This is a genomic window from Enterococcus sp. DIV2419 (assembly GCF_051711865.1).
GTDB classification, from domain to species: domain Bacteria; phylum Bacillota; class Bacilli; order Lactobacillales; family Enterococcaceae; genus Enterococcus; species Enterococcus faecalis.
In genome coordinates this window covers 1,978,545-2,036,215 of record NZ_JBIONS010000001.1, presented here as the reverse complement: position 1 = coordinate 2,036,215, position 57,671 = coordinate 1,978,545, and the positions used below count along the sequence as shown (strand labels likewise).

Genomic DNA, 57,671 nt, shown 5'->3' with positions numbered 1-57,671 from the left:
ATATCAAGGACTGGCAGATGTGACGTTTAGTATTTATAACGTGACGAGCGAATTTTACGAGCAACGAGCGGCAGGCGCAAGCGTTGATGCAGCTAAACAAGCTGTCCAAAGTTTAACTCCTGGGAAACCTGTTGCTCAAGGAACCACCGATGCAAATGGGAATGTGACTGTTCAGTTACCTAAAAAACAAAATGGTAAAGATGCAGTGTATACCATTAAAGAGGAACCAAAAGAGGGCGTAGTTGCTGCTACGAATATGGTGGTGGCGTTCCCAGTTTACGAAATGATCAAGCAAGCAGATGGTTCCTATAAATATGGAACAGAAGAATTAGCGGTTGTTCATATTTATCCTAAAAATGTGGTAGCCAATGATGGTAGTTTACATGTGAAAAAAGTAGGAACTGCTGAAAATGAAGGATTAAATGGCGCAGAATTTGTTATTTCCAAAAGCGAAGGCTCACCAGGCACAGTAAAATATATCCAAGGAGTCAAAGATGGATTATATACATGGACAACGGATAAAAAACAAGCAAAACGCTTTATTACTGGGAAAAGTTATGAAATTGGCGAAAATGATTTCACAGAAGCAGAGAATGGAACGGGAGAATTAACAGTTAAAAATCTTGAGGTTGGTTCGTATATTTTAGAAGAAGTAAAAGCGCCAAATAATGCAGAATTAATTGAAAATCAAACAAAAACACCATTTACAATTGAAGCAAACAATCAAACACCTGTTGAGAAAACAGTCAAAAATGATACCTCTAAAGTTGATAAAACAACACCAAACTTAGATGGTAAAGATGTGGCAATTGGCGAAAAAATTAAATATCAAATTTCTGTAAATATTCCATTGGGGATTGCAGACAAAGAAGGCGACGCTAATAAATACGTCAAATTCAATTTAGTTGATAAACATGATGCAGCCTTAACTTTTGATAACGTGACTTCTGGAGAGTATGCCTATGCGTTATATGATGGGGATACAGTGATTGCTCCTGAAAATTATCAAGTGACTGAACAAGCAAATGGCTTCACTGTCGCCGTTAATCCAGCATATATTCCTACGTTAACGCCAGGCGGCACACTAAAATTCGTTTACTTTATGCATTTAAATGAAAAAGCAGATCCTACGAAAGGCTTTAAAAATGAGGCGAATGTTGATAACGGTCATACCGACGACCAAACACCACCAACTGTTGAAGTTGTGACAGGTGGGAAACGTTTCATTAAAGTCGATGGCGATGTGACAGCGACACAAGCCTTGGCGGGAGCTTCCTTTGTCGTTCGTGATCAAAACAGTGACACAGCAAATTATTTGAAAATCGATGAAACAACGAAAGCAGCAACTTGGGTGAAAACAAAAGCCGAAGCAACTACTTTTACAACAACGGCTGATGGATTAGTTGATATCACAGGGCTTAAATACGGTACCTATTATTTAGAAGAAACTGTAGCTCCTGATGATTATGTCTTGTTAACAAATCGGATTGAATTTGTGGTCAATGAACAATCATATGGCACAACAGAAAACCTAGTTTCACCAGAAAAAGTACCAAACAAACACAAAGGTACCTTACCTTCAACAGGTGGCAAAGGAATCTACGTTTACTTAGGAAGTGGCGCAGTCTTGCTACTTATTGCAGGAGTCTACTTTGCTAGACGTAGAAAAGAAAATGCTTAATTTCTAGCATCACCGAAGAAATTTTTAGAAAAACAAAGAGCCTGGGCCAATCACTGTCCCAGGCTCTCATGCTTTATTTTTAAGGAGGAAGCAATGAAGTCAAAAAAGAAACGTCGTATCATTGATGGTTTTATGATTCTTTTACTGATTATTGGAATAGGTGCATTTGCGTATCCTTTTGTTAGCGATGCATTAAATAACTATCTGGATCAACAAATTATCGCTCATTATCAAGCAAAAGCAAGCCAAGAAAACACCAAAGAAATGGCTGAACTTCAAGAAAAAATGGAAAAGAAAAACCAAGAATTAGCGAAAAAAGGCAGCAATCCTGGATTAGATCCTTTTTCTGAAACGAAAAAAACAACGAAAAAACCAGACAAATCCTATTTTGAAAGTCATACGATAGGTGTTTTAACCATTCCAAAAATAAATGTCCGTTTACCAATTTTTGATAAAACGAATGCATTACTATTGGAAAAAGGAAGCTCCTTGTTAGAAGGAACCTCCTATCCTACAGGTGGTGCGAATACACATGCGGTCATTTCAGGACATCGTGGTCTCCCTCAAGCCAAATTATTTACAGATTTGCCAGAATTAAAAAAAGGCGATGAATTTTATATCGAAGTCAATGGGAAGACGCTCGCTTATCAAGTGGATCAAATAAAAACCGTTGAACCAACTGATACAAAAGATTTACACATTGAGTCTGGCCAAGATCTCGTCACTTTATTAACTTGCACACCGTATATGATAAACAGTCATCGGTTATTAGTTCGAGGACATCGTATCCCATATCAACCAGAAAAAGCAGCAGCGGGGATGAAAAAAGTGGCACAACAACAAAATTTACTATTATGGACATTACTTTTAATTGCCTGTGCGTTAATTATTAGCGGCTTCATTATCTGGTACAAGCGACGGAAAAAGACGACCAGAAAACCAAAGTAGTATGACGAAAAGGCTAAACATACTAAAAAAAAGAGTAAAAAAATAGCTTTTCAATTTTTAATCCTCCTTATCGTGCATAATTGAACCAGAGAAACAGAAGTATTAACGAAATAACTAAAAGAGCAAGCCCTGAATAAAAAGCGACAAAGGGCCAATCAATCGACTGTTTAAATTCCTGCCAAGTTTGGATTTTTCTGTTTTTTTTCGCGCTATCCTCAAGCGTGAGTAAATAATTCAATAGTAAGAGGAGCAGCAACACCGTGAAATCATTTGTGGTAAAAAGCACATGTAAAAATAGAATGACAAAGACAACACGGGATAACACTCGATTCCGCAAAATTAAAAATAACTTAGCACGCATAATAAACCACCATTTCTTATCAGAGATAATGAATCTGTTTTTGTCTACTCTTTAGTTATATCATAAAATTCTTAATAATGAAAAAATGATTCGAGAAAATAATTGAAAAAAAGTTTTTTTCCTGAATCATTATTTTCGTAAATAAAGAATAAACGTGTTACTCTTGGCTTATCAAATTTGGAAGGAGTGTTAAAAATGAAATATCTGGATATTATTGCTTTAATTTTATTGATTGTCGGAGGTTTAAACTGGTTATTAGTTGGTGCATTTAATTTTGATTTAGTTGCAACAATTAGTGGCGGTGCAACCACACCATTAGCAAAAATTATCTATATTATTGTCGGAATTTGTGCGATTTATTCTATTAAGTTTTTAGCTCCTTTGTTCCGCGAACCATAGGATTGATTTAAAAGATTTAGATAACGTGAAGTTATTTTGACTTAGCAATTGAGAGTTTCCTTGAGAAAGGGGACTCTTTTTTTATAAAAATAAAACAAGATAGTTTGAAGTTTAAACTATAAGTCTAAGCAAGTGAGTAGTTCTCTGATTATCTGTCTTTGCTTTTAAGTATATAAAAAGGTATACTCTCAGTTAAATAGTTTTTTTGTTAGAACATTTTCGTAACAAAAGTAATTAGAGGAGTGAACAATCTGGTACCAAAAGAATTAGCAAGTTTATTTTTAACAAAAAAACAAATACAGAAATTAAAAATTTTGTCAAAACTAGAATTTATGAAAGTAGATGCAACCGTTATGGAACAAGAGTTGGGCACTTCTAGAAGACAAATTAAAGAACTTATCAGTGAATTGAATGAAGATATAGAAGAAAATATCTATTTAGTACTAAATGATGGTCTTATTAAATTCAACTTTAAAGTTGAAGCGGATAAATATATTGAATTGATAACGAATTGTCGCATTAAATATGTCACTGAATCTAGTTTTTTTCAATTAATGTTATTTGTTTTGGAAAAGAGACGTTTTAGTATTTTACAAGCTGCTGAAAGTCTCTCTTACAGTGAGTCCTATGTTTATAAATTAATTAACAAATTAAAACAGTTTTTTAAGCAAGTTGATGCTGGTTTTCAATTAGAAAAAAAGAGTGAAGCAATTATGCAATTAGAGGGATGTGAATCAACTATTAGGCTTTTTCATTATCTCTCTGTAGTTGCTGCTACAAAAGGAAATTATTGGCTTGTAAATACGATTACAGAAAAAGAAATAATTAACACGCGCCAATATGCACCTACAAATAGATGTGAAAAATTATCACCAGTAGGCAAAAATAAAGTGAATTTTCTTTTGGCTATTTATCGATCGGCACTGAAAAGTGATCATCGTTTGGCTCCGTTGACTCAAGATATATTGGATTTGGGAGAAATCATTACGGATCACCATGAAATCAATTTACTTCAAACTTACTTGGGAGAGAAAGATATTGGAAATAAAAGCTCTCACAATGAACCAATTCATCTTTTATTTTTAGCAAACTATTTTATAGAAGAACTAAGAACAAAGGATGAAAAAATTCAAGCGGGGAAACAAATGTCGGGCTTCGAAGGAAATGGTATTATCAATAGTTGTATTGAAGTAATCCACCAATTGCAACAGAAAATTAATTTCCCAGAAGAGCTACAGTACCTATTATTATATAACTTGTGTAGTCGAGTAATTGTTATTCATTACTTACAGTTATACAAGTTCATGCCCTTGTTCAAGTTTCCAAAACTAAATGGAGAAATGGACTATTTTGTTGAGTCGTGTGTAGCTAAAGGCTTAGCCAACTATCAACAAGAACCATCATTTTCAAAATTAGTTGGTAGTTTAACGCAAATCATTTTAGGCTATCTTAGTTTAATATTTCCTTATCCACAAAAAGTATTTGTTGAATTTTTTCATCGTCCAGAGTACAAATCAATTATTGAAAATGCGATTGAAACGATGTACAATGCCAACTCTTTGCAAGTAACAGATAATTATACTGAAGCAAATATTGTCGTCTCGGATACTGGCGGTTATGATAAAAAGTATTATTTTCACTTTAAAGATGTTTTTGATCAAGCTGCTTGGACAGAATTAGGCGCATACTTGAATCAATTGGTTAGTAATAGAATTATTGAAAATCATCATTTATCTGTGGATGATATTTTTACTTCTTCTTTAGATTCAGATGGATAGAGTTCTTAACAAAAAACTTCTCTTTTTCATGTATAAAAACATGAAAAAGAGAAGTTTTTTTTGTTAGTGATAAAAAGTTAATTATCATAGATATACATAATTTTACGTGTAGAAGATAATAACAGCGTCAATCTCCATGCTACGATATAAACAGTTAAAAGATGACAAAGATAACATCATTTATGAAATGTAACTTAAAAGATTCTTAGCAGAAATAGAATGATTGCATAAATAGATTATTTTTATATCGTATAGGAGGAAAGAAATGAAAAAAATTATAAAAATTATAAAGAGAGAGTGATTTGTATTTTTTTGTTGGTTGTGCTACTAGCATTGCCATTAAGAACAAGATCTGTAGTTGCTCAAACATCAGAGCAAGATAGTGCTACTGAAACAACAACAACCTCTATACAAAATTCAAATAATATAATCAAAAATAGCGATTTAGAACCGACAAACAGTATGGAAAGTAGTACAAAAAAAAGAGCTGGAAGTTCAGAAACTGAACTGTCAATATATCAAGAAAAAGCAATACAATTGAAAGTTAATCAAGAATTAACTTCAGAGATGATTGAAAATGCGGTGACTATAAATAACAAATTAAAAGATTCTACTTTAGAATTTTTACCAGAAGAAACGTTATTTTCAACTATTGGAGATAAAACTGTGAATATAAAGATTATTGAAAAATATGGAGAGGAAGAGAATGAAATAGAGTTGCCTATTACCGTATCTGTAGAAAAAGCACCAGAAATTATTGCTGAGCCAAATCCTCAAGATTTAATATTAGGTAGTGATAGTAGTATGTGGGATATATCAGACTTTGTGAAATGGGTTAGGATTGATGGGAAGGAAGTTAATAAAAATGAATATATTGTAGACTTAGTGAATATTCCTCAAACTCATACAGTGTATAAGCAAATAATCAAGGTGAAAGTATCAGATAAGTCAAGAATGCGAACGATTTTAGTTGATGTTCCTATCAATATAGTTTGGGGAAATAGCATTGTTTATCAAACAATTCCATTCTTTGGAGATGTTAGAACAGCTGGTGCTTATACGCTTCATACCATGAATAAACCAGTAGTTACTTCTGCAAATGGCATTCATACCTTAGATGAAACCCAGGTGTATTCAGGTTATGATCCTCTTCTACAAAAATTGTTTTATACGTTTAATTGGTTTGATTTATCTAACACTCAAAACTTCCTTATGACAGAAGAAGCGAAGGGAACAAAATATGTAGAAGCGTTTGGGAAAGATCAAATTGAAGATAAATTAAATTTATGGGGAATAAATCGTAAGCAAGACGTTCATTATGGAGATGTGGTTCGGGCTTGGCACGTATTTCCTAATTGGAATTACTTGTATCAAAATGATAAAAAAACATTATACAATCAAGGTCAAAATTCTGTTTATTATGAAATTACACCTAAAGGATATAAACCATTAAAAATCAATTTTGCTTCCACGAAAAAACAAAAAATATCAATAGGTTCATCTGATAGAGAAATTATAGACAATATTGGTAAATCAATTGATTTGCCAGATGGGGTAACCGCACGTTTTATCAAACTTCCATCAAGAGCAAAGATTGGTGATGCAGAGGGAGTCATCAGAGTTAGTCAAAAGTTAAGTACAGGTAAAGCTATAGAATACGATTATATAGTGCCATTTGAAATTGTAAAAGATCAAATGACTGTTAAGTTTAAAGACGATGCGAAGTTTATTTTAGGTCAGTATACAAATAATTTTGACTATAAAAGTTTCATCCAAGAAGTCAAAGTTGGTAATAAGACACTGAATAGAGATGAATACAATACACAGCTATTATCTAAAATAGATAACGAAATGTTATATGTTGGTAAAACTGGAGTCCGATTAAGAGTCTCATCAGCTCAAAGTAATAATGTTGTAGAAAATACTATTTTAGTAAATGTTAACTGGGGGCAATCTATTGCTTTTGGAGGAATAGAAATTCCTAATTTACCTGCCTGGCGAACGGCAGGTGTGTACACTTTACAGTTGGAAGAAAAACCGCAAATAGTCGCTACGCCGGGAAACCGTGAAGGTCTAGATAGCCAAATTCATTATTACTTTACAAATGAAGACTATTACAAAGTAGATTATTTTAATATGCGTACAAGTAGAAAGATAAAAGATACTGACAAAGGGGATAAAAGTGTAACCGTCCAAGGACAACAATATCCACGTGAACCAGTAAATCAATGGGGCAGAGTTGATGTCAATTATGGAGATATCATCCGTTCCTTCGCGGCAGAAAAAGATCGCCATTGGGTGTATGAAGGAGACGAACAAAAACAATCTTTCGCTCGCAAAAATAATGATTATGTCTACTATGAAATTACCAAACAAGGTTATTCACTCTTAGAGATTAATCGTTTAAACACAAAGAAAGTCAAAGTTCCTGTGAATTCTTCAAAAGAGTACCTGGATTCAATCAAAGCTAGCTTTTTTACAAATCTTGATTCCAACAAAATAAACGTTATCGGATTTAGTAAATATCCAGATACTAGTAAACCTACCTCTAGTGGGACACTTGAAGTTTCTGAAAAATTAAGTACAGGTAAAGCAATCACGTATTCTTATGAGGTAACAATTGGAACAACCTATACAATTAAGGAACAAGCAGTAGATGAAAAAAACAATCCTTTATCGAAAGAAAAAATAACTGTCTTAGATTCTACAGACTCCTATCAGCCAAAACCTGATAAATTTCTTGATAATAATGGAACAGTCTATAAATATTTTGGCTATAGTTATACAAATGATTCTAATTCACAACAAGAGACAATTGTTGGAATGCCGAATCAAACATTCCGAAGTAATACTAAAATAAAATACTTTTATAGAAATACCGATAAACTTATCAATGTGACACTCCCCACTGACTTAGTTTTTGGAACCTATAATGGCTCGAAAAAGGTTACAGCTAAAAATTATCAAATACGAAATAATTCAGAAGAGCTAAAAACCAATGTCATTTTTGAAAAATTTGAAAAAGTTCATTCCAATGTAAAACTACTAAGTAATACAGAAAAAGAACCAAATAAAGAAGAAAACAGTGCAAAACTGAACCTGTTAATTGATAATCAGCCCGCTATTAAAGGACTAAATGAAGCTACTCAAAGTCAAGGAATCAAAGCAATGGCACCACAATCTGCAACCAATATATCGATTGATGGTCAATATTACGGCAAAATGTCGGAAAAAAATATTGTGGAATATAAGACTAAATTAAAATTTAAAGCACTGGCAGATTAGGAGGAATTACTATTTTAGAAAAAATAAAACAACGAAAAAAAATAATCATTCTTATTTTGTTAGTTCTTCTTTTAGGAGGCGTGGCTGCCTACAAATTTATTGACAATCAGCCACGAGAAATCATTGGTGGTTCATATTTGCCTGATGAAAAAGATGCGAAAAAAATGTCCAAAGAAGAGCGTAAAAAAGCCAATGAAAAAGAGGTTGACGAATCAAAGTTCACGTTGAGTATTTATCCAGAAGCAACCTTTAAAAATGGTGAGGCAATCGGAGATATCTACATCCGTAATGAAGTCGAAAATGCTTATCCAATTGCTGTTGAAATTGTTGAAGATAAAACAGGCGATGTAATTTACAATTCAGGTGCAATTCAACCAGGCTATGAAATTACTGAGGGAAAATTAAGTAAGAATTTGGCAAAAGGCAACTATATCTGTACAGCCAATGTTTCAATTTATGATCAAAAAACAAAAAAATACAAAGGTCAAACAGCGGCAGAAATTCAAATTGAAGTAGAAGAATAAGGAGAGATTCAATGCTAAACCTAAAATATCAAAGATTTTTACTATAAAAATTCTGGTTAATAGTAGTGGAAATCTGAAAAAATATAAGAAAGAGGTAATTAAATTATGTTAAATAAAAAAATGCTTGTTAGTTCAGCAATGTTAGGTGTCTTTAGTTTAGGGTTTGCTGGTCAAGTTTTGGCAGCAGAAGGCGATATGCAAACTGTCAATGGCTCAGAAGGAAAATCAACAACAGCGGATGTGATTACACGAGGTATTTTGGGAGATACTGATTCAACAAATCCAGATACGCCACTACCAGAAGGCGATGATCGTTGGGTTAAAGTAACTTTACCTACTGCAGTAGTTTTTGAATCTGATAAAGATAAAGCGACAATTTCTTCTCCAAAAAATTATAAGATTGAAAATGAATCAGGTCGTCCTGTAAAAGTTGATGTATCAACTTATGAAATAACTGGAGGAAATGGAGTAGCTGCTTTAAGTACATTAAATATCAAGCCATCTATCGGCTATGCGGGCAGTCCAACAATTGCTTTAGTTAAGAATGGGGCAGCGAAACAAAAATATACAATTAATACGGAACTAGTTCGTTTAGCGAATAACAAAGGGGACTACAAAGAAGTAAAAGGAACTGGTTATAAATCAACGAGATTTGAATTTACAGGAACAATGGATAAATCAAAATTAGCAAAAGATCAAAACTTTGTAGAATCTAAATTAACCTTCAAATTTACCCCATTACGTATGGATGGAAAAACAACCGAAGAAGCAAACAAATAAGCAAAAAAGTGATAGGAGGGAGAATCTGTGAGCAAAACAAAACGATTTGTCTTAATTAGTATATTCTCTCTCTGTTTAGCGGTATTTGTATTGCCAGTTTTTGTAACAGCAAGTACAGAAACAACGATTCATGTAACTGGAAATTTGGATCCGATAGATACAGAGGGGACTCAAGATTATCCGAATCAAGAAGAAACATTTGATAGAAAATTAACGGTTTTAAAAAAAGGGGATTTACCTAAAACAGGAGAAACAAAAAATACGATTGGTTTACTAATTGGAGCATGTGTGATTTTTTTAACAACAATCGCCTATGCTAAAAAAAGAAAAAATAAATAAGTGAAACTCATTAATAATAAAAAGTTTATAGAAAGAGACATGAGAAAATCGTGTCTCTTTTTCCTTTAAAGTATGAAAAAAGATAAGGAGACTAAAGTAAAAAAATAGTAATAATCGGTTTATATTTTGAAAAATAAATACTTAAAAAGAAACAACTACGAATTCAATAAATCAAATCATTGTGATAAAAACAACAGAGGAGTGCTTATGAAAAAGAATATTTATTTATCTACATTATTTATTTTGTTAACATTTTTTTGGGGTCAACAACCAGCTCAAGCAGATACGAGTACAAAAGAAATCCAAAGTTTAGAATATCCAGAATTACTCTTTCAATCAGGAACATCTAGAGGAAAGTATCATGATAAACAAGACTTAGGAATTGTAATGTCCCCTGGCTCAACCATTAAAATTCGTAAAAAAAGAACGGATGATGGGTATAAAAATTTAAAATTTTGGCTTTTAGGTAATAAAGAAAAAGAAGAACAGCAAGTGACTTTAACGACAGAATGGAAAACAATCAAAACAGATTATGCAGGTGTTCCATTTGTCAACACACCGTATGGAGGGAGTGGAAGTGAGGTAGAATATGAAATAACAGGCTCCACAGTAACGTTACCTATTTATCAAAGTGCAGATAAAGAGTCAGACTTTTTTGCTAATTGGGATCAATCCAAAGCACCATTTTCTCTAATCAAGGGACATAATTTTCAGTTGCTAATTCCTTTCGATGAAAAAGAGAGAATTAAAAAATTACCGACATTTACAAATTTAAATGAATATATTGATTATCAAGATGGGATTATAGATTACTATGATGAATTGATAGGGTTATCTTCTGATGACTTTGGTGTGAATAAAAAACCCCATAATCGTTTTTTTTTAAAGGCAGATGGAAGTGCGAGATATGGTTTTGCTGCATATTATGGAAGTGATTATGCAGCAAATGGTAGAGCAACCGTTGTAGATATGTGGATGACAAAAAATGCTTGGGGAACCCTTCATGAGATTGGACATGCCTACCAGCCTTATTACAATAGTAAAGGGATTTCAACTGGAGAAGTTTCAAATAATTTAATGGCAATTTTGTATTTATCTAAATATAGTGGTAAGGAATATGTCGAAAATTCTTCTTGGTTATTTAGTTATGGTCAAAAACAATCTGTGGAGGAGAATCTCTATACGAAAATTTGGGAACAAGGTATGAGCTATTCTTCAATGAATGATTTAAGAGCGAATCTCACATTACTAACTGCAGTCATTCAAACAGGTGGGCCAGAAGCTTGGATGAAATTAAATCAGGAGTGGCGAGTTGCCGTCGACCAAAAAAATCAACTTATTACAAACATGCAAACAGCAGAATATTTTAATTATTTTTACAGTAAAGAATTTCAACAAGATTTTACGCCTGTGTTTTTACAATGGGGGATTACTTTCGATAGAAGCCGTGTTGAAGCGATAAATCGCAGTAAAGAATATTCTCCAGTTGCCCCAATCGCAGCTGTTGTGCCCAAAAATAGATTAAACGAAGCAACACAACAATTACCTGGGAGCATTATGGACTCTGTCACAAATGTTGTTAGTAATCATGAACTAAAAAAAGTCAACTTGGCTGGTGGCTCTTTAACTATTCAGCTTAAGATAGATGATTTCAATCAAATAAAAGGGCAAAAATTAAGAATTAAAGATGGTAAAACGATTGTTAAGGAAGTAGGGATTGACTCGCCAACAGTTAAAATTGATCATCTTGAAAATGGCGCCTATACTGTAGATTTTCCTAAGACAAGTAATATCTACGAAATAGATGATTATTATGTGTATATTAAAGATGCTCAAAATCAGAAAGTCATTAACTTTAAACGCTACGAAAAATCGAAACTATTAGATGAAACAATTATGTTTAGAGGATTAGGGGATAGAGAATTTGCTAAATTTCAAACAAATTTTAATCTGGGTATTGGAACGTTTAATGTTACAAGCGATCAACCTCATTCTTATTATCCTAATGAAAAATATGCAGCGATTGATGTTCAGAATGAACAAGGAATCTCAGTTTTTTCAAAAGAAATGGACGGAACTAAGGTTAAAAAGAGTTTTGATACTTTTCCATTAAAAGAAGGCTATAAAGTTGTCATTTTTCATGATGAAACAAAAGGACGATTGGTCTCAAGCACCAGTGATTTAATCAATAAAAATAGTAAGACGAATACCTTTGTAGTTAAAAATAATCAGTTGATGAATGTGATAAAAGGCGACGATGGTCAAAAAAGACTTGAACAAAAAATTGATGAAGCAGTAGCTAACCTTAAAAAAGATCCTGAACTAAGTGAAGTTGATCGTTCAAATGAAAAAAATCAAATTTATCTGGGCATATTAGATTTACCTGATGAAAAACGAGAGCAATATCTTGAAAATTATCAAGACTTTTTAGACATTAAACCAGGTAACATTATCATTAATTATGAGGATGAAGCCGGCAAAAAATTATCTGAATCAACGATTTATAAGAACGGCCGTTTTGGTGAAACGCTTAACCTAGAACCAAAGAAGATTGAAGGTTTTAACTACGTAACAACAGGGAATAAGTTGAGCTTCAAGTATAGGTTAGAAGAACAAGAAGAAACACTTGTTTATAACAAAATCACAGAGGATAATCTCACCCAGACAATTGAGGGGAAAGATGGGAAGACAATAGCTGAAGTGATCGCCCGAGGGAATCTAGGCGAAATTGATTCGACCAATCCTGATACACCACTGCCAGAAGGAGATAATCGTTGGCTTAAAGTAATATTACCAACAGCTGTCGTTTTTGAATCTGATCAAGATAAAAGTAAAATTACTTCGCCTAAAAATTATCAAATTAAAAATAAGTCGGGACGTCCTATCAAAGTGGATATCTTAACATATGAAATTATGGGCGGTAATGGTGTAGCAGCATTGAATACGTTAAACATTCAGCGTTCAGCTGGGTATCAGGGAACAACAGTGATACCTTTAGTAAATAACGGCGGCACCAAGAATAAATATGATATCCAAAAAGAGTTTGTGCGCTTAGCGAATAGTCAAGGGGACTATGATCAAATGAAAGGCACTGGTATTAAAGAAATAAACTTTGAATTTACAGGAACAGCGGATTTGTCAAAATTAGAAGAGGAACAAAATTATATTGAATCTAAGTTGACGTTTAAATTTATACCATTGCAAATGAATGGGAAAACGGTTGAAGAAATAAATAAGTAGCACGAAATATGAAAATAGCAGCGGACTATTTAAAAACTGTTCATTCTTAAACACTATGTAAATAGGGTTCGTTAAAAAAGTTTAAAGGATGGGGAGGTTGGATTAAACGAAGCATGTATATTAATAAATTATTTTCAACAGAAGTAATTAAGTCTTGTTGTTGTATTAATTTGATAGACTCAAATAAATCAACGTTTACTCAAAAAATTGTTGTTTGGAGAAATGGTACCGAAGCCGAGGTGCTTTCCTTTTTTCAACGAAATTTTACGGATATGATTGTTCAATCAGTGGATTTAATAACTACTATTTGTTTACTATCAAAGGAAGAAATTAATCAGAAAGCAGAGATGAATTTTTTAGATAACTATTGGTTAAGTACATCAATGTATACAGTGGAGGCAGTGACATTGATAAACGAACAAAAAGAAATTCAAATATTTCAATGTATTGTTTCTGAAACCACTGATCGACAGGAATTATTAAGAAGACTGAAAATGAAAAGTCATAGTAATCTTTATGTCAAAAAACTTTATGGAAATGGCAAATGTTGGTTAAAAAAATAATTAGTAACGATAAGACTGGTTATTAAGAGAGTAGGTGCTATTATGTTAACAACGATTTATTCAGTAGGCTTACTATTATTAGGAGCGTTACTATCCATTGTGCTAGTAGAAACAGTCAAAAAACAAAATAATTAATTGGTCGGTTACACAGGAATAGCGCTTCCTAAAATTTAAATAAAAAATAGTTACACGTGTTAAATAGACACAAAAAAGGTATTACAAAAGATATTCGTTACAGACAAATTTAATAACCAGGCTACTACACATACTTTTGAGGAATGGTGAAAATCAGAACATTAAAATTTATAGAGGTTTCTTTTCAATAAGAAATTAGAAAAACAGATGTACCAGTAAATACTAAAGAATACATTTAAGTAGCTATTTTTATGGACTATTTTATCAGGTGACTAGAAAGCCAAAAGAGCTTAGAAAAACTCTGGCCGTTTTTCTAATGTTGATAAATGATAAACAAACTAAGCGTGTGAAAAAATTCATTTTGCTATTTTTTTACACGCTTAAACATTGATAAAAATGGCAAATAGAAGAACCTAATCCAGCATCAAAAAGACTAGTTGATTTACTTGTTTTAACCATTAGTTCAAATCATAAATAACTGTTTGACCATAAGATTGAGGGCTGTAGGGTCTTTACTTAACTATTATCTATCTTTGTTAGTATTATGTTGGTTTAAGAATTAGTGAGAAAAATCAGCTCTAGGATATATAGGAAAATATAAGCATCAAATAGGGATTTTGATGATAAATTATCTTTTTCCTTGTTATGATTATAACAAGGAAAAGAAAGTAGGGATTTATTTATGGAATTACAGGTGACAAAAAAGGCTAAATTTTTTTGTTTGGCGATGGCATTACTAATGACATTAGGTATTTTTATCAGCGCTGGTACAAGTGTTTATGCATCTGACCAGCTAGAGGATTCAGAAGTTGAGGCTGTAGCAAAAGGACTGGAAGAAATGTATGCGAATGGAGTGACGGAAGATAACTTTAAAAACTATGTCAAAAATAATTTTGCTCAGCAAGAGATTTCTTCAGTTGAGGAAGAATTAAATGTAAATATTTCTGATGCTTCAACAGTAGTTCAAGCACGTTTTAATTGGAATGCATTAGGAAGTTGCGTTGCTAACAAAATCAAAGATGAGTTTTTTGCAATGATTAGTATCAGCGCAATTGTAAAAGCTGCACAAAAGAAAGCCTGGAAAGAATTAGCAGTGACTGTATTACGCTTCGCTAAAGCCAATGGGTTAAAGACGAATGCTATTATTGTAGCTGGACAACTAGCTTTATGGGCAGTTCAATGTGGGCTAAGCTAATGAATTTAAAAGATCATGTTACGGAAATAGTAATTACTTTTATCATCGCTTTTGTGTATACTTGGATAGATTCAGGAGAAATTGAAATCTTAAAAACTCTTTTGATAACAATAATATTTTTAGCCATGTTCTATGCAATACCCAAAATCACCAATAGAAAAAGAAAATGAAGTGGTTTTAGAAAGATAATGTGATAGGAAGTGTAAGAGGAGGTAACGAGCCTTCTCTTGCTTATAGAAAAAAAGAGCTAAAACCTTTATTTTATAAGGTTTTAGCTCTTTTTTGTTTTTCTCTACTTTTCTAAAAATGGAGACGGCGGGAGTCGAACCCGCGTCCAAACATATTGCCACTTAAATCTCTACGTTCATAGACACTCATTTAAAGGTTCGCTTTACAGCGTGCCGAGTGACAGGCATTCTGTATTGCTAGTCTGGTAAGCTCTTCTAAATTTTACAGACGGAAAAATTTAGCGTATCCCACTTCGATTAGGACCCTGACCCGAGCACATGGGCGATGCCGGGAGGATCTTCGCTAGCTGGTTTTTAGGCAGCTAAAGCGAAAGAATTGTTTTCGTTTTTAGCAGTTATATTTAACTGTAACGTTTTAACGTAGCCGTAACCTACGAAACGCAATTCAAGCTCAACTATGCCTGTCGAATCCGTAACGCCCCCGAAATAACATAAGTATCCCTTGATACTTATCAAAGTATAGCATAAATTCCTTGTTTTTTCAAAGAGTAGGATAACACTCTGTTAGATATTCATAAAAAGAGGAAGGATAGACCGGAACTCAGTTCATCCTTCCTCTTTTTATGAAAGTGTGTGGGTATGTTTTGTAATCCATTGTTGCAAACGGATATTCAACCAAAAACCATAAATTCCTAAAGTAATTATAGTTAATAAAAGCCATTTAATCCAATGACCGAATAATTGCATAGCTGTACCGTCAAAATAAAGGCGTTTACCATCAATAACGGTATGCTTGATTTTCCAGTTGTACATCATACAAATTCCCCAAGGTGCGCAAATGCCTAATGTAAAGACAGTAATCAAGGTTGCTAAAATTGAAGTCCCGATATACGTGGCTAAACCACCGTCAAAATATGAATTTTTCATTCTTTTCCTCCTTATCTCATAAACTTTATTATAACAAGAATAAATGGCCTGGGAAACAAAATGAGGATGAAATAAGTATTTTTATTCATTATTGGTTCGAAATATGTTATTTATGCAACTCAAACTTGGCAGCATTAGATATTTTGTAACAAACGTTATCTAATGTAACTACCATAATAAAACGTTTTCCTTAGGAAGTGAATTAGAAATTTAAAAAAAAGGCTACTTAAATGAGCATTAATATTGTACGAGACATATCTTTTTGCTATTGTCAACTTCTGAAAAAGACCACTAAGTGGAAAAAATAAGAGAAAAGAAGGGTGAATAATTTTTTATGGCAAAAAGTGTAAAATTTTTAGTGTTACTGTTGGTAATGATTCTACCAATTGCGGGGGCGTTATTGATTGGTCCAATTTCGTTTGGCGCCGAATTGAGCAAAAGTTCAATCGTTGACAAAGTAGAATTAGATCACACTACTTTATATCAAGGGGAGATGACCTCCATTAAAGTATCTTTTAGTGACAAAGAGAATCAGAAAATAAAACCTGGCGATACTATTACTTTAACTTTACCAAATGCATTAGTTGGAATGACCGAGAACGATGGCTCACCACGAAAAATCAATTTAAATGGTTTAGGGGAAGTTTTTATCTATAAAGATCATGTTGTAGCAACATTTAATGAAAAAGTTGAATCTTTACATAATGTGAATGGGCATTTTTCTTTCGGGATTAAAACGCTTATCACCAATAGTTCGCAACCGAATGTAATAGAAACGGATTTCGGAACAGCAACGGCGACTCAACGTTTGACGATTGAAGGAGTGACTAACACAGAGACTGGCCAAATTGAGCGAGACTATCCGTTTTTTTATAAAGTAGGCGATTTGGCTGGAGAGTCAAATCAAGTACGTTGGTTTTTAAATGTGAACCTCAATAAATCCGATGTCACTGAAGATATTTCAATTGCGGATCGACAAGGAAGTGGTCAACAATTAAATAAAGAGAGTTTTACATTTGATATTGTGAATGACAAAGAAACTAAATATATTTCACTTGCCGAGTTTGAGCAACAAGGTTATGGCAAAATTGACTTCGTGACAGATAATGACTTTAATTTACGTTTTTATCGGGATAAAGCACGCTTTACTTCCTTTATCGTCCGTTACACTTCGACAATCACGGAAGCGGGGCAACATCAAGCGACATTTGAAAATAGTTATGACATCAATTATCAACTAAACAATCAAGACGCAACGAATGAAAAAAATACATCACAGGTTAAAAATGTTTTTGTAGAAGGCGAGGCAAGCGGCAATCAAAATGTGGAAATGCCAACAGAAGAAAGTCTAGACATTCCTTTAGAGACAATAGATGAATGGGAACCAAAGACACCTACTTCGGAACAGGCAACAGAAACAAGTGAAAAGACAGGCGCAACAGAAACTGCAGAAAGCAGCCAACCAGAAGTTCATGTCTCGCCAACAGAAGAAGAAAATCCAGATGAAGGTGGAACACTAGGCACGATTGAGCCAATCATACCTGAAAAACCAAGTGTGACAACTGAAGAGAATGGCGTAACAGAAACTGCAGAAGGCAGCCAACCAGAAGTTCATGTCTCTCCAACAGAAGAAGAAAATCCAGATGAAAGTGAAACGTTAGGTACAATTACACCAATTATTCCTGAAAAACCAAGCGTAACAACTGAAGAGAACGGCGCAACAGAAACTGCAGAAAGCAGCCAACCAGAAGTTCATGTCTCACCAGCGGAAGAAGAAAATCCAGATGAAAGTGAAACGTTAGGTACAATTTCACCAATTATTCCTGAAAAACCAAGTGTGACAACTGAAGAGAACGGCACAACAGAAACCGCAGAAAGCAGTCAACCAGAAGTTCATGTCTCACCAACAGAAGAAGAAAATCTAGATGAAAGTGAAACACTAGGCACGATTGAGCCAATCATACCTGAAAAACCAAGTGTGACAACTGAAGAGAATGGCACAACGGAAACGGCAGAAAGCAGCCAACCAGAAGTTCATGTCTCGCCAACAAAAGAAATTACTACAACTGAGAAAAAACAGCCATCCACAGAAACAACTGTGGAGAAAAATAAAAATGTTACATTAAAAAATCAACCACAAATACTAAACGCTCCATTAAATACATTGAAAAATGAAGGAAGCCCACAGTTGGCTCCCCAACTGCTTAGTGAACCAATTCAAAAATTAAATGAAGCAAATGGGCAACGAGAACTTCCCGAAACAGGCACAACAAAAACACCGTTTATGCTAATAGCAGGAATACTGGCAAGTACATTTGCCGTTTTAGGTGTAAGTTATCTACAAATCAGAAAGAATTAACAATAGAAAAGCCATCCAGCTTTCGCTGGGGGGCTTTTCTATTATCTGGAGATAAATTGCTGATAGGCGCCAATCAAAAACTATGCTACAGTAAGGTATATAATGCTCGAAAAGGAGGGAGTAAATGACTAAAAAAATATGGTCGCACTTTCAGAAAAGCTTCACTTGGTACATTTTGATTGGTGTGATTGTTTCATTATGTAGTGCTTTAGCAATTTATTTTTTTCAACAGTTGTTAGATCATTATCAAAAAAGTTTCCAACTAGGGTTGTTAGTAGCGTATGGAACGACAATTATTTTAATTCCTCTATTGTCTTACTGTGAACAGAAACCGAAAGCTTACTTAACTAATGGCATCTATTTCTATTTGAAGAAATTAAGTTTAATAAAAATGAGCAAGATTTCCTATGAAGAATATCTAAAACTGGGAGCGGGGGCTTTACTACAAAAAGTAGAAGTTGGTGCAGCAGCTGGGAGAAATATCCACTTGAATTTTTATGGGCGCTTATTTCGAGAGCTAATTCCAGAGACGTTATTTAATTTATTTTTCATAGCATTGATTGATAAAAAATTATTACCAGCAATTCTAATTGGTTATGTGATTGTATTTATTTTAACCAAAATACTTTTGAAAACGCTACAAAAAATGAAAGAAAAAACACTTATTTCTGAAGAAGCAATGAATGCTACTTTGATACGAGGGATGACAGAACTAGTAACTTTTAGAATTAATCGAAAATATAAAAAAGAGATTGAAAATTACGGGTTAATGGCAGAGGAAAATAGTCAAAATATAACAAAAATGACTATGATCCATGAATTTTTCTTTGGCTTTTTTGCCTTGTTAGTCGCACTTATCAAAGTAAGCATTGTCGTACTTAGTTTTACTAACGTTGTGACATTAAGTTTAGGTGGACTTGTAGCGATAGTGATGTATATCGATCGAATTTATACGCCGATAGCCATATTTAATGTTTTATTTGTTCAATATAATTTGGATAAAGTAGCCTATCAGCGCTTGGAAGATTTTTATAAAAAAGAAGATGATCCTGACTTAGCGGTTCCAGGCAAAGCGTTACCTGAAATTCAAACAATTTCATTAAAAGAGGTGTGTTTTAGCGTAGATAGTCAAACGATTATGTCCCAACAAAATCGACAATTTTCAATGAACAAAACCTATGGCTTGATTGGAAAAAGTGGGACAGGCAAATCTACCCTGATTAAATTGATTTTAGGATTATTGAAGCCGACAGAGGGGACAGTTTATGTGAATCAATTTCCTCTAACACAATTCAATTTGGAAGATTATTATGAAAAAGTTTTTTATTTATCTCAAGATGTGCCAATATTTCAAGGAACGTTGAAAGAAAATATTGTATTTAATCAAGAAATTTCTGATGAACAAGTAATTGAAGCTATGTATCGTTTTCAGTTGGGGGAACTTTATGAACGGTTACCGGAAGGTTTAAACACTATTGTGAGTGAAAAAGGAATGAATTTTTCTGGTGGCGAGAAACAACGGATTGCTTTCACGCGCTTAGCATTTACACAAGCAGAGATCCTTATTTTAGATGAGGCGACTTCTGCATTGGACGAAAAGACCGAAGAAAAAGTGTTACAAGAAGTACAAAAATTTACCCACAATAAGTTGACTATTTTGGTTACTCATCGACCTAAAACCCTGCGATTTGTAGATGAAATTATTGATTTAAATGAGTGAACTTGTTAGCTCTTTGGCGCTTCTTTTGCTACACTTTTTATAAGAATTGAGAGAAAGGGGCAACTGTTGATGAATAATAATGAGCAAGAATTAGCGGAATTTTGGGATGAATTTGCAGAAGAATATGAAGAAATTCAACAAGAATCGCCATTTCCAATTGCTCGAGAATTACGTGATTTCTTGGTCCAAGAAGGTCTTTTTCCGTGTCAGACATTTCTGGATATCGCAGGTGGGACGGGACGATATTTACCTTTTTTTCAAGAGCAAGTCACGGAGTATACGCTAGCCGATATTTCTCAGAGAATGTTGGAGATTGCGGAAGCAAAAGCACAAAGCAACGTTGTTTTTCTTCGCCAAAGCCAAGAAAGACTGATTGAGACTGGGAAAAAATTTCAAGTCGTTTTTTCAGCCATGAATCCTGCTTTGGATACGCCAGAAAAAGTTAATGCATTGTGCCAATTAAGTGAGGAATGGTGTCTTATATTTCGGCTAGTGGAAGAGCAAGATTCGTTATTTTCTCCTTTTGAGCAAGAGAGCAACCCGCAGTTAAATTGGATGGCAAAATACAAAGCATTTCTAAAAAAAGAACAGCGACCTTTTTTCACAAAAAAATTTTTCTTTGAAGCATCAGAAGCTATTTCAAAAGACTTTTTCCGCAGCTATTTTGAAGAACAATGGTCAGTTCCAATTTTAGAACAACGCGTACAAGAAATTTTTGGTTCTCATGAAATTAAGCAAAATCAGCGTACCATTATTTATGAATTAATTGTTATTCCATGTAAAAAAACAACCAGCGATTACTAATTATCGCTGGTTGTTTTTCGGTTATTTAATTGTGCGAAAGCTTTTTCTGGAATCTCTTTTTTATCAATTTTGGCAGGAGATTGGATGATTCTTTTTTTACTAATGGTTGCTTCTACGTAAGCATTTGGTTCCAAAGGTTGAGGATTTTTGTCTGTCCGTTCGTAATCCATGACTTGCGTTTTTCCATTACTTTTAACAAAAGTTAGTCGATAGTGTAAAGAATATTGGCCATCTATGCTTTTTTGATTGTCATCTACTGTTTGTTTTCGTTCAGGAATTTCTAGAGGAACTTGTGCATAGGCTTTTTCACCCTTATATGTATCTGCATAATAACGATAGCCTGTATAACCACCAACAATCAATAAGCCAATAAATAAAATAGCGCCGATTTTTTTCATTTTTTCTCCTCCTAACAATTTACAAAAATAGCATAGCAAAAGAAGAAGGAGATGGAACATCGAAAAAACGAACAGTTCTCTTACAAAACTGTTCGTTTTTTTGTCTATTTAGCTTTCATCAGAGAGTAGAAAGGAATCATTTTTCTTACGATAACTAAAGAAAATAACAAAGTACAATAGGCCTGTTAAAAGAGTAACGCCTAACGAATTTGTAAATAAGATGCCAATAAAGATGAGGCCTAAAATGATTAAAGCAAGGAGATTAATACTTTTTTCAAAGAGAGACCCTCGTTTTAAAGACAGAACAAACGCCGCAGCGCTAATTAAAATCCAAATTAGCAAGACAGTGTAAGAGAGAGAACCGGCTAAGTAACCAAATAATTCATCGCCAACAAAATAAGAAAGAATAACGCCCAGATATAAAACACTGGCGCAGAAGAAAACTGAACGTTGAGGTACTTGGTGCTTGTTTAAAACCGCAAGTTTACTCATGGGTCCTTTTTTATCTTTTAAGCGAAAATATAAAAGGCGAGAAGAGGCGTATACCCCAGAATTAATAGAAGAAAACAAGGCTAAAATAATCACAAAATTTACGATGTCAGCAGCAAAAGGAATATTCATTTTTTCAAAAACCATAACAAATGGACTCACCGTTGTGCCTGCTAAGGTATTCCAAGGGAAAATAATCAAAAGTAAGAATAATGGAATGATATAGAAGGAAATAATCCGTCCCATCACACCACGAATCGCTTTAGGAATGGCTTTTTTAGGATCATCTGCTTCACTGACAGTAATCGCGATTAATTCTGAACCGCCATAAGAATAAATAACTACTAATAAAGAATTAACAATACCTTTCATGCCATGTGGGGCGAAGCCACCATGATCGGTGATACTTTGTAAAGTAGGGAAGACACCACTGCCTAGCATTTGTTGTCCCACCAGATAAACACCAAAAATAATTAACAAAATGATGACACTAATTTTAGCAAACGCCAACCAATATTCTGTTTCTGCAAATAAACGAACCGAGTAAAGATTAATGAGCGTCGTTAAAATAGCTAAAATGAAAACAAAAAACCAAGCAGGAATATTAGGAAACCAAAGTTGTAAAAAGGAAGCTGCGGCAACCGCTTCTGCAATAATATTAATTGTCCACATGGAATAATAAACCCAATCAATAAAATCAGCAGAATGTGCACCTAAAAATGGTCGAACCAAGCCAGACAAACCATGATGTGTGTCTCCGCCATCTAAAACAAGTTTTCCTAAACCACTCATGACGATGAAGAGAACAGCACCGCCAATTAGAAAGGCGATTAAAACAGAAGGACCAGCAATACCAATTGCTTCGCCACTTCCTTTAAAAAGACCTGCGCCAATCGCTCCCCCTAAGGCTAACATCGTAATGTGGCGCGAGCTTAATTGTTTTTTTAAGGTTGTTTGTTGTGTTTCACTCATAGGATTCTCCTTTAATTGAAAAAAATAATATGAAAATAACTTTCTTTATTATATACAATTTTCTGACAATTACAACTATTCTGTCAATGAAAATGAAAAAATAAGTGAAAAATATTATGAAAATAAAAAAATCGAGCAATTTAAGTGATTAAAATCGCTCAATTTTTTTATTAATTTTTATTTTTTAATAGAGTCATAATAGTTAATGGAACAGTAATGACTACATAGCCGATGATACTAGCCACTACTAAATAAGCTATAGGACTCGAGAAATTAAATAAGTCCGTTAAAAGTATTGCGACAATCATTGAAATAGCATAACAAATGAATAATTGAATAAACCGCTTTGCAGACAAAAAATCACCTCTTCCTAATTAGTTAAAGTCTCTTTTCAATCATTTAGTATACACCTGAAAAGAAGAATAAACTATCATTAATTAAAAGAAAAAGTGAAACAACTAGCGGATTTTTTGTTCAGCTGATTATCTTAAGAATTAGAAAATGGGGCATAAGTCATCTCGACTTATGTCCCATTTTCATTTATGACGTTGGCTTCGTGTAAATTGAGAAGTCTCGTCCTCTCTAGTGGTTGGTTTCTGTGTTCGTTGTACGGCTTGCTTTTCCGGCTCGCTCTTTTTTGCAACATCAGTCACAACATTTGGCTTCTGAGAAGGGGGAACAGTTGTTTTTTTGTTTAAAGTTGGCGTAGTTCTTTTTGTTTCTTTCTTTTTATTATTTTTATCATTTCCAGTGACTGTCAAATAGATAATCAGAAAAATCATTAGGATCGTTGCAACAATTAATAGAATAAACATGTTAAATGAAATGAACATGCATGGCCCTCGTTTCTCGTTTTTTCTTAGTTTACCAAAATTTCAAAATTTCGTCACTCTTTTCTTCAGAAAAAACGAATTTCGAAGGGGGTAAAAGAAACTTTTATAAAAAAGCCTCCTTTTTTGTGTGAAAATGCACAAAATTTCTGGAATCGTTTGCTGTTAAAACCAGATACTGGTAAAATAATTATTGTATAAGAATCATTTTAAAAAACGATTTTTGTTACAAATAACGTATTTGTTGAAAAGGCACTGTGAAGTAGTTAGAGACGACAGCCAAGTGACTTTTAATGACAGCCGCCCAATTAATTTCATGGAGCCTTTTCGTAGAAAACGAGGAGGTTATTTTGCGTGAAAGTGAGTATATTTTCGACATGCGTGGTGGATTTACTTTTTCCAAATGTAGGGCAAGCAATGGTAGAGGTTTTGGAACGTTATGGCTGTGAAACGGTTTTACCAACAAGCCAAACGTGTTGTGGTCAGCCAACGTATAATAGTGGCTATGTGACAGAGAGCACGACAACGCTTAAGAATCAAATTGATAGTTTTGACGGTGCCGATTATGTGGTGGGACCTGCGGGGTCTTGTGTCGGCATGATGAAAGAATACCACAAATTTTTAGCAGATGATCCTATTTATGGGCCAAAAGCACAACGTTTAGCTGAGCGAACTTATGAGTTTAGTCAGTTTCTTTATCGTGTCTTAGGGGTCAAAGATGTTGGCGCAACGCTATATGGGAAAGCCACTTATCATCGTTCTTGTCATATGACGCGAATTTTAAATGAACGAGAATCGCCTTTTGTTTTGTTGGATCATGTGAAAGGATTAGAAATGATTCCTTTAGGACATCTTGAAAATTGTTGCGGATTTGGCGGAACGTTTTCAGTGAAAATGCCAGCTATTTCTGAACAAATGGTGACGGAAAAAATGAACGATGTGATTGATACGGGCGCAGAAATTTTAATTAGTGCGGATATGGGTTGCCTGATGAATATCGGGGGTAAATTCAATCGTGATGGGAAAAAGATTAAGATTATGCATATTGCAGAAGTCCTTAATCACGAAGTGGATGAAGCACGCATGGACCAACCACAAATCATATCGGTAGGGTAAGGGGGAAGAACTGTGGGATTATCAACGAGCAATAAGCCGTTAAGTGAACGAATTGAAGAAAGTAAAAAAGATGTGTTTATGCAAAAGGCTGTCGCCAAAGCACAAGATGCCCAATGGGAGAAACGAGAAGGTGCGCGGGAAGCTTTAGGCAATTGGCCACAATGGCGTGAACTGGGAGAACAAATTCGCCAACATACAATTCAGTATCTGCCTGACTATTTAGAAGAGTTCAGTGATAACGTCGCCAAACGAGGTGGCAAAGTCTTTTTTGCTCAAACCGCCGAAGAGGCCAATGAATATGTGAAACAAGTGGTTCTAGAAAAAAAGGCGAAAAAAATTGTGAAATCTAAATCAATGGTGACGACCGAAGTCGATATTGATCCAATGTTATTGGGATTAGACGATGTCAGTGTAATGGAAACAGACTTGGCGGAATTCATTTTACAAATGGATGACTGGGATGAGCCGTCACATATTGTTTTCCCAAGTATTCATAAAAATCGCGAACAGATTCGTCAGGTTTTTGCGAAAAAATTAGGGTATCAAGGAGATAATGACCCGGTAAATTTGGCACGCTGTGCACGAGAAGTGATGCGCAAATTCTTTTTGGAAGCGGAGATTGGCATTACAGGTTGTAATTTCGCTATTGCGGATAGCGGCTTAATTAACTTAAATACAAATGAAGGAAATGCTGATTTGACCATCAGTATTCCTAAGACACAAATCGTGTTAATGGGGATGGAAAGAATCGTACCAACAATGCGTGAAGCAGAGGTTTTAGATAACCTTTTAGCCAGAAGTGCTGTTGGTCAAAATTTAACAACGTATGTGACGTTTGCCGGGCAAAAAAATGCGGATGAATCCGATGGTCCAGAAGAATTTCACGTAGTCATTTTGGATAACGGGCGTTCAAAAGCTTTAGGAACAGCCTTTCAGCCAGTCTTACAGTGTATTCGTTGTGGGTCTTGTCTGAACGTTTGTCCGGTCTATCGCCATATTGGAGGGCACGGTTATGGCTCTATTTATCCAGGACCAATTGGTGCTGTACTTTCTCCAATTTTAGGTGGATATAAACAGTTTGGGGAATTGCCTTATGCGTCTAGTCTTTGTGGGGCATGTACGGAAACGTGTCCTGTGAAAATTCCATTGCACGAACTATTAATTGAACATCGTAAAGTGATGACCGATGATCTGAAAATGAAACATGGATTTGAAGATTTCCAAATGCGTATGGTAGGTAAAGCCACTGGTTCACCAGCAATGTTTAAAGCAGCTATGAAAGTCGATCATGCTGCAGCGGGCATTTTAAGTAAACAAAAAGAAATTACTGTTGAAAACATGTACAATCATGGGGGCTTCCTTGATAAAGGACCAGGGTTAGTAAAAGGTTGGACCGATGTTCGTGATTTGCCAAGACCACCAAAATCTTCAGAAAACTTCAGAAGTTGGTTCAAAAAACATCAAGAAGGTGAAAAAAATGACTAACGAAGCGATTCAAAATCGAGAACCTTTTTTACAAAATCTACGAGAAAAATTAGGCGTAGAAAAACAGCCTGTTTCGGCCCATCCATTTGAGCCAATTAATCATTTACCAGAAGAACAGTTGGCAGATAAAACACCAGCAGAGCTGTTAACGATTGTGAAAGAACGTGTGGAAACGATTCACACGAACTTAGTGGAAACCACACAAGAAAATTTACTGACGACGATTCAGCAAATTGTTGCTGAGTTTGGTGGGGGCAATCTTTTATTGCCAACAGATGCACGTTTTGAAGCCTATGGATTAGCTGATTTAGCTAAGTCATTAGAGGCTGTTTCTGTTAAGCAATGGCAACCTGGAAGTGAGCAACGAGAAGCGAATATTCAAACAGCTGCTCAGGCAAATATCGCGATTGCCTTTGCTGAGTTTTTACTAGCTGAATCAGGAACGATTGTGGTGGAGTCCAATGCGGGACAAGGCAGAGCCTTACATTTTTTACCGAAGCATTACATTTCAATTATACCGTTTAGCAAACTCGTTCCACGTTCGACTCAGCCAGCAGCTTTTTATACAGAAAAAATAGAAAAAGGCGAAAAAATCGGCTCAGCGATTCACTTTATTTCAGGGCCTTCTAATTCAGGAGATATTGAAATGCAACTGGTTGTCGGGTTGCATGGTCCTTTAGAAGTTTGTTACGTGGTTGTGATGGATCGCTAAAACGCTAGAAGCATAATCAATTCAGCCCTTTTTAGAATTGATTATGCTTTTTTTATGAGCAGGATCAAAAAAGTAAGAATCAAATTTGAAAGAAATACGTTTTTTTTCTGACCATTTTGTAAAAAAAGCGTACATAAAAATTAATTGGGTGTTAAGCACTATAGGATTGATTTACTTTGTGGTAGAATATGAGACATAAGATAATAAGGTTTTTGGAGGAATGAGTTTGAAATCAAAAGAATTAATTAAAACAGTCGTCTTTTTTGCCTGTTTAGCTTTGGGTCTGTTTTTACTGAGACAATTTGTATTTACGCCTGTCGTAGTGAGAGGTCATTCAATGGATCCAACGTTAGCAGATGGTGAACGAGTAATTACATTAAAAAACACAGAAATTAATCGTTTCGATATTATTACTTTCCCAGCGCCAGATGAACCAGATAAAAATTATATTAAACGTGTGATTGGTTTACCTGGAGATACAATTGCGTACAAGGATGATACGTTGTACATCAATGGAAAAGAAGTTGACGAACCCTATTTAGATGAATTTAAAAAAGCCTTAACAGATGGTCAACCTTTGACAGGCGATTTTTCATTAAAAGAAAAAGTACCAGCAGATAGCTACTTTGTTTTAGGTGATAATCGACGGAATTCAAGAGATGGTCGAATGATTGGTTTTATTCATAAAAAAGATATTTTGGGTGAAGTGAAATTTGTGATGTGGCCATTCTCACGGTTTGGTCCAATACCAGAAGTGTCAAAACAATAAAAGAGACAATGAGTAAAAGAGAAGGACGGAAATGTGTAAAAACAAACACATGTTTCCGTCCTTCTTTTGTGGTAAAATAAAGTCAGTGCAAAGGAAAAGGATGTGAAACCATGAGTGTGCAGTTTATTAGAGGAACCGCCGTGGCAGACTTAGAAGCGCCACTTATACAGGCGACAAAACAATGGCTAGAGGAAGACGCACAGCATGAAGTATTCTATTTAGTCCCGAACCATATTAAGTTTGAGCAAGAAATTCAAGTCTTGCAAAAGTTACGTCAATTACAGACAACTACGTCTGATTCAATAACCAGTACCCGTCTGCAGGTTTTTAGTTTTTATCGTTTGGCTTGGTACTATTTACAACATACACCTTTTTACTCGGCAGATGTTTTATCTGATGCAGGCGCTGCGATGATTTTCCGCAAAATTTTAGTAGAAGCAGAAGAAGAGTTACAAATTTTTAGAGGTGAAATTAACAAGCCCGGCTTTATTCAGCAACTATTTCAGCTTTATCAAGAAATGCGCGAAGGCAATATTGAGATTGCGGAGCTTTATCCATTTTTAGAAAAACAAACGGAGAACCCTAAAGGACAAGATTTACAACTTAAGTTTCAAGATTTAACGTTAATTTTTACGCGATTCCAATTACAAATGAGTCAGTATGGCTATGAATCAGCGGAGATTATTCAACATTTAAGCGAGTATTTACAAACGGTTGATTTGTCGAATGTTCAATTCGTTATTTCAGGCTATCAGCAGTTTACTGCCAGAGAATTAAAGTTGATTGAAGTGCTACTGGCGCAAGCAGGTTCTGTGAAAGTAGCCCTTTTATTGGACAAACAATATCCGCATGACTTACCTGATCCGCGGTCGTTATTTTATGAAGCGGGACAAACCTATCATCAGCTTTATCAACTAGCAAGGCAGAAGCAAATCCCGATTCTTTCAGATTATGTGGAAAAGAAAGAGGTATTAATTACAAATCCAGACTTGCAAGGATTAAACGATTATTGGATTCAATCACAAGAACACCTGCCTCCATTAAGCACATCTGACTGGAGTGGCGATGGCTTATTTCTGTGGCGTGCTGAAAACGTTAAAGAAGAATTAACACATGTTGCAACCGAAATTCGCCGTTTAGTGGTGGAAGAAGGGTATCGGTACAAAGAAATTCAGGTGTTGACTCGTGATTTAGATTGTTATGAAAATTTATTAGAACCGATTTTTGCGGAACACGAGATTCCTGTTTATGTCGACCGAGATATGGCTATGGATCGGCATCCTTTAGTAGAATGGATTGAATCTTTATTTGCTATTCATTCGTACAATTATCGTTATCGCGATGTGCTCCGTTTTTTGAGAACGGAATTATTTATGCCAATGAATCAACACGCTACTTCTGAAGAAAGCTTGACTGATTGGTTAAACCAACGGAACGCTTGGCGCAGAAAAGTTGATATTACCGAAAATGTAGTCCTGGCATACGGCTATGAAGGTTATTATTGGTCGCAAGAAAAAGATTGGGAATTTATTCGGTATGATTTTGAAGCGGAAGAGCAAGAAGATGTCGCTACGATGGAAGAAGAGTCAAATGCGATTCGTCAATCGCTTCAACGGCTGCTACCTAGTTACTTTCAAGCAATGATAAGTGCCAAAACTGGTTTGGAAGCAGCGACCGTCTTCTATCACTTTTTACTGCAAAGTGGTGTGGCAACACAATTAAAAATGTGGCGCTTACAAGCTATCGAAGCAGGTCAACTAGAAACAGCTCGTAACCATGAACAGACTTGGGATGCATTGATGTCATTACTAGATGAATACGTCACTGTTTACGGAGAAAGTTCGTTTGATTTTACAACGTTTCAAGAAATATTTGTTAGTGGCTTGGAAGGTTTGCACTATAGTAAAGTGCCGACAGCGATTGACCAAGTACAAGTTCGCGCAATGGATTTAACTCGACCTGGCGCTGCCAAGGTTACTTTTGCTATTGGGATGACGGAAGAAATTTTTCCACAAAAGATTGAAAATAAAACACTATTGTCTGATGAAGAACGTCAGACAATCAATGATACTTTAACGGAAAACCAATATTTACGTGGGACAACTGGGCGCAAAATTGCGCAAGAACCGTTTGTTGCGTATCTCGTCTTTTCTTCAGCGCGAGAACGGTTATATTTAACCTATCCAAGTGTTAAAGACACCGCTCAAGAAGTCAAACCGTCTCCTTATTTTAAAAATATCCAAAAAGATTTAAACTTGCCCGTTTTTGAAAAAAATGAAACAACCATTTTCGATGATGAAACGACCAGTTTAGCCCATATTAGTACGTATCGGACGTTAATCGGTGAATTAACGCGTTTGAAAAGACAACGGAAAGAAACACAAGAAGGATTGTTGCCTTTCTGGTTAAATATGGAAAAAGCGCTAATGAACCAATCAATTGCGCCGCTAGCCAAGCAAGTTTTCGAAAGTTTAACGCATCAAAATATTCCTGAAAAGATTGATGAGGTCTTAGCAGAACCTTTATATGGTAAAGATATTTATACATCCGTTTCTCGGATGGAGAGTTTTTATCGCTGTCAATATCAATACTTTTCTCGCTATGGCTTACGTTTGAAAGAAAGAGATGTCTTTGGGCTTTCGCCAGCAGCTACAGGGGAATTTTTCCATGAAGCATTGGATCAGTTCTTTAAATTATTGATTATGAATCAACGGAACTTATCTGAATTAACCGATCAGGAAGTCAATTTATTGGCGGAGGAAGTACTAAATAGTATTTTAGGGGATGCACGTTTTTCTGTATTAACGACCTCTAGTCGCATGAACTATATTCGCTATCAATTGAGTCAAACAATTAAAAAAGTCAGTTGGGCGCTGAAACGCCAAAGCCAACGAAGTGGCATGACGACTGTTCAAACGGAAGTGTTATTTGGCCAAATTGCCGCTAAAAAAGGAATTTCTGGTTTGGAATTACCATTAAAAAATCAAGGGAAAATTCATGTTCGGGGGAAAATCGACCGGATTGATCAATTGGTTACACCCGAATCAACCTATTTAGGTGTGATTGATTATAAATCGAGTCACCGTAAATTTAATATGACAGAAGCGTATTACGGCTTAGCCATGCAAATGCTGACGTACTTGGATGTGGCTTTAATGGATGCTGTGCAATTAGTTGGTCAAGAAGCTAAACCTGCTGGCTCACTTTATCTGCATGTACACAATCCTACATTATCTTATGAAGGCAAAGACGACATTGAACAACAAATGCTTAAAAAATATCAGTTTGATGGTCTTTTGATGAAAGACCCAGATTTATTGGATCATTTAGATACGAGTCTGCAAGCTAAACAAAGTTCGTTGCTGTTTCCGATTGAAGAATCCGCCAAAGAACAAATTAAACCTGGTCGTCGCCAAGAAGATAAATTTGTGACAGAACCAGAACTAGGCGCGTTGCTTTCCCATAACCGAAATAAATTTATTGAAGCGGGGAATCAAATTATTGGCGGCGAAGTTCAACTTAATCCCGCTTATCAAGGCAAGGAACGGATTGCTTGTCGCTATTGTCCGTTTCGAAGTGTCTGTGATTTTGATGTGATGTTAAAAGAAAATAATTATCATCGTATTGAGAATTTATCCAAAGAGGAAATTATGGCGCGCTTGTTAAACAAAGATGAGGAAGGAGCAACCGAAGATGAGTAAAACAATTCCACTACGTCCAGCCAATGAGCAATTCACCGACAGTCAATGGCAAGCGGTGTTTGATGGCGATGAAAATATCTTAGTTTCTGCTTCGGCTGGCTCAGGAAAAACCACTGTTTTAGTCCGCCGTGTCATTGAAAAAGTCAAAAGCGGCGTCGATATCGATCGTCTCTTGATTGTGACGTACACTGAAGCCGCCGCCCGTGAGATGAAAGAACGTATCCAAGTGGCTTTACAAAAGGCAATGAATGAAGAACAAGATCCAGAAAGAAGACGGCATTTTTCTCGTCAAATTGCTCTTTTGCCAACAGCCAATATCAGCACGTTACATGCCTTTTGTTTAACTGTTATTCGTCGTTTTTATTATTTAATTGACATAGATCCAGTTTTTCGGATGTTAACAGATGAAACAGAAACATTGTTATTAAAAGAAGATGTTTGGGATGCATTACGTGAACAATTTTATGCGGAAAATCAAGAAGAATTTTACCAATTAACAGCGAATTTTTCCAATGACCGTAGTGATGACGGACTCACTAACTTAATTTTTTCTTTTTATGAATTTGCCAAAGCCAATCCTGATCCAGAGGCGTGGATTAATGGCTTAACACAAGCCTACGAAGTAGGTGATCAGCTAGGCGAATCAACGTTATTTCAGACGTATTTAAAACCGCTAGCTGTTGAGACGTTACAACGAACTCTTCAGCGTTACGAAGAAATGGTGACCTTAACAGAGGGCGAAGAGAAACTTCAAAAGATTTGGTATTTAGCTCAAAATGAAAAGGAACAAACAAAACAATTTTTACAATTTTTAGAGAGAAATGATTTAGAGAGCGCCTATAATTTGACTGAATTGTTGAGCTTTGACCGCTACCCAACGGTTCGTGCCGAAGAGTTGAAACCAACCGCGGAACAAGCCAAACAGTTACGAGAACAAAATAAAAAAGCGTTAAATGATTTGAAAAAGCAACTGTTTACACTTTCTCCAGATGCCATGAAACAAGTCTTGAAAGAGGCCACGCCCATTGTTCAAGAAATGGCTCACGTGGGGAAACAATTTATGGAGGCCTATGGCGCAGAAAAACGGCTTAAAAATTTAGTGGATTTTAACGATTTAGAACATTATACGTTAGCTATTTTAGCGAAAAATCAGGCAGATGGCTGGCATGCATCAGAAGCCTCGGTTTACTATCGCGAAAAATTTGATGAAGTGTTAGTCGATGAATACCAAGATATCAATCAATTACAAGAATCTATTTTGTATTGGTTGCGCCGTCCGCTTAGCACAGAAGGAAACCTTTTTATGGTAGGAGATGTGAAACAGTCTATTTATTCTTTCCGCTTGGCAGATCCTACATTGTTTATTGAAAAATACAATCAGTATGGGCAAGGCAAAGAGGGCAAACGAATTATTCTAGCTGAAAATTTTCGTTCTCGCAAAGACGTTTTAGACTTTACGAATTTAGTATTTAGTCAATTAATGGATGAGCGAGTGGGCCAAATTGCTTACGATGAGTCAGCCGCTTTGGTTCATGGTTTTGATCAATTTTCGGAGGCGGCTGATTATTCAACTGAATTGCTAATTTATGAAAAAAAAGCAACAGAATCAGTTGAATTTCCAGAATTACAATCCCCTGAGTTGTTGATTGAAGATAAGACAGAAGGGGAACTTTACGTTACTGCTTTGAAAATTCGTGAATTAATTGACCAAAATTTCTTGATTTATGATAAAAAGCTGAAAACGGATCGACCGATTACTTATCAAGATATTGTCTTATTAACGCCTACGAAGAAAAATAATTTAACTATTTTAGATGTTTTTAAATCATTAGAAATTCCAGTTCAAGTCAATGATGCTCAAAATTATTTCCAAGCAACGGAAATTCGTACAATGATTGCCTTGCTTCAATTGATTGATAATCCCTATCAAGACATTCCTTTGGCAGCTGTGTTACGTTCACCAATTGTTGAATTAAAAGAAAACGAATTAGTGCTTATTCGTTTGGCTAATAAGGAAGCCAGTTACTACGAAGCATTTTTAACGTTTAATCAAAAGATGGAACCAACCATGGAGGAAGCAGTTGTTCAGGAAAAAACTATACGTTTTGCTGAATCATTAGAAAAATGGCGGGAACAGGCTCGACGCAACCAGATTAGCAACTTGCTGTGGACGATTTATCGGGAAACGGCCTACCTTGATTATGTTGGCGGGTTGCCTGTTGGCAAACAACGCCAAGCCAATTTATATGCGTTGGTTGATCGGGCCGCGGCGTATGAAAAAACAACCTTCCGCGGATTATTTCAATTTGTTCGCTTCATCGAAAAAATGCAAGAAAAAGACAAAGATTTAGCGGAACCAGTCGTTTTAAGTGAAGAGAATGCCGTACGCGTCATGACGATTCACGCTAGTAAAGGGTTAGAATTTCCGGTGGTATTCGTTTTAGATATGACCAAAGAATTTAATGTCAGTGATTTGAATGAACGCTATATCTTTGAAGAAAATTTAGGCGTAGGCATTCGTTATTTACAACCTGAAGAACGAGTTATGTACGACACTTTACCATTTTTGGCGATTAAACAAGTACGATTGAGAAAATTACTATCCGAAGAAATGCGGAAGTTATATGTGGCGTTGACACGTGCAGAACAGAAACTTTTTCTGGTGGGCTCCTATAAAGACCAAGCGGCGATGTGGAAAGAGTGGCTGAAAGTTGGCGATGTAGAAACACTGGTGCTACCAGCTGAAAATCGCTTGCAAAGTAAAAGTAGTTTAATGAATTGGGTTGGGATGACATTGGTACGCCATCAAAAAGCCGATGAATATCAGCAAGAAGTAGTGGTAAGTAACGTTCCGCAAGTCAAAAAGCACCCAGCTAACTTTCATATTCAGTGGTTCAACGAAGAACAACTACGAGCAGCCATTCAGCAATTACAATTGCCAGAAAGACAAGCAGAGGATTTAGCCGAAAAAGCGCAATTATCTGCTGACAAAATCAATCGTGGTCTTGCACGGTTAAGTTTCAATTATCCGTTTGAAGTGGCTACTCGGACCACCAGTTATCAGTCTGTTTCTGAAATCAAGCGAGTATTTGATGACCCCGATAACAAAGAAATTGGTAAAATTGAGGTTCGGGAAGACAATACTATTCAAGCGCAACCGTTGATTGTCAATCGAATGATTGAAGGAGATTTAAGTAAGCCTAAATTTTTAGATACGGTTCAAGCGCCCTCAGCAGCTGAGATTGGGACAGCAACCCATTATTTATTACAACTAATTGATTTAAGTAAGCAACCTTCTTACGAGGAAGTGCGAGCTGTTCAAGAACGCTTAGTGGAAAATAAATTGATTTTACCAGCAATTGCTGAAAAAATGAATCTGGAACAAATCGTGGCCTTCTTTGACACCGCCTTAGGAAAACAATTGATTCAACACCATCAAACCGTTAGAAGGGAACAACCTTTTTCTATGCTGATTGAAGCAGAAGAGCTCATTCAAAATTATCCAGAAACGACACAAGATGATTTATTAATTCATGGGATTATTGATGGCTATATCGAATTAGACAATCAATGCATTTTGTATGACTATAAAACCGATCATGTAAAAGGCACCTCTCCCCAAGCGATTTCTGAAATTGTCGAACGGTATCGCGGACAGATGAATCTTTATCGTAGAGCGCTACAAGAGGCAACGCATAAAGAGGTGTCGCACGTCTATTTAATTTTATTAAATGGAGGAGTAATTATTGACATGCAGACAGGAAATGTTGTAGATTTTATAAAGTAGAAAAAATTAGAAGCAGAAACACTTACATTTTGTAAGGAATGTGCTATACTCATTGAAGAGGTGAGGAAGATGGAAAAAGTAAAAACAGAATCGTTTGTACTTTGTCCCAAATTTGAAAAATCATTTTCAATACTTGGTAAAAAATGGAATGGTTTAATTATTGATGTTTTATTAGAACGAGGTCCTCAACGTTTTGGCGAATTAAAAGAAAAAATTCCAATGTTAAGTGATCGTGTCTTAGTAGAGCGATTGAAGGAACTAGAAGCTGAAGGAATTATCACCAAAGCTGTTCGTTGCGGTGAAGGAAATCGCTTAGAATATTTCCTGACCGAAAAAGGCGAAGACTTGCAATTAGCAATGGAACAAATTCAACATTGGGCAGAAAAATGGGTAAAAGACGAAGAATGCAGTTGACCGCAAGCAAAACTTCTTGTAAACTAAACGTAATTAAATAACTAAAAAAACAGTGATGGAAACAAGTAGTTTGAATTGACGTGTTTTAGGGAGAGTCAGCCAGAGACTGGAAGCTGATTTACACAGTCACCAAGCGAAATTCACTTCCTGAGTTTGTTTGTTTTCAAGAAGAAAGCAAACCGGTAATTGCCGTTAAATGAAATGAGTGCATGACAACAATTTGTTATGAATTAGGATGGTAACACGATAGCTCGTTCCTTTGAAAGGAATGGGTTATCGTTTTTTTTTAGTTTAAATAAAAGATAGAGGGGAACGCATAATGACATTACAAGCGCAATTAGAAGCTCTTAGAGACAATACGCTCAAAGAAATCGCACAAGTTGCTACTTTAAAAGAATTAAACCAAATTCGCGTAGAAACATTAGGGAAAAAAGGGCCAATCACCGAAGTATTAAGAGGCATGAAAAACCTTTCACCAGAAGAACGACCAGTGGTGGGGGGCTTTGCAAATGAAATTCGTGATTTATTAACCGAAGCAATTGAAGCGCGCAAAGTTGTTTTAGAAAACGAAGCGTTAAATGCGGCACTAAAAGAAGAAAGTTTAGATGTAACTTTACCTGGGAAACAAATGCCTCAAGGCACACGTCATATTTTGACACAAGTTATGGAAGAGATTGAAGATATTTTCTTAGGCATGGGTTATCAAGTAGTGGAAGGATACGAAGTAGAATCCGATCATTATAATTTCGAACGCATGAATCTACCAAAAGATCATCCGGCACGCGACATGCAAGATACGTTTTATATTTCAGATGAGATGTTAATTCGTACGCATACTTCACCAGTTCAAGCTCGAACAATGGAAAAACACGATTTTTCAAAAGGTGCATTACGAATGATTTCTCCTGGGAAAGTATTCCGTCGTGATACAGATGATGCGACACATAGTCACCAATTCCATCAGATTGAAGGCCTTGTTGTCGATAAAAATGTCACAATGGGTGATTTAAAAGGGACGTTAGAAGTCATGATGAAAAAAATGTTTGGTGAAGATCGTAAAATTCGTTTACGTCCTAGCTATTTCCCTTTTACAGAACCTTCAGTCGAAGTAGATGTTAGCTGTTTTAAATGTGGCGGCGCAGGTTGTAACGTCTGCAAACATACAGGTTGGATTGAAATTTTAGGTGCGGGGATGGTTCATCCAGATGTGTTACAAATGTCAGGGATTGATCCAACAGAGTACTCAGGCTTTGCCTTTGGCTTAGGACCAGATCGCGTTGCTATGTTACGTTATGGTGTAAATGATATCCGTAATTTTTATCAAAATGATTTACGTTTCTTAAATCAATTCAAGGTAAAGGAGTAGTTGAAAAATGTTAGTTTCTTATAAATGGTTAAATGAATATGTTAATCTTTCAAACGTTACTCCGCAAGAATTAGCGGACAAAATGTCTGTGACAGGTATCGAAGTTGAGGGCGTTGCTGTACCTGAAGAAGGATTAAAGAAAATTGTTGTCGGTGAAGTAAAAGAATGTGTTCCTCATCCAAACTCTGACCACTTATCAATTTGCCAAGTAGACATCGGTGAAGAAGAGTTGTCACAAATTGTTTGTGGAGCACCAAATGTGAAAGCCGGAATTAAAGTCATCGTGGCGTTACCTGGTTCAAGAATTGCAGGAAATCAAAAAATTAAAAAAGGTAAAATGCGTGGCGAAGTCTCTAACGGAATGATTTGTTCGTTAGAAGAGCTAGGATATTCAGATAATGTCGTACCAAAAGCCTACGCTGAAGGGATTTATTATTTACCTCAAGAAGCAGTGAATGGGACACCTGTTTTCCCTTATTTAGACATGGATGATGCGATTATTGAATTATCAATTACACCAAACCGTGCAGATGCATTAAGTATGAGAGGGGTAGCCTATGAAGTTGGCGCAATTTATCGTCAAACGCCTCAGTTTAATGATCCCAAACTCAAAGAAGATGCTTCAGATAACGTGGAAAATTACGTAACAGTGACTGTTGAAGATTCACAAGATGCACCAGCGTATCAAATTCGTGTCATTAAAGATGTGACGATTGCAGAAAGTCCTCAGTGGTTGCAAAATCGATTGATGAATGAAGGAATCCGTCCGATTAACAATGTGGTGGACGTGACAAATTATATTTTATTATTATTTGGTCAACCATTGCATGCATTTGATTATCAAAAATTAGATAGCAAAGAAATCTTGGTTCGTCGAGCAACAGCAGCAGAAAAACTAATTACATTAGATGGTGAAACACGTCAATTAACAGAAGAAAATATCGTCATTACGAATGGAAAAACGCCTGTCGGCTTAGCCGGTGTAATGGGTGGGGCTAATTCTGAAATCAGTCAAGAAACAACAACTGTGGCTTTAGAAGCGGCATTGTTCAATCCATTGTCTATTCGCAAAACGTCTAAACAATTCAATTTACGGAGTGAATCTTCAAGTAGATTTGAAAAAGGCATCAACCAAGCGACAGTTGGGCTAGCTTGTGATGTGGCAGCCGCGATGATTGCAGAGTTAGCCAACGGAACAGTGGTCTCAGGCACTGCAGTTGGTTCTGAAGTGGCCGTTAAAGAAGCGCAGGTAGCTGTGACTTTAGAGCGAATCAACCAATATTTAGGCACTGCATTAGATGAAGCAACGGTGAATGAAATTTTTGAAGCACTCGGTTTTGCTTATGAAGTAAATCAAGGCGCATATGAAATTACGATTCCACCAAGACGTTGGGATATTGCGATTGAAGCAGATATTATTGAAGAAGTGGCGCGCATTTATGGATATGATCATTTACCTTCAACATTGCCAAGTGGAGAAACAGTTGCTGGAAGTCTAACCAAAGCACAACATGTTACGCGCCAATTAAAGAGCTTACTGGAAGGTCATGGTACGAGTGAAGCCATCAGCTATGCGTTGACAACAGAAGAAAAATCCCGTCAATTTATGATGAAAGAAAGTCAAACAACACGTTTGCAATGGCCAATGAGTGAAGAGCGTTCTGTGTTACGTATGAACTTAATTTCTGGTTTATTAGATGATGTCGCATACAATGTGGCACGTAAAAATAATAATATCGCCTTCTACGAAGTAGGACGCGTTTTCTACCAAACAGAAGATCCAACAAAAAATTTACCTACAGAAGAAAATCACTTAGCACTTGCTTTAACTGGTAATACAATGGTTAAAGATTGGCAAACAAAAGCAACAGCCGTTGATTTTTATACAGTAAAAGGCTTAGTGGAAAGTATTGTAGCTGTTTTAGGATTAACAGAAAAAATCAGTTATCAAGCGACAACGGCGATTCCAGAAATGCATCCAGGCCGGACAGCATGGATTTATTTAGAAGATGAAGTGGTTGGTTTTGTCGGACAAGTTCACCCAACGACAGCAAAAGCGTACGATATTCCTGAAACATATGTTGCTGAATTAAACTTGCAACAATTAGTAGCTACAGAAGCAGGCGGGGTTACTTATGAAGCAGTTTCTAAATTCCCAGCAGTTTCTCGAGATATTGCTTTATTAGTCGATGAAACAGTTACTAATCAAGAACTAGTTAAAACTATTTCAGATAACGCAGGTAAATATTTGAAAGAGATTCATTTATTTGATGTATATCAAGGTCAAAAACTAGGCGCTGACAAAAAATCAATGGCGTATAGTTTAACTTTCGTTAATGCAGAAGCGACATTAGTGGATGAAGAAATTAACCGTTCAATGGAAAAAGTTGAAAAAGCGCTAATTGAAAAACATCAAGTAGAAGTAAGATAAAATAAAAACAGGAAAGTGGGGCATAAGTCGAAATGACTTATGCCCCACTTTCTAAATCTTAAGATAATCAGCTGAACAAAAGCAGCTCCTTCGGAAATAAGCCGAAATTCTCCAAAAATTAAAGAACAATTTTCGGAAATTCCTTCTTATTTCTTGGAGCTAAACACTTTTGTCTCAGCCTCCTGTTTTTAACTACATTAATAACTTTTCGCCCAATTTCGTGAAAGCCAACGTGAAAATTGTGAGATACTAAAGTTAATAATGAAATAAATAAGGGCGACGATTCCGTAAATAGTGAATACTTGTCCTGTTTGTGCGTAGCGCCCCATTAAGATATAAGATTTGCCAAAGAGTTCTTGTAAAGCAATCACGGAATACAAGAAACTTGTATCCTTGATGACAGTAACAAACTGAGAAACGATCGCTGGTAAAACATTGCGAATGGCTTGAGGCAAAACAATATGATAAATAATTTGCCAATTTGAAAACCCTTGAGAACGCGCCGCTTCAATTTGTCCTTTATCAACACCATTTAAACCACCACGAATAATTTCCGCTAAAGCAGCGGTGGTAAACACAGTAAAACTCACAATTCCAGCAGGAGTGGATTTGATTTTGAAAATCAAAAAAATAACATAAATCCACAATAAGTTTGGAATATTGCGCACCACTTCTACATAAATACTGGCAAGTAACTTCAGTGGTCCATGGGTTTGATTTCGCAAAACGGCTAGAATGGTGCCAAAAATCGTACTCAAAATAATTGAGACGAAGGAAATATAGAGCGTCAATTTTAAGCCGTTAAATAGAAATTGAAAATTATTTGCTGTCAGTAATTGACGCATTTCTTCTGAAAAAGGCATCTGTTTTCCTCCTATCTACTATATGCTTTCTTATTTTTTTCTTCCATTTTTCTAGCCAAATTCGCTAATGGGAAGCAAAGAATGAAATATAAGAAACCAGCAAGCGCAAAGGCGGGAATATAGTTCAAGTTGACAGACGACCAACTATTGGCAGCAAACATTACGTCAGCGCCAGAAATAATGGCAACTGTTGACGTATTTTTAATTAGATTCACGACTTGATTGGTTAAAGGCGGTAACATAATCCGCCATGCTTGTGGTAGAATCACATACCGCATCGTTTGACCATACGTTAATCCTTGGGAGTAAGCCGCTTCAAATTGCCCTCTTGGGACAGCTCCGATTCCTGAGCGAACCACTTCAGAAATGTAGGCGCCATGATAGAGGCCTACACACAGAATGGCAATCGTAGTAATAGAAAATGAAAGCAGCGGGCTTAGCAGAGGAAAGCCATAATAGACTACGATAAATTGAATCAACAAAGGTGTGTTTTGAAAAAATTCTACATAGACACGACTAATTGCGTGTAAAAGTTTACTTTTGGTCGCTGATAAACTGCCAAAGAAAATGCCTAAAGCAAAGGCGACTAAGATTGCTCCTAAAGAAAGCAGAATAGTATAGAGAAAAGCCTGACCAAAAATTCGCCAATCTTGAAATAAAGCTTCCCAACGATATAAGGCAAATGGCCCTTCTTCAAGCCAGGAAATATTGGCTAACAAAAACATAAAAATCCCTCCTAAAATTTTTGATTCTTCAAGTCTTAGGAATGATTAATTTTTTAAGCCCCAGTCTTGATAAATTTTTTCTAGTGTGCCGTCTTTTTCCCATTTTTCAATTAAACCATTTAGATAATCATTTAATTCAGTATTTGCTTTCTTTGTGGTAATTCCATATTCTTGTGGCGAAAAACCATCTTTTAAAATTTCTGTCTTGCCATCCACATAGCCAGATAGGATTGATTTATCCACTGAAAATGCATCAATTCGTTTAGAAGTTAACGCTGTTTTTAATTCAGGATAGGAACCTAATTCTTGATAAGTAAATTTGATTCCTTCCTCTTGCGCTTTTTTCTCTAAGTTTTCTTTTGTCGTAGCAGATTGTGCAACGCCGATTGTTTTTCCGTCTAAATCTTTCATGCTTGAGAAGTTATCCTCTTTGCGCACAAGGAAACCAATCTCATCTGTATAATAAGGAGTTGTAAAATTATAAGTCTTTTTACGTTCATCAGTAATTGTAAATGTAGCAATTACCATATCTAGTTCACCATTGTCTAAAAGGGGACCGCGCGTTTTCGCTGTCACGCCCACAAATTCCACATTCTCTTCGCTGCCGGTAATTTCTTTCGCAATCAAGCGTGCAATATCTGGTTCCATTCCTTCATTTTTGTTTGTATCAGGATTCATATAGCCAAAATTAGGAATGTCTTCTTTGACACCTACTTTAATTTTCCCTGCTTTTTTTAATTGTTCTACTGTGACCGTTTTGTTTGATGAAGCACTTTTGGAAGTTGAGTCATTGTTGCCGCTACCACAGCCCACAATGATGCCTGCTAATACAAGTAGGGAGAGTCCAGCCAGCCATTTATTTTGTTTTTTCATTCCTTCATTCCTCCAATTTTTTGTTTTTTATTCATTACCCGTTATGAATAATTTTACTTAGAAATTCTTTTGCACGAGGGTTTTCAGTGCTTGTAAAGAAATGTTCAGGCGTTCCTTGTTCAATAATCTGTCCTTGGTCCATGAAGATTACACGGTCAGCCACTTGACGAGCAAAGCCCATCTCATGTGTGACACAAACCATGGTAATATTTTGTTTGGAAAGATCGACCATTACATCTAAAACTTCTTGAATCATTTCTGGATCAAGTGCCGAAGTCGGTTCATCAAAAAGGATAATCTCAGGATGCATATTTAAGGCACGAGCAATAGCGACCCGTTGTTGCTGCCCGCCAGAAAGCTGCGAAGGATAAGCAGACGCTTTATCAGCTAAGCCGACCCGTTCTAAATACTCCATGCCAGTACGAACCGCTTCGTCTTTAGAAACGCCCATCACTTTAATCGGTGCTAACGTTAAATTATCAATAATCGTTTTGTGAGCATATAAGTTAAAATTTTGAAAGACCATGGCAACTTTCTGGCGAACCTTTTGAATGGGTGCCTTCGGTTTGGTGATGTCAATGTTATCAATTACGACGGAACCATCATTGACTTTTTCCAATTGGTTCATACACCGAATTAATGTACTTTTGCCAGAGCCGGAGGGTCCGATAATGACAATTTTTTCTCCTTGCTCTACATTCAAAGTAATATCTTTTAAAACGTGATGCTCCCCAAAATACTTATTTACATGTTCTAAAGAAATCATAGGCAGTCTCCTTTGCAATCATTTGGTAGAAAAGATAACAGAGGATTCGGTGAGAAACATGTTATTTAAATTAAATTAACCAAATGTATTTCTAATTGTATTCTCAATGTTAGGAATTATAACATACAAAAAAATGAATTACTAGTTTTTTAATCGAAAAAGATTTCCTTCAAAAAAAGAAATAAATGAGAGCAAAACAGGAAAAATTGACAATAGTCCTTAAAAAGTAGAAAATAAAGGCAGTGAATAAAAGGCAAAGGTAGGATGAGAATGAGCAATCAAGAAGCCATTGGACTAATTGATTCTGGCGTTGGTGGATTAACTGTTTTAAAGGAAGCGCTAAAACAATTACCAAATGAACGATTAATTTATTTAGGAGATACAGCCCGTTGCCCATATGGTCCACGACCAGCCGAACAAGTCGTTCAGTTTACTTGGGAAATGGCCGATTTTTTATTGAAAAAACGAATAAAAATGCTAGTAATCGCATGTAATACCGCGACGGCTGTCGCATTAGAAGAAATTAAAGCTGCCTTGCCAATTCCAGTTGTCGGTGTTATTTTACCTGGCGCACGAGCAGCCGTTAAAGTCACAAAAAATAACAAGATTGGTGTCATAGGTACGTTAGGGACAATCAAAAGTGCTTCCTATGAAATCGCCATTAAAAGTAAGGCACCAACAATTGAGGTGACTAGTTTAGCTTGCCCTAAATTTGTCCCAATTGTTGAAAGTAATCAATATCGTTCTTCCGTAGCAAAAAAAATTGTGGCAGAAACACTTCAAGCACTACAATTAAAAGGACTTGATACGTTGATTTTAGGTTGTACCCATTACCCGTTGTTACGTCCGGTGATTCAAAATGTGATGGGGAGTCATGTGACATTAATTGACTCAGGAGCCGAAACAGTTGGCGAAGTCAGCATGCTTCTCGATTATTTTGACATTGCCCACACGCCTGAAGCGCCTACACAGCCCCATGAATTTTATACAACTGGTTCTGCAAAAATGTTTGAAGAGATTGCAAGCAGTTGGCTTGGTATAGAGAACTTAAAAGCACAACAGATTCACTTAGGAGGAAACGAAAATGATTAGACATGATAGTCGTGCACCAAAAGAATTGCGAAAGATCACTATTGAAACCAATGTTTTTAAACATCCAGAAGGTTCGGTGGTTATTTCGTTTGGCGATACAAAAGTAATTTGCTCAGCCACTGTCGAAGAAAAGGTTCCCACATTTTTACGAGGCGGGGGAACAGGTTGGGTAGCAGCTGAATATAGCATGCTCCCTCGCGCGACGAACACAAGAAATATTCGGGAAAGTGCGAAAGGAAAATTAACAGGGCGAACAATGGAGATTCAACGCTTGATTGGGCGGTCATTGCGAGCTGTTGTTGACTTAGAAAAGTTAGGGGAACGGAGCATTGTTGTCGATTGTGATGTGATTCAAGCAGATGGGGGAACCCGTACAGCTAGTATTACAGGCGCTTTTGTTGCTCTACGCTTAGCAGTCAATCATTTATTGATGACTGGTGTGCTAGCGGAAGACCCAATTAAAGAGCATTTAGCAGCTGTCAGCGTGGGTATTTTACCCGATGGTTATTGTGTGCTGGACTTAGATTACGCAGAGGACTCGAATGCTGCAGTGGATATGAACATCGTGATGACCGAGTCTGGTGAATTTGTGGAAATTCAAGGAACGGGTGAAGAAGCTACCTTCTCAGGAGATGAGTTAAATGCCATGCTCTTTTATGGAAAAACAGGGATTGAGGAATTAATTGCGTATCAGAAAGAAGCGCTTTATGCTTTAGCCTCTGAAGAAGTCCCTTCGCAAGATTCAGAAGAGAAAGTGATTGTCATTGCAACTAGAAATCCTGGTAAAGCGAAAGAGTTTAGTTCAATTTTTGGTGAAAAAGGATATACGGTTAAGACGTTATTAGATTATCCGAATTTGCCAGATGTAGAAGAAACTGGTCGAACATTTGAAGAAAATGCTCGTCTAAAAGCTGAAACAATTGCAGAAATTTTACAGAAACCAGTATTAGCAGATGATTCAGGATTAATTGTTGATGCGTTAGGGGGAATGCCGGGAATCTATTCTGCTCGTTTTGCTGGTGAACCAACTAACGATGCTTCAAATAATGCGAAACTATTGCACGAGTTAACGGGCGTGCCAAAAGAAAAAAGACAAGCGCGTTTCCATTGTACATTGGTTTTTGCTGAACCAAAGAAAGAAAGTCTGGTGGTCGAAGCTGAATGGCCAGGAGAAGTCGGTACGATTCCTCGTGGTGAAGGAGGCTTTGGGTACGATTCACTTTTCTATGTTCCAGAGCTTGGTAAGACGGCAGCTGAATTGTCTGGAGAAGAGAAAAATAAAGTTAGTCATCGTGGACAAGCAGTGGCAAAATTAAAAGAACAATGGGAAGAATGGCTAAAAAAATAGGAGTTGAAACGTATGAAAATCTTGGTAGTAAGCGATAATCATGGCGACCGTGACTGTTTAGTTGACTTAGTGAATCATTATGAAGGACAAGTCGATGCACTCTTTCACTGTGGTGATTCTGAATTAGAACCGACAGATGAACTTTGGCAAAAATTCATTGTAGTCCAAGGAAATTGTGATTTTTATGATGAATTTCCCAAAACTGTGACTAAAAAAGTGGGAGATCAAGTTATTTATATGACACATGGTCATTTGGCCAATGTTAGAATGGGGCTCACGACACTTGCTTTACAGGCGGAAGAAGCAGGAGCGACAATTGCCTTATTTGGTCACACTCATGTACTCGGTGCAGAGCGACACAATAACATTCTCTTTGTTAATCCGGGAAGTATTCGTTTACCTCGTGGACCAGTTCAAGAGAAAACATATACCATAATTGAAAGTACACCTGAACAATATCTCGTTCAGTATTATAACAAAGAGCACCAACCGTTGGAACGATTAAAGGCAACATTTACGAAGTAAGTGAATGTTAAGAAATAAGTGCTACTTTTTTATTTATCAGATTTTGAGCGTAGGACAAAAATCCAAAAGAGATTTTTGTCCTACGCTCTTTTTTTAGTCGACTTGGATAACCTTTAAGCCGGTCTTACGAAGTTCTGTAATTAAAGTTGATGAGCAATGTTTGTCTGTAATCAAACAATCAAAAGCGGTAATATCAGCAATTTTAAATTTAGATGTCAAGCCGATTTTTCGATGGTCCGCGACCAGAATTTTTACTTTTGTTGTTTGTTTTATCATAAGCTCATTAATTTTTGCTTCATTGAAAATTTTTGTAGTGACGCCATGTTCTAAACTGACCCCGCTACAGCCAATTACGCAAACATCGGCATGCGTTGCGGTGATTGTGTTAATGGCAATATCTCCTACCAGAACTTCTTTAGGAAAACGTAATTCGCCTCCGGTCAAAATATAATTGTATTGAGAAACATGAGGCTTGGTGGCAATTTTTAAATTATTCGTTACGATGGTCAGATGATCGGCCTTTAAATAATGGAGAATATTCAAAGCAGTGGAACTTGAATTAATGAAAACGGTATCATAATCGCTTAGATAGCTACAAGCAACACGAGCAATGGCTTGTTTTAATAACTCCGGTCCTGATTGATCAAAGTCTTTCTGATTTTGGTCGTTGTAAATACAATACCCATATTTTCGAATGATGTCATTCTTAGTTTCTAAGACATTTAAATCACGACGAATTGTGCTTAAGGAAACATTTAAAGCATCTGCTAATTTATAGGTAGTCATTTGTTTGTTTTTTTGCAGCAGTGCGAGAATGTTTTGTTGCCTTTTTTCAATGGTTTCTAATGAACTTTTCAAGTAATACAACCTCCTTTAGTTATTTTTTTGGACATGGTCCCCCATGAAATAGTATAACTCATAGGAAAACAAAACACGTAAAAGAATCATTAAAAGTGCAAACAATCATATAAAAGGGTTTTCATTGTGATTTTTTGCGGCTATGATTTTCTTATAAAGCATAACACAATCATTTGAGAAGAGGAGTGGTAGCATGAGCAAATCGATTCATGAAATTACAAAAGAAAGTTGGTTGAAGGCGACATTTCCAGAATGGGGCACTTATTTAAACGAAGAAATTAATCAGACAAATGTGCTTCAAGGAACGGTTGCACTTTGGTGGCTTGGTTGTACAGGCATTTGGCTGAAAACGCATGAGAACACGAATATTTTATGTGATTTATGGTGTGGAACAGGAAAACAAACGCACGGGAACGGCTTAATGAAAAATGGCCATCAAATGATGCGCATGAGTGGTTGCCAAAAAATGCAACCTAATTTAAGAACACAACCTTTTGTGATTGATCCTTTTGAAATAAAAGAGGTAGATGCTTTAGTTGTCACACATATTCATTCAGACCATTTGGATATTCACACAGCTGCTGCTGTTCATCAAAATTGTCCTAAGGCTCTATTTATTGGTCCAAAAGAAGTAGTGAAAACATGGCAGCGTTGGGGTGTTCCGGCAGAAAAAACACGGGTTATAGAGCCTGGTCAAGAAATAAAAGTGAATGATGTGAATGTAGTGGCCTTGGAAGCTTTTGATCGAACCGCGCTAATTACTTCTGATGATCCTGAAAATACATTTAAAGGTAAAATGCCTCAGGACATGAATGAACTAGCTGTCAATTATCTATTTGAAACCTCAGGTGGTACGGTATATCACGCCGGAGACTCTCATTATTCTAACTTGTTTGCGAAACATGGTAATCAATATGCAATTGATGTTTGCTTAGGAGCATATGGCGAAAATCCTCGCGGTATCACAGATAAAATAACTTCTGTTGATATGTTGAGAATGGCCGAATCTTTAAATGCGAAAGTAGTCATTCCCGTTCATTATGATATTTGGTCTAATTTTATGGCGGATCCAAAAGAAATCATGGAAATTTGGAAATTTAAAAAAGATCGTTTACATTATCAATTTAAACCATATATTTGGCAAGTGGGTGGCAAATTTGTTTATCCAGATGACAAAGACAACTTAGAATTTAACTTTGATCGTGGCTTTGATGATGTTTTTGTTAAAGAAAATGATACACCATTTCCTTCATTCTTGTAAGAAAGGCTGGATGTACAATGTTAACTTATTTTTGGGAGCAAGAGCTTATTCATTACCCTGATAAAGAACCGGTTAGTTGGCAAGAGGCGATTCAGGAAAGTTGTTTGATTTTACTCCAAAAACACATCATCGATCAGAGTTATGTCGATGAGATTATTCAGTGTGTCGAAACGTTTGGACCTTATATCATCATTGCTCCTGAAGTAGCCATGCCACATTCATCAGAGGAAAGCGCAGGCGTTTTTGGAACGGCCATTTCTTTTACAAAATTTAAGCAATCTGTCACTTTTACTGGCGATCAAGAAGCAAAAACAGCAACATTATTTTTTACATTGGCAGCCCAAAATCCCGCCGAACATCTGGAAAATATTCAGCAATTGATGGATTTATTGATGACGGATGGCGTGATTGCTGACTTGTTAGAAACAAACACGCTAATGGATTTTAAAGAAGTTATGGAGAAATATCAATTATAGGGGGAAAAATCAATGGGGGAGTTCTTGTTAAATAGTTGGACTTATTTTGCTACGAACGTTTTAACACAGCCAGCATATTTGATTGGTTTCATCGTGTTATTAGGTTATCTCTTGTTACGGAGGCCCTTTTATGAATGTTTAGCAGGTTTTCTGAAAGCGACAGTTGGTTATTTTATTTTGAGTGTTGGTTCTGGTGGTTTGGTTAATAATTTTCGCCCTATTCTAGTAGGCTTGAAAGAGCGATTTAATTTACAGGCGATGGTTACCGATCCATATTTCGGGCAAAATGCAGTCGATGCAGGATTGATGAAAACCTTTGGACGAACCTTTGGTGATGTGATGATTTTGTTATTGATCGCATTTATTATGAATATTTTGTTGGTTCGTTTTCAAAAATATACAAAATTGAGAGCCGTTTTTACAACAGGGAATGTTCAGATTCAACAAGCAGCTACCGCTTTCTGGATTTTACTCTTTTGTTTTCCTAACTTAGGTAGAATCGAAGTGCTAATTTTTATGGGCTTAATTCTTGGGTGTTATTGGGCAGTTGCTTCAAATTTAACGGTAGGGATTACGCAGGAATTAACAGAAGGTGCTGGTTTTGCGGTAGCCCATCAACAAATGTTTGGCATATTTATTTTTGCAAAATTAGCAGAATGGTTGAAAAAACGTGATCAAAAGAAACATCGTTCAGAGAAGGTCGATAAAAAATTGGAAGATATTGAATTACCAGGATTTCTATCCATTTTTAATGAAAATATGGTTGCTACGTCCATTTTGATGCTCTTTTTCTTTGGCATTATCTTGCTTGTTTTGGGACAAGATTATTTAATTCAAGCTAAATTTATGCAAGAAGGGCAGAGTTTCTTCTTTTATATCATGACCACTTCATTAAATTTTGCTGTCTATTTAGCTATCTTACAATTAGGCGTTAGAACCTTTGTCGACGAGTTGACGCAGTCATTCCAAGGGATTTCAAATACTATTTTACCAGGCGCTGTTCCTGGGATTGATGTAGCAGCGACTTTCGGGTTTGGCTCGCCCAACGCAGTAACAATTGGGTTTCTCTTTGGCGCATTAGGCCAGTTTTTAATGATTGGCTTACTGATTCTATTAAAGTCTCCGACAATCGTTATTGCGGGTTTTATCCCATTGTTTTTTGATAACGCTGTCATAGCTGTTTATGCAAATAATCGTGGCGGAGTAAAAGCTGCTTGTTTATTCCCCTTCCTTTCAGGTTTAATCCAAGTAGGTGGCTCAGCTTTATTTGCTACATGGATTGGATTATCTCAATATGGTGGTTATTTGGGCATGTTCGATTGGGCGACAGCTTGGCCGTTATTTACAATTATTATGAAAGTTCTAGGCTATGTTGGCGTAGCAGTAGTGGTGGTTGGGTTACTAATAATTCCGCAACTTCAGTATCGGAAAAATCCAGAAGGTTACTTTATGATTGTCAATGATTATGAACAATATACTAAAAAATTTCAAGAGAATTAAAGGAGGAATTTAAAATGAGAATACTTGTTTCCTGTGCCAATGGTTCTGGCACGAGTCTAATGATGATGCGGAGTGTTGAAAAAGCAATGAAAGAATTAGGTGTACCGATTACAAAAATTCATCATTGCGCCATTTCAGAAGGGAAAAGCTCTGCTAGCCAATACGACGTTGTTTTTACTCCAGTCAATTTTTTACAAATGTTTCAGCAAGCAGAAAAACGCGGAGTCACAGTGATTGGCATTAAAAATGTAATGTCTGCAAAAGAAATTCAAGAAAAATATATGGCTTCAGATCGTTATCAAAAATCTGAATAAAAGGATGGGAAAGATGAAAAGACCAAACTTACAAATCGCTTTAGATCATAATAGATTAGAAGACGCTTTAGCAGATTGTATGAAAGTCGGAGAAATTGTCGATATTATCGAAGTTGGCACTATTTTGTGTTTACAAGAAGGCCAAAAAGCAATTCGTTGTTTAAAACGCATGTTTCCTAATAAAACGATTGTTGCTGATACAAAATGTGCTGATGCGGGCGGTACAGTTGCTCGTAATGTCGCACAAGCAGGCGCTGATTTCATGACGGTCATTTGTTGCGCCACCTTACCAACGATGGCTGCAGCTCAAAAAGAAGTCCGAGAATTACAAGTAGAACTATATGGAAATTGGACAATGCAACAAGCTCGACAATGGCGAGAATTAGGGATTAATCAGGTGATTTATCATCAAAGTAGAGATGCTCTTTTAGCTGGCGGCAGTTGGGGAGAGAAAGATTTGAATAAAGTTCAAGAACTAATTGACTTAGGCTTTGAAGTGTCCGTCACAGGTGGTTTAACTGTCGAAACGCTTGAATTGTTTCAAACAATGGCAGTTGCAACATTTATTGCGGGCCGTGGGATTACTGAATCAAAAAATCCTGAACAAGCAGCCAAAGATTTTCAAAAAAAAATCGATCAGATTTGGAAGTGATAAAATGGCACGAATTGGACTGTATGAAAAAGCACTCCCGCAAAATTTAACTTGGGCAGAACGATTCACATGGGCCAAAAAGTTAGGGTTTGATTTTTTAGAAATGTCAATTGATGAATCCGATGAACGTTTAGCACGATTGGCTTGGACACCAAGCCAGTTACAAGAACTTTCTCAATTAATGGTGAAAGAAGATTTTTTTATCCATTCTTTGTGTTTAAGTGGTCATCGGCGGTTTCCTTTAGGCTCTTTAAATAAAGAAACACGTGAAAAAGGGCGGAAAATTTTATCTCAAGCGATTCGTTTGGCTCATCAATTAAACATACGGGTAATTCAAATTGCTGGCTATGATGTCTTTTACGAAGAAAAAACTGCCGAAACAAGGGAATTTTTTCTTCAAGGTCTGAAAAAGGGCGTTGAGGAAGCTGCACAATACGGTGTCATTCTGGCTGTTGAGATTATGGATGACCCTTTTATGAATAGCATACAAAAATTTCTAGAAATTAAGGAACAAATTCCGTCTCCTTTTTTGCATGTTTATCCTGATTTAGGTAATTTGTCTGCTTGGCCGGAAAATAATCCGGCGGTTGAGCTTGAAAAGGGAATTGCTGAAATCGCTGCTATTCACTTAAAAGATACCTTCGCTGTAACAGACACATTTGAAGGGAAGTTTCGGGAAGTTACTTTTGGAGAAGGCTGTGTTGATTTTACAGGCTTATTGAAAACACTCAAGCGGTTAAACTATAGTGGTCCTTTTTTAATTGAAATGTGGAATGAAACGGATTTGAATTTTCAAGAAAAAATTCAAGCCGCGCAGCAGTATCTCTATCCCAAATTAGCAGAGGTGGGTTATTATGAACAATAAAGCGATCATCCAAGCAATGAAACAACGTGTTTATGAAGCGAATCTGGCTTTGCCAAAACTGGGCTTAGTCAAATTAACGTGGGGCAATGTTAGTGAAATCAATCGGTCATTAGGGATCATCGTAATTAAACCAAGCGGCGTCAAGTATCAAGAAATGACCAAGGAACAGATGGTAGTGACTGATTTAAACGGACAACTATTAGAAACCAATGCATTAAAGCCGTCTTCTGATTTACCCACGCATCTTTATCTTTATCAAAAAATGCCAGAAATTGGAGCGATTGCGCACACGCACTCCCTGAATAGTGTTACGTGGGCTCAAGCAGGGCGAGCCTTACCTCCTTACGGTACCACCCATGCGGATGCTTTTTATGGCGCTGTACCTTGTACAAGAGCGCTCTCTGAAAGTGAAATTAAAGAAAACTATGAAGAAGAGACTGGCAAAGTCATTGTTGAAACATTTCATGAACAAGAACTAGATCCTTTAGCAGTTCCAGGAGTGCTAGTTTATGGACATGGCCCATTTACTTGGGGAATGACTCCGGAAAAAGCAGTTGAAAACAGCTTGATTTTAGATGAAATCTGTTCAATGGCACGTTTGACGGAAATAATTAACCCAGCTGTTGAACCAATTGATCATTTTTTATTGGATAAACACTATCTTAGAAAACATGGGATTTACGCTTATTATGGTCAGTGATGGCTGTGATGAAACGTGTGAAAAAGAAGGATAATTGACTGATTAATTGGTCTTTTATAAAAACTTAGTTGTCTGTTATGGGACAACTAAGTTTTTATTTTTTTAAGAAAGCGTTCTCTTTTTTTGGGGAGAATAGAACAAAACGTTAATTTTCGTTTGTTAAGTTATGAAGAATTTGCGAATTCCAAGACTTTTTCCGCAGAATTAGGTACAATAAGTTACGTGTTAAAGAATTAGAAATGGAGGCAACCCAATCATGATAGGGACTGCTGTAAAAGAATTATTATTAGAAAAACAAGAAACGTTTTTAGTACCCGCCGAAAATGTCGCCAACGTAATGTGTTTAAATCCATTAAGTCATGCGGCATTAGTCTTATCGCAAGTTCGCTATTCCAAGATTCCTGTGTTAGATAAGGGAGATCGCTTTGTTGGCTTAATCGGCTTGACAGACGTTGTAGATAAAATGTTTGATTTGACTTCAGTGGATTTTGAAAAATTGAATGAATTTACTGTGGCCGATGTAATGGAAGTCAATGTTCCTGTAATTGGTGAATCGTGGGATTTAGAAGAAGTGTTACATTTATTAGTAGATGCTTCTTTTTTACCAGTGGTTGATGATAATCAACGCTTTAAAGGTATCATTACACGCAAAGAAATTTTAAAAGCGGTCAATCATATGGCGCATGAGTTAGAAAAACATCATCTTGTTCTGCCTAAATCAGAAGAAGAAATGAAAGTAATTTAAATAAAACGCAAGAAACTCTTTACTTTTTTCTCATAAATGCGTTATTCTGTATGATAACACGAAGTAAAGGAGTGCTGTGATTGGACGCATATGAGATTATTCAGTATATTGGCGATGCCAAAAAGCAAACGCCTGTTAAAGTAACACTGAAAGGGCAATTAAAAGAAGTCACGTTTCCGGAAACAATTAAGGTCTTTAATAATTGTAAAACTGGGACATTGTTTGGCGATTGGGCTGACGTAAAACCTTTTTTAGAAGCAAACAAAGAAAAAATTGAGGATTATGTTGTAGAAAATGATGCACGTAACTCAGCAATTCCTTTTCTTGATCTGAAAGACATTAATGCTCGGATTGAACCAGGTGCTTTGATTCGCGAAAAAGTTGAAATTGGCGATCAAGCGGTGATTATGATGGGGGCTATTCTAAATATTGGCGCCGTCGTTGGTACAGGGACTATGATTGATATGGGCGCTGTTTTAGGCGGTCGTGCAACTGTAGGGAAGCATTGTCATATTGGCGCAGGAACGGTTTTAGCTGGTGTCATTGAACCACCAAGTGCCGCACCTGTGGTTATTGAAAACGAGGTTGTCATTGGAGCGAATGCGGTTGTACTAGAAGGGGTTCGTGTTGGTGAAGGTGCCGTTGTGGCTGCTGGGGCAGTAGTTGTGGAAGACGTTCCAGCGCACACCGTTGTCGCAGGCGTGCCAGCAAAAGTAATTAAACAAATTGATGATAAAACCAAGAGTAAAACAGAGATTTTAGAAGAATTACGTAAACTCTAAAAATAAATTAGTCAGTCGCGATGAAGAAACTTCTTCATGGCGGCTTTCGATTACCCCAAAAATGAAGGAGTGGCTTTTGTGGAGCAAGAAGAATTAATTGCGATTAGACGGCAACTACATCAAATACCTGAAATCGGTCTAGAAGAAAAGGAAACACAAGCCTTTTTACTTAATGAAATTGATAAAATGAAGCAACCTTATCTGCAAGTTCGAACATGGCAAACGGGGATTTTAGTCTTCATAGAAGGCAAAAATCCTCAGAAAACCATCGGCTGGCGTGCTGATATTGATGGTTTGCCTATTCAAGAGGAAGTGGTTTCTGCTTTTCAATCAAAACGACCAGGGTTTATGCATGCCTGTGGGCACGATTTTCACATGACAATCGGCTTAGGGGTTTTGAAAGAATTAAGTCAACAGCAACCAGACAATAACTTTTTATTTTTGTTTCAACCTGCTGAAGAAAATGAAGCAGGGGGGATGTTGATGTATGAAGATCACGCGTTTGGTGAGTGGTTACCTGATGAATTTTATGCGCTTCATGTTAATCCTGATTTGCCAGTCGGAACTATTAGTACCAGAGTAGGGACATTGTTTGCTGCCACTTGTGAAGTGAACATTACCTTAAAAGGGAAAGGTGGACATGCGGCTTTTCCGCATCAAGCGAATGATATGGTCTTAGCGGCCACCAATTTAATTCAGCAAGCGCAAACGATCGTTAGTCGAAATGTTGATCCTGTGGTTGGGGCAGTCGTTACTTTTGGGACTTTTCATGCAGGGACTGCTTGCAATGTGATTGCCGAAGAAGCAACTTTATCTGGTACAATTCGCACATTGACAGCAGAAACTAATGAACAAACGCAGCGAAGAATTCGCGAAATTAGTGAAGGTATTGCGCAATCTTTTCAATGTGAAGTAACTGTTTATCTTGATCAAAAAGGGTATTTACCTGTAGTGAATGAGCCAGCATGTACCACGAATTTTATTGAATACATGAGCAAACAAGCAACAGTTCAATTTCAACAAGCACCGGTTGCAATGACAGGTGAAGATTTTGGCTATCTATTGTCTAAAGTCCCAGGCACGATGTTTTGGTTAGGCGTGGCAAGTCCTTATAGCCTTCATTCTGCCAAGTTTGAACCCAACGAAGAGGCGTTATTGTTTGGAGTGAAGGCAGTTAGTGGGTTTTTAAAATCATTGGACAATTAGAAAAACAGCCACCAGATAACTAATAAGTATCTGGTGGCTGTTTTTTATTTTGCAATAATGGGCGTATTGGGAATCGTAAAGTCGGCCTCTGTTAATGCTTTGATATATTGAGCTAGAAATTCTTCTTTGACCGCAAATTGTTTGCCGTTTAGTACATACATGGTCGTTCGTACCGCAAAGTTGCCATTGCCTAAATCGACCATACCAAAAATATCTGGCCCAGTTTGAATACTTTCGATATACTTTTCTTTTAACGTTTCATTGACTTCTGTAATCACTTCACAAATTTTTTCATAACCTTCTTCAGGATTGATGCGGACATCAATTAACACTTGCATATTGGCACGAGACAGGTTACTGATTGTGGTGATGTTTCGGTTTGGAATAAAATGAACAGTTCCATCAACCGCTTTAATTTGAGTGGTTCGTAATCCGACAGAAGTAACAGTTCCTTCAATATTTAACGCCAATAAGCGAATATAATCGCCTACATCCATTTGTTGTTCTAAAATAATGAAAAATCCGGTAATTAAGTCATTCATGAATCCTTGAGCCCCTAAACCAATGGCAACACCGGCAATTCCCGCTCCAGCTAATAATGAGCCAACAGGCACACCGACAATGGTCAAAAGAGAATAGATGAAGAAAAAGAACAGCGTATATTGAAATGCATTAATGATTAAAGTGTGTAACGTTTTTAAACGGCTTTCACTAAAATGTTGCTTTTTACTATAATTTGCATAGGTGCGATCAATTAAATATTTCCCGATTCGCTGAATGATAAAAAATAGAAAAATTAAAAATAAAATTGATAAACTTTTTTCAATTAAGGTAGCGACAATGGCATCCCAATTAATATTGTTCCAAAAGCGTTGTAGCGCGCTCACTTTTTTTACGGTCGCTTCTGCTAAATCAGGAGCAGAAGAATCGACTGTTTCAGTACTGGCTAAACCAAGTATCAACATAAAAATCCAACTTTCTCTAAAATTTCTTCTTTTAGTATACTAAATCTCTCGGCGAAAGGGGAAGAAAATAGAAAGTTTTTTTAAAGACTTAACATGTTTTTTTAGGAATGTTATAATTTTGTAAATAAATAATATATTTTATAATTTTGTTAAAGGTTGTGAGTGCTGCGTGAAAGTTTCAATTGAATGGGCAAAAAATGATTTACTTTCTAAATTACCTGTAACAATTTTTATTGATGAACGATGTGCCACTCGCTTGACGGCTGACAAGCGACGAACATTCATCTTCCATAATCCAGTCGCTTTACGATTAGGGAGTCGTTTTTTTAGTAGTCAGATAATCGAAATTGCAGAATCATGTACATTGAAAGTTTCCTTTAATTGGTCCTGTGTTTATCTCTTTTGTATCTGGTTACTTGCAGTTAAACTGTGGATTGGAAGCGTTAGCGGTCGAACAATTGTAGTTGTGGCACTAATCGGAGTGCTGACCTATTGGCGTCGTTATTTATTAAAAATAAAGAAAATGACCTGACGAGTCGTGATTGTTTCGTGAAAGAAGAATGCGTAGTATACTAAAAGTAATGAAAATGAAGGGACTGAAGAAACACATGACTTTGGATAAAACAAAAAAATTAGCAAACGGCAATGAAATGCCACGCCTAGGTTTAGGTGTTTGGCGTGTAGAAGATGGCTCAGAAGCAACAAATTCAGTAAAATGGGCTTTAAAAGCGGGTTATCGCTTGATTGATACGGCAGCCGTTTATAAAAACGAAGCAGGGGTGGGCGAAGGCATTCGTCAATCGGGTATTCCCCGCGAAGAAATTTTCGTGACGACGAAATTATGGAATGAAGATCAAGGCTATGAAAATGCGATTAAAGCATTTGATAAAAGCTTAGAAAAATTAGGGCTAGACTATGTTGATTTATATTTAATTCACTGGCCTGTTGCTGGTAAATATAAAGAATCATGGAAAGCATTAGAAGAAATTTACGCAAGTGGTCGTGCCAAAGCAATTGGCGTTTCCAATTTTCATCAACATCATTTGGAAGATTTATTAACAGAAGCAAATGTTGTGCCAATGGTGGATCAAATTGAATTACATCCTACGTTAACACAAGAACCGCTACGAAAATATTTAGCCGAAAATAAGATTGCCGTGGAGGCTTGGTCTCCTCTAGGACAAGGTAATTTATTATCTGAACCAGTACTAGTGAAAATTGGTGAAAAATATGGTAAATCAGCGGCCCAAGTGATTATTCGTTGGCACTTACAAAATGATATTATCGTGATTCCCAAATCTGTTCACGAAAAAAGAATTCAGGAAAATTTTGCTGTCTTTGATTTTGAATTAACGCCAGAAGAAATAACCGCAATTAATCAGTTAAATAAGGATCATCGTTTTGGTGCAGATCCAGATAATTTTGATTTTTAAGTATGATAGCAAGTAAAAACGGAGGG

General features: G+C 36.3%; 51 protein-coding genes, 1 other RNA gene and 1 other annotated feature (1 of these 53 only partly in view). Of the genes, 39 read left to right on the top strand and 13 right to left on the bottom strand.

Features of this window, described 5'->3' with window-relative positions; all coding sequences use genetic code 11:
* Together ebpC and srtC are read left to right on the top strand one after the other, a co-directional pair.
* Window positions 1-1,681, top strand: partial view of an endocarditis and biofilm-associated pilus major subunit EbpC gene (gene ebpC / locus IGI97_RS09550; protein ID WP_438738531.1) — the 3' portion only. 203 nt of this gene lie to the left of the window's left edge; the window shows 1,681 of its 1,884 coding nt (coding positions 204-1,884); its start codon lies beyond the left edge, outside the window; the stop codon is at window positions 1,679-1,681.
* 93 nt (window positions 1,682-1,774) lie between these two features.
* Window positions 1,775-2,629 carry an Ebp pilus assembly class C sortase gene (srtC, locus tag IGI97_RS09545; RefSeq protein WP_438738529.1) on the top strand — a complete coding sequence of 285 codons (855 nt, stop codon included), beginning with the start codon at window positions 1,775-1,777 and terminating at the stop codon, window positions 2,627-2,629.
* 67 nt (window positions 2,630-2,696) lie between these two features.
* Here the strand turns inward: srtC and IGI97_RS09540 are convergent, their stop codons facing one another.
* Window positions 2,697-2,990: a hypothetical protein gene (locus IGI97_RS09540; RefSeq protein ID WP_002358125.1), complete on the bottom strand. Its 294-nt coding sequence runs from the start codon at window positions 2,988-2,990 to the stop codon at window positions 2,697-2,699.
* 195 nt (window positions 2,991-3,185) lie between these two features.
* Between IGI97_RS09540 and IGI97_RS09535 the strand changes: the two genes are divergently transcribed.
* The 10 genes from IGI97_RS09535 (at window position 3,186) to IGI97_RS09490 (ending at window position 15,398) form a co-directional block, all read left to right on the top strand.
* On the top strand, window positions 3,186-3,389 hold the full coding sequence (locus tag IGI97_RS09535; protein ID WP_002381996.1) for a DUF378 domain-containing protein: 204 nt from the start codon (window positions 3,186-3,188) through the stop codon (window positions 3,387-3,389).
* Window positions 3,390-3,631: 242 nt separating this feature from the next.
* Window positions 3,632-5,167 (top strand): helix-turn-helix domain-containing protein, encoded by a 1,536-nt coding sequence (locus IGI97_RS09530; protein ID WP_438738527.1) that lies wholly within the window; start codon window positions 3,632-3,634, stop codon window positions 5,165-5,167.
* Window positions 5,168-5,500: 333 nt separating this feature from the next.
* Entirely contained in the window at window positions 5,501-8,452 is a 2,952-nt protein-coding gene (locus IGI97_RS09525) for a hypothetical protein (RefSeq protein ID WP_438791810.1), read from the top strand.
* A gap of 80 nt (window positions 8,453-8,532) precedes the next feature.
* Window positions 8,533-8,976, top strand: a complete 444-nt coding sequence (locus IGI97_RS09520) for a hypothetical protein (RefSeq protein ID WP_229234601.1) — start codon at window positions 8,533-8,535, stop codon at window positions 8,974-8,976.
* Between the two features lie 105 nt (window positions 8,977-9,081).
* Entirely contained in the window at window positions 9,082-9,756 is a 675-nt protein-coding gene (locus IGI97_RS09515) for a hypothetical protein (protein ID WP_438738522.1), read from the top strand.
* Between the two features lie 27 nt (window positions 9,757-9,783).
* A complete protein-coding gene (locus tag IGI97_RS09510) occupies window positions 9,784-10,095 on the top strand; it encodes an LPXTG cell wall anchor domain-containing protein (protein WP_438738520.1) in 312 nt (103 codons plus the stop codon).
* Window positions 10,096-10,302: 207 nt separating this feature from the next.
* Entirely contained in the window at window positions 10,303-13,335 is a 3,033-nt protein-coding gene (locus IGI97_RS09505; RefSeq protein ID WP_438738518.1) for a putative mucin/carbohydrate-binding domain-containing protein, read from the top strand.
* Window positions 13,336-13,448: 113 nt separating this feature from the next.
* Complete coding sequence (locus IGI97_RS09500) at window positions 13,449-13,898, top strand: hypothetical protein (RefSeq protein ID WP_438791809.1); 450 nt, start codon at window positions 13,449-13,451, stop codon at window positions 13,896-13,898.
* Window positions 13,899-14,715: 817 nt separating this feature from the next.
* Window positions 14,716-15,228, top strand: coding sequence for an enterococcin EntV (gene entV, locus IGI97_RS09495; RefSeq protein ID WP_002358120.1), 513 nt, complete (start codon window positions 14,716-14,718; stop codon window positions 15,226-15,228).
* Window positions 15,213-15,398: a hypothetical protein gene (locus IGI97_RS09490; protein ID WP_002384733.1), complete on the top strand. Its 186-nt coding sequence runs from the start codon at window positions 15,213-15,215 to the stop codon at window positions 15,396-15,398. Before entV ends, IGI97_RS09490 begins: the two co-directional genes overlap by 16 nt.
* Before the next feature lie 134 nt (window positions 15,399-15,532).
* On the opposite strand, the gene ssrA is transcribed toward IGI97_RS09490, so the two are convergent.
* Window positions 15,533-15,899, bottom strand: a transfer-messenger RNA (tmRNA) gene (gene ssrA, locus IGI97_RS09485).
* Between the two features lie 138 nt (window positions 15,900-16,037).
* Window positions 16,038-16,343: a DUF898 family protein gene (locus tag IGI97_RS09480; RefSeq protein ID WP_002360604.1), complete on the bottom strand. Its 306-nt coding sequence runs from the start codon at window positions 16,341-16,343 to the stop codon at window positions 16,038-16,040.
* Between the two features lie 334 nt (window positions 16,344-16,677).
* Here IGI97_RS09480 and ace point away from each other — a divergent pair, with 334 nt between their 5' ends.
* The 3 genes from ace to IGI97_RS09465 all read left to right on the top strand — a co-directional run bounded on the left by ace (window position 16,678) and on the right by IGI97_RS09465 (window position 21,226).
* On the top strand, window positions 16,678-18,702 hold the full coding sequence (gene ace, locus IGI97_RS09475; RefSeq protein WP_438738514.1) for a collagen-binding MSCRAMM adhesin Ace: 2,025 nt from the start codon (window positions 16,678-16,680) through the stop codon (window positions 18,700-18,702).
* Window positions 18,703-18,826: 124 nt separating this feature from the next.
* The gene (locus IGI97_RS09470) at window positions 18,827-20,422 is read left to right on the top strand and encodes an ATP-binding cassette domain-containing protein (RefSeq protein ID WP_438738512.1); all 1,596 of its coding nucleotides are present in this window, start codon (window positions 18,827-18,829) and stop codon (window positions 20,420-20,422) included.
* Between the two features lie 69 nt (window positions 20,423-20,491).
* Window positions 20,492-21,226, top strand: a complete 735-nt coding sequence (locus IGI97_RS09465; protein ID WP_438738509.1) for a methyltransferase domain-containing protein — start codon at window positions 20,492-20,494, stop codon at window positions 21,224-21,226.
* Here the strand turns inward: IGI97_RS09465 and IGI97_RS09460 are convergent.
* The 4 genes from IGI97_RS09460 to IGI97_RS09445 all read right to left on the bottom strand — a co-directional run bounded on the left by IGI97_RS09460 (window position 21,223) and on the right by IGI97_RS09445 (window position 23,900).
* On the bottom strand, window positions 21,223-21,624 hold the full coding sequence (locus IGI97_RS09460) for a YxeA family protein (protein WP_438738507.1): 402 nt from the start codon (window positions 21,622-21,624) through the stop codon (window positions 21,223-21,225). The two genes, IGI97_RS09465 and IGI97_RS09460, sit on opposite strands and share 4 nt — an antisense overlap.
* Before the next feature lie 108 nt (window positions 21,625-21,732).
* Entirely contained in the window at window positions 21,733-23,085 is a 1,353-nt protein-coding gene (locus IGI97_RS09455; protein WP_002382100.1) for an amino acid permease, read from the bottom strand.
* A 170-nt stretch (window positions 23,086-23,255) separates the two neighbouring features.
* Window positions 23,256-23,441 (bottom strand): hypothetical protein, encoded by a 186-nt coding sequence (locus IGI97_RS09450; protein WP_002358046.1) that lies wholly within the window; start codon window positions 23,439-23,441, stop codon window positions 23,256-23,258.
* Window positions 23,442-23,621: 180 nt separating this feature from the next.
* Complete coding sequence (locus IGI97_RS09445; RefSeq protein ID WP_438738809.1) at window positions 23,622-23,900, bottom strand: hypothetical protein; 279 nt, start codon at window positions 23,898-23,900, stop codon at window positions 23,622-23,624.
* A gap of 369 nt (window positions 23,901-24,269) precedes the next feature.
* On the opposite strand from IGI97_RS09445, the gene IGI97_RS09440 reads away from it, so the two are divergent.
* The 9 genes from IGI97_RS09440 (at window position 24,270) to pheT (ending at window position 39,696) form a co-directional block, all read left to right on the top strand.
* Window positions 24,270-25,031: a (Fe-S)-binding protein gene (locus tag IGI97_RS09440; protein ID WP_002360596.1), complete on the top strand. Its 762-nt coding sequence runs from the start codon at window positions 24,270-24,272 to the stop codon at window positions 25,029-25,031.
* Window positions 25,032-25,043: 12 nt separating this feature from the next.
* Window positions 25,044-26,516, top strand: coding sequence for a LutB/LldF family L-lactate oxidation iron-sulfur protein (locus IGI97_RS09435; RefSeq protein ID WP_438738505.1), 1,473 nt, complete (start codon window positions 25,044-25,046; stop codon window positions 26,514-26,516).
* Window positions 26,509-27,228, top strand: coding sequence for a LutC/YkgG family protein (locus IGI97_RS09430; protein ID WP_010817166.1), 720 nt, complete (start codon window positions 26,509-26,511; stop codon window positions 27,226-27,228). The genes IGI97_RS09435 and IGI97_RS09430 overlap by 8 nt, the downstream gene beginning before the upstream one ends.
* Window positions 27,229-27,448: 220 nt before the next feature.
* Window positions 27,449-27,997 (top strand): signal peptidase I, encoded by a 549-nt coding sequence (gene lepB, locus IGI97_RS09425; protein ID WP_014524992.1) that lies wholly within the window; start codon window positions 27,449-27,451, stop codon window positions 27,995-27,997.
* A 110-nt stretch (window positions 27,998-28,107) separates the two neighbouring features.
* A complete protein-coding gene (locus tag IGI97_RS09420; RefSeq protein ID WP_438738502.1) occupies window positions 28,108-31,698 on the top strand; it encodes a PD-(D/E)XK nuclease family protein in 3,591 nt (1,196 codons plus the stop codon).
* On the top strand, window positions 31,691-35,485 hold the full coding sequence (gene addA / locus IGI97_RS09415) for a helicase-exonuclease AddAB subunit AddA (protein WP_438738500.1): 3,795 nt from the start codon (window positions 31,691-31,693) through the stop codon (window positions 35,483-35,485). The genes IGI97_RS09420 and addA overlap by 8 nt, the downstream gene beginning before the upstream one ends.
* Window positions 35,486-35,554: 69 nt before the next feature.
* On the top strand, window positions 35,555-35,899 hold the full coding sequence (locus IGI97_RS09410) for a winged helix-turn-helix transcriptional regulator (protein WP_002358035.1): 345 nt from the start codon (window positions 35,555-35,557) through the stop codon (window positions 35,897-35,899).
* Between the two features lie 43 nt (window positions 35,900-35,942).
* Window positions 35,943-36,161 (top strand) — a binding site (T-box leader).
* 57 nt (window positions 36,162-36,218) lie between these two features.
* Window positions 36,219-37,265, top strand: a complete 1,047-nt coding sequence (gene pheS / locus IGI97_RS09405; RefSeq protein ID WP_002358034.1) for a phenylalanine--tRNA ligase subunit alpha — start codon at window positions 36,219-36,221, stop codon at window positions 37,263-37,265.
* 7 nt (window positions 37,266-37,272) lie between these two features.
* The gene (gene pheT, locus IGI97_RS09400) at window positions 37,273-39,696 is read left to right on the top strand and encodes a phenylalanine--tRNA ligase subunit beta (RefSeq protein WP_438738498.1); all 2,424 of its coding nucleotides are present in this window, start codon (window positions 37,273-37,275) and stop codon (window positions 39,694-39,696) included.
* Between the two features lie 197 nt (window positions 39,697-39,893).
* On the opposite strand, the gene IGI97_RS09395 is transcribed toward pheT, so the two are convergent.
* Genes IGI97_RS09395 through IGI97_RS09380 form a run of 4 tightly spaced genes read right to left on the bottom strand, consistent with a single transcriptional unit; the run spans window position 39,894 to window position 42,923 of the window.
* The gene (locus IGI97_RS09395; protein ID WP_438738496.1) at window positions 39,894-40,559 is read right to left on the bottom strand and encodes an amino acid ABC transporter permease; all 666 of its coding nucleotides are present in this window, start codon (window positions 40,557-40,559) and stop codon (window positions 39,894-39,896) included.
* Window positions 40,560-40,570: 11 nt separating this feature from the next.
* Window positions 40,571-41,284 (bottom strand): amino acid ABC transporter permease, encoded by a 714-nt coding sequence (locus IGI97_RS09390; RefSeq protein ID WP_002363695.1) that lies wholly within the window; start codon window positions 41,282-41,284, stop codon window positions 40,571-40,573.
* A 45-nt stretch (window positions 41,285-41,329) separates the two neighbouring features.
* A complete protein-coding gene (locus IGI97_RS09385; protein ID WP_002360586.1) occupies window positions 41,330-42,157 on the bottom strand; it encodes a transporter substrate-binding domain-containing protein in 828 nt (275 codons plus the stop codon).
* Window positions 42,158-42,191: 34 nt separating this feature from the next.
* The gene (locus IGI97_RS09380; protein ID WP_002360585.1) at window positions 42,192-42,923 is read right to left on the bottom strand and encodes an amino acid ABC transporter ATP-binding protein; all 732 of its coding nucleotides are present in this window, start codon (window positions 42,921-42,923) and stop codon (window positions 42,192-42,194) included.
* Between the two features lie 264 nt (window positions 42,924-43,187).
* On the opposite strand from IGI97_RS09380, the gene racE reads away from it, so the two are divergent.
* Genes racE through IGI97_RS09365 form a run of 3 tightly spaced genes read left to right on the top strand, consistent with a single transcriptional unit; the run spans window position 43,188 to window position 45,888 of the window.
* Window positions 43,188-44,015: a glutamate racemase gene (racE, locus tag IGI97_RS09375; protein ID WP_002369623.1), complete on the top strand. Its 828-nt coding sequence runs from the start codon at window positions 43,188-43,190 to the stop codon at window positions 44,013-44,015.
* Window positions 44,008-45,363 (top strand): ribonuclease PH, encoded by a 1,356-nt coding sequence (gene rph / locus IGI97_RS09370; protein WP_438738493.1) that lies wholly within the window; start codon window positions 44,008-44,010, stop codon window positions 45,361-45,363. Before racE ends, rph begins: the two co-directional genes overlap by 8 nt.
* 12 nt (window positions 45,364-45,375) lie before the next feature.
* Entirely contained in the window at window positions 45,376-45,888 is a 513-nt protein-coding gene (locus IGI97_RS09365; RefSeq protein ID WP_010819914.1) for a metallophosphoesterase, read from the top strand.
* A gap of 93 nt (window positions 45,889-45,981) precedes the next feature.
* Here the strand turns inward: IGI97_RS09365 and IGI97_RS09360 are convergent, their stop codons facing one another.
* Window positions 45,982-46,746 carry a DeoR/GlpR family DNA-binding transcription regulator gene (locus IGI97_RS09360; RefSeq protein ID WP_002382117.1) on the bottom strand — a complete coding sequence of 255 codons (765 nt, stop codon included), beginning with the start codon at window positions 46,744-46,746 and terminating at the stop codon, window positions 45,982-45,984.
* A 193-nt stretch (window positions 46,747-46,939) separates the two neighbouring features.
* On the opposite strand from IGI97_RS09360, the gene ulaG reads away from it, so the two are divergent.
* The 10 genes from ulaG to IGI97_RS09310 all read left to right on the top strand — a co-directional run bounded on the left by ulaG (window position 46,940) and on the right by IGI97_RS09310 (window position 55,247).
* Window positions 46,940-48,007 carry an L-ascorbate 6-phosphate lactonase gene (gene ulaG, locus IGI97_RS09355; protein ID WP_002360582.1) on the top strand — a complete coding sequence of 356 codons (1,068 nt, stop codon included), beginning with the start codon at window positions 46,940-46,942 and terminating at the stop codon, window positions 48,005-48,007.
* Between the two features lie 17 nt (window positions 48,008-48,024).
* Complete coding sequence (locus IGI97_RS09350; RefSeq protein ID WP_438738491.1) at window positions 48,025-48,483, top strand: PTS sugar transporter subunit IIA; 459 nt, start codon at window positions 48,025-48,027, stop codon at window positions 48,481-48,483.
* A 12-nt stretch (window positions 48,484-48,495) separates the two neighbouring features.
* Window positions 48,496-49,983: a PTS ascorbate transporter subunit IIC gene (locus tag IGI97_RS09345; protein ID WP_002394985.1), complete on the top strand. Its 1,488-nt coding sequence runs from the start codon at window positions 48,496-48,498 to the stop codon at window positions 49,981-49,983.
* A 14-nt stretch (window positions 49,984-49,997) separates the two neighbouring features.
* A complete protein-coding gene (locus IGI97_RS09340; RefSeq protein ID WP_002358018.1) occupies window positions 49,998-50,297 on the top strand; it encodes a PTS sugar transporter subunit IIB in 300 nt (99 codons plus the stop codon).
* Between the two features lie 13 nt (window positions 50,298-50,310).
* Complete coding sequence (locus IGI97_RS09335) at window positions 50,311-50,949, top strand: 3-keto-L-gulonate-6-phosphate decarboxylase UlaD (protein WP_010716941.1); 639 nt, start codon at window positions 50,311-50,313, stop codon at window positions 50,947-50,949.
* Between the two features lie 4 nt (window positions 50,950-50,953).
* Window positions 50,954-51,814 carry an L-ribulose-5-phosphate 3-epimerase gene (locus IGI97_RS09330; protein ID WP_010777536.1) on the top strand — a complete coding sequence of 287 codons (861 nt, stop codon included), beginning with the start codon at window positions 50,954-50,956 and terminating at the stop codon, window positions 51,812-51,814.
* A complete protein-coding gene (locus IGI97_RS09325) occupies window positions 51,804-52,514 on the top strand; it encodes an L-ribulose-5-phosphate 4-epimerase (protein ID WP_438738488.1) in 711 nt (236 codons plus the stop codon). The genes IGI97_RS09330 and IGI97_RS09325 overlap by 11 nt, the downstream gene beginning before the upstream one ends.
* Before the next feature lie 256 nt (window positions 52,515-52,770).
* Window positions 52,771-53,259 (top strand): cyclic-di-AMP-binding protein CbpB, encoded by a 489-nt coding sequence (gene cbpB / locus IGI97_RS09320; protein WP_002358013.1) that lies wholly within the window; start codon window positions 52,771-52,773, stop codon window positions 53,257-53,259.
* Window positions 53,260-53,339: 80 nt separating this feature from the next.
* Window positions 53,340-54,041 (top strand): 2,3,4,5-tetrahydropyridine-2,6-dicarboxylate N-acetyltransferase, encoded by a 702-nt coding sequence (gene dapD, locus IGI97_RS09315; protein ID WP_202242423.1) that lies wholly within the window; start codon window positions 53,340-53,342, stop codon window positions 54,039-54,041.
* A gap of 36 nt (window positions 54,042-54,077) precedes the next feature.
* Window positions 54,078-55,247, top strand: coding sequence for an amidohydrolase (locus tag IGI97_RS09310; protein ID WP_202242424.1), 1,170 nt, complete (start codon window positions 54,078-54,080; stop codon window positions 55,245-55,247).
* A gap of 44 nt (window positions 55,248-55,291) precedes the next feature.
* On the opposite strand, the gene IGI97_RS09305 is transcribed toward IGI97_RS09310, so the two are convergent.
* Window positions 55,292-56,212 (bottom strand): mechanosensitive ion channel domain-containing protein, encoded by a 921-nt coding sequence (locus IGI97_RS09305; protein ID WP_202242425.1) that lies wholly within the window; start codon window positions 56,210-56,212, stop codon window positions 55,292-55,294.
* Window positions 56,213-56,381: 169 nt separating this feature from the next.
* On the opposite strand from IGI97_RS09305, the gene IGI97_RS09300 reads away from it, so the two are divergent.
* Together IGI97_RS09300 and IGI97_RS09295 are read left to right on the top strand one after the other, a co-directional pair.
* Window positions 56,382-56,744 carry a hypothetical protein gene (locus IGI97_RS09300; protein WP_002358008.1) on the top strand — a complete coding sequence of 121 codons (363 nt, stop codon included), beginning with the start codon at window positions 56,382-56,384 and terminating at the stop codon, window positions 56,742-56,744.
* 28 nt (window positions 56,745-56,772) lie between these two features.
* Window positions 56,773-57,645, top strand: a complete 873-nt coding sequence (locus IGI97_RS09295) for an aldo/keto reductase (RefSeq protein ID WP_002394989.1) — start codon at window positions 56,773-56,775, stop codon at window positions 57,643-57,645.
* Window positions 57,646-57,671: the final 26 nt, after the last annotated feature.

Excerpts from the sequence above, each read along its gene's own strand:
- IGI97_RS09365 (WP_010819914.1), top strand. The coding sequence starts at position 45,376 with ATGAAAATCTTGGTAGTAAGCGATAATCATGGCGACCGTGACTGTTTA.
- IGI97_RS09310 (WP_202242424.1), top strand. The coding sequence starts at position 54,078 with ATGGCGGCTTTCGATTACCCCAAAAATGAAGGAGTGGCTTTTGTGGAG.
- IGI97_RS09350 (WP_438738491.1), top strand. The coding sequence starts at position 48,025 with ATGTTAACTTATTTTTGGGAGCAAGAGCTTATTCATTACCCTGATAAA.
- IGI97_RS09460 (WP_438738507.1), bottom strand. The coding sequence starts at position 21,624 with ATGAAAAAAATCGGCGCTATTTTATTTATTGGCTTATTGATTGTTGGT.
- IGI97_RS09500 (WP_438791809.1), top strand. The coding sequence starts at position 13,449 with ATGTATATTAATAAATTATTTTCAACAGAAGTAATTAAGTCTTGTTGT.
- IGI97_RS09465 (WP_438738509.1), top strand. The coding sequence starts at position 20,492 with ATGAATAATAATGAGCAAGAATTAGCGGAATTTTGGGATGAATTTGCA.
- lepB (WP_014524992.1), top strand. The coding sequence starts at position 27,449 with ATGAGTTTGAAATCAAAAGAATTAATTAAAACAGTCGTCTTTTTTGCC.
- IGI97_RS09455 (WP_002382100.1), bottom strand. The coding sequence starts at position 23,085 with ATGAGTGAAACACAACAAACAACCTTAAAAAAACAATTAAGCTCGCGC.
- IGI97_RS09535 (WP_002381996.1), top strand. The coding sequence starts at position 3,186 with ATGAAATATCTGGATATTATTGCTTTAATTTTATTGATTGTCGGAGGT.
- ulaG (WP_002360582.1), top strand. The coding sequence starts at position 46,940 with ATGAGCAAATCGATTCATGAAATTACAAAAGAAAGTTGGTTGAAGGCG.
- IGI97_RS09540 (WP_002358125.1), bottom strand. The coding sequence starts at position 2,990 with ATGCGTGCTAAGTTATTTTTAATTTTGCGGAATCGAGTGTTATCCCGT.
- racE (WP_002369623.1), top strand. The coding sequence starts at position 43,188 with ATGAGAATGAGCAATCAAGAAGCCATTGGACTAATTGATTCTGGCGTT.
- IGI97_RS09325 (WP_438738488.1), top strand. The coding sequence starts at position 51,804 with ATGAACAATAAAGCGATCATCCAAGCAATGAAACAACGTGTTTATGAA.
- ace (WP_438738514.1), top strand. The coding sequence starts at position 16,678 with ATGGCAAAAAGTGTAAAATTTTTAGTGTTACTGTTGGTAATGATTCTA.
- IGI97_RS09490 (WP_002384733.1), top strand. The coding sequence starts at position 15,213 with ATGTGGGCTAAGCTAATGAATTTAAAAGATCATGTTACGGAAATAGTA.
- IGI97_RS09395 (WP_438738496.1), bottom strand. The coding sequence starts at position 40,559 with ATGCCTTTTTCAGAAGAAATGCGTCAATTACTGACAGCAAATAATTTT.
- IGI97_RS09480 (WP_002360604.1), bottom strand. The coding sequence starts at position 16,343 with ATGAAAAATTCATATTTTGACGGTGGTTTAGCCACGTATATCGGGACT.
- IGI97_RS09430 (WP_010817166.1), top strand. The coding sequence starts at position 26,509 with ATGACTAACGAAGCGATTCAAAATCGAGAACCTTTTTTACAAAATCTA.
- pheT (WP_438738498.1), top strand. The coding sequence starts at position 37,273 with ATGTTAGTTTCTTATAAATGGTTAAATGAATATGTTAATCTTTCAAAC.
- IGI97_RS09295 (WP_002394989.1), top strand. The coding sequence starts at position 56,773 with ATGCGTAGTATACTAAAAGTAATGAAAATGAAGGGACTGAAGAAACAC.
- IGI97_RS09410 (WP_002358035.1), top strand. The coding sequence starts at position 35,555 with ATGGAAAAAGTAAAAACAGAATCGTTTGTACTTTGTCCCAAATTTGAA.
- IGI97_RS09390 (WP_002363695.1), bottom strand. The coding sequence starts at position 41,284 with ATGTTTTTGTTAGCCAATATTTCCTGGCTTGAAGAAGGGCCATTTGCC.
- IGI97_RS09330 (WP_010777536.1), top strand. The coding sequence starts at position 50,954 with ATGGCACGAATTGGACTGTATGAAAAAGCACTCCCGCAAAATTTAACT.
- pheS (WP_002358034.1), top strand. The coding sequence starts at position 36,219 with ATGACATTACAAGCGCAATTAGAAGCTCTTAGAGACAATACGCTCAAA.
- IGI97_RS09515 (WP_438738522.1), top strand. The coding sequence starts at position 9,082 with ATGTTAAATAAAAAAATGCTTGTTAGTTCAGCAATGTTAGGTGTCTTT.
- rph (WP_438738493.1), top strand. The coding sequence starts at position 44,008 with ATGATTAGACATGATAGTCGTGCACCAAAAGAATTGCGAAAGATCACT.
- addA (WP_438738500.1), top strand. The coding sequence starts at position 31,691 with ATGAGTAAAACAATTCCACTACGTCCAGCCAATGAGCAATTCACCGAC.
- entV (WP_002358120.1), top strand. The coding sequence starts at position 14,716 with ATGGAATTACAGGTGACAAAAAAGGCTAAATTTTTTTGTTTGGCGATG.
- IGI97_RS09505 (WP_438738518.1), top strand. The coding sequence starts at position 10,303 with ATGAAAAAGAATATTTATTTATCTACATTATTTATTTTGTTAACATTT.
- IGI97_RS09385 (WP_002360586.1), bottom strand. The coding sequence starts at position 42,157 with ATGAAAAAACAAAATAAATGGCTGGCTGGACTCTCCCTACTTGTATTA.
- srtC (WP_438738529.1), top strand. The coding sequence starts at position 1,775 with ATGAAGTCAAAAAAGAAACGTCGTATCATTGATGGTTTTATGATTCTT.
- IGI97_RS09345 (WP_002394985.1), top strand. The coding sequence starts at position 48,496 with ATGGGGGAGTTCTTGTTAAATAGTTGGACTTATTTTGCTACGAACGTT.
- cbpB (WP_002358013.1), top strand. The coding sequence starts at position 52,771 with ATGATAGGGACTGCTGTAAAAGAATTATTATTAGAAAAACAAGAAACG.
- IGI97_RS09445 (WP_438738809.1), bottom strand. The coding sequence starts at position 23,900 with ATGTTTATTCTATTAATTGTTGCAACGATCCTAATGATTTTTCTGATT.
- IGI97_RS09340 (WP_002358018.1), top strand. The coding sequence starts at position 49,998 with ATGAGAATACTTGTTTCCTGTGCCAATGGTTCTGGCACGAGTCTAATG.
- IGI97_RS09305 (WP_202242425.1), bottom strand. The coding sequence starts at position 56,212 with ATGTTGATACTTGGTTTAGCCAGTACTGAAACAGTCGATTCTTCTGCT.
- IGI97_RS09420 (WP_438738502.1), top strand. The coding sequence starts at position 28,108 with ATGAGTGTGCAGTTTATTAGAGGAACCGCCGTGGCAGACTTAGAAGCG.
- IGI97_RS09335 (WP_010716941.1), top strand. The coding sequence starts at position 50,311 with ATGAAAAGACCAAACTTACAAATCGCTTTAGATCATAATAGATTAGAA.
- IGI97_RS09470 (WP_438738512.1), top strand. The coding sequence starts at position 18,827 with ATGACTAAAAAAATATGGTCGCACTTTCAGAAAAGCTTCACTTGGTAC.
- IGI97_RS09380 (WP_002360585.1), bottom strand. The coding sequence starts at position 42,923 with ATGATTTCTTTAGAACATGTAAATAAGTATTTTGGGGAGCATCACGTT.